The following is a 57671-nucleotide window of genomic DNA, read 5'->3' on the forward strand; positions in this document are numbered from 1 at the left end:
GTCATTGGATCTGTAACTATTACCGACATGGATTTAGGCTTATATTTTTCATTGGCCTCTTTTAAAATATTACTAACCAGTGCAGATATACTCTGGTCTATGTTTAATGTAATATCCTCTCCACTATCAGATTTTAGTTCCTTGTTCTCTTCAAAAGAAATAATACTTCCATTTCTAGATCCGGAAAAAATATTTAGACCATATTTTCCTTTTAGATATTTATTATAATAGCTTTCTACTCCATAAAGCCCTTCGCCATCGCTGTTAGTGAAACCTAAAACATAGGAAAGTGCAGAACCTTCTGGATAGTATCTTCTATTTTCTACAGTTAAACTTAAAGAATTCTCTTCAAGATTTTTAATTTTTTCAACTTGTTCAGATGTTAGATTTTCTTTTACTCTTACAATGTCTTTGCTATTTAAAACTTCATCAATTTCGCTATTGTTCATTCCAAGTATTGTGGAAAATCCTTGAATTAACTTATTTATAGAACCTTCTTTCAAGTCCTTTGGAAAAAAATAAAGACAATTAACCTTTACATTCTTCGCAATTATATTTCCAGAAGAATCTAATATCTTACCTCTTTCTGCAGGTATCTTAACGACTTTCATCCTCTGCCTAGCCGCGCTAGTCTTGTATCTTGAATTATAAAGATAGAGCATTCTTCCCGCAAAAATAAAAACCATAATAATACTAAGTAAGAATATAGCTATTGTCCTATTTTTAAATTTTTTATCAAAATTAAATTTTCTATTTTTCATTGTTATTAACAGCCAAGGAAGTTTTATCTTTATTATCTACCTTCTTGTCCTTTGAGATATAAAAGTATTGCTCTTCATTAGGATAAACCATCCCCAGTTTGTACTTGGCTATTTCTTCAATCCTTTCAGCAGATGAGTATTTGTCTATTTCCATGCTATAATAATCTCTCGTAGCTTCCAAATCCTCTATCTCTGATTTGATATTTGAAATCTTTCCAGTTAGAACTGTGGAAGTTACATATGTGGATAGCAAGCAAATAGAAAGAACTATATTAAGCGCTCCAAGAAAAACCAATGATTTTGTTTTAGACTTTTCTCTAGCCCTAGTCCTACTCTTGACTTTAATATATCTTTGTTCTTTTTTCAATACCCTTAGTCTTACATCTTTTCTTGGACTATATTCTTCAGGGTAAATATAATCATAATTTCGTGCTTCCATTATATCTTCTCCACAACTCTAAGCTTAGAACTTTTAGATCTCGAATTTGTCTCAATTTCACTTTCCGTTGGTACTATAGGCTTTCTAGTGATTATCTTAACTTCCCTTTTATTATTGCATACACAAACCGGAATTTCCGGAGGGCAAATGCAATCGGTGTTTAAATCTTTAAAAATATCCTTAACTATTCTGTCTTCTAAAGAATGGAAAGTAATTACACATAGCCTTCCACCTGGATTAAGCCTTTTAACGATTTTTGGAAGTACATATTCTAAAACTCCAAGTTCATCGTTTACTTCTATACGAAGGGCTTGAAAAACTCTTTTTGCATAATGTCCCTTTGTGTTTCTTCTAACTTCAGCAGGGACAGCTCTGTCAATTATTTCAACTAGATCAAATGTAGTTTCAATCTTCTTTTCTTTTCTAGCGTCCACAATAAACTCTGCAATTCTCTTGGACCATTTCTCTTCCCCATATTTAAAAAATATATTCGCTAAATCCTCTTGAGAGTAGTTATTTACTATGAACTGTGCAGTAAGGTCTTGGTTCTTATCCATTCTCATATCCAAAGGTGCATCTTCCATATAGCTAAAACCTCTGGAAGCTTCATCAATTTGATAAGAAGAAACCCCTATATCCATAAGAACTCCATCAACCTTGTCTATTTTAAGTTCATCTAGAATTTCTTCAAAATATTTAAAATTGGACTTAATAAAAATAATCTTATCTATGTGATCCTTTAATTTTTTCTTAGCCGCCTCTATGGCATCTAAGTCTTGGTCAATGCAAATCAGCCTTCCCCTGTCCAGTTTTTTTACAATTTCAAGAGAGTGATTGCCACCACCCAAGGTACAATCCACATAGATTTTGTCCTTATCTATTTTTAAATTTTCAATTGTCTCATTTAATAAAACTGGTATATGTTTAAATTCCATTTAAAACCCCTAAAAATCTATATCTAAATCAGCCATGCTCTCCGTTAGCATGTCGTAATTGAAATCATCGTCGTCATTGTAAGATTGCCATCTATCCTTGTCCCAAATTTCAACCCTGGAAGATACGCCAATAATTATCGCTTCCTTTTCTAAAGAAGCATACTGTCTCAAGTTTCCAGGTAAAAGCACTCTTCCCATCTTATCAAGTGAAACGTCAATCGCTCCTGCATAAAATAGTCTTGCTATACCCCTTGCATCTTTTCTCGAAAGTCTAAGCGCCTTTATCTTCTTATCCATTTCAATCCATTCATCTTCAGGGAAAACAAATAGACAGCCATCCATCCCCTTAGTGATATAAAAAGTGTTTCCAAGTTCTTCACGAAACTTTGAAGGCATAGTTATACGTCCCTTTGTATCTAGATTGTGTTGATATTCACCTATGAACATATTCCTTCCTCCTAAAAATTAAACACTTTTACCCACTTTCTGCCACTTAATATTATAATACCCTATATTGCTGATAATCTCAATAGTTTTTAAAGAAATATCTCAATAAATTTGATGAAATAATTAGTTTTAAAGTAGATAAAACCAAAGTTTATTAAAAAAATATTAAAAAGTGGGAAATTGTGTTTGATTTTAATGGAAATTTATAAAATGGAAATAAAAAAGAGACTGGTTTTAATTCCAATCTCTTAAACTTAAATTTATTATTTTGATTTAAAAAAACTTGCCAGGGATGATATTAAAGTTGTAATAAGCCCTCCCACAGGAAAAATTATCCAGCTGTATTGCCAATTGTTGGTTTTAAAACTGTAGTAAAAGTAGATTATAACAATACTTAACCAAAGTATTCCTATTATGGGACCTACAACTTTATTTCTACTTTTAGACTCAACAGTGAAATCACCTATCTGTTGAAGCTGTTCATAAGTTTCTTTTATAATAGAAGTTTTTACAATTAAATTAACACCAAGGGAAACTATAAAAAGTAGTAGCGCCACTGCAGAAAATAAATTGAATGGATCAGGATCATCCTTTATTCCTACAACTAAAACCGGTATTGCACTAACGATACAAAGAGTAATACCTATAACCATGCGCTTAACAAACTCCGGTTGATATCTACTTTCCATTTCCTTTGCCATATTTGCCACACCATATTCCGTTTCAAAGTATTCCCTTTCTAAAAATTCATACTTTTCTAAGCTCAGTCCAGAAATTATAAATAATGCAATGGCAATAGCTGCAACTATTATTAAACTTATAACTCCAATTGTAATAGCCATGTTTTCGGACATTGAAAATTTCTTACCTTCCACTGCGCCCAATAAAAATATTAAAATCGAAGGTGAAATTATAAGGAGAGATACCCCTAAACTTATTTTCTTAGAAGCCTCCTGTCTTAAATCAATAAACTCATTCGCATCTTCCATAGTCACTCTTATGTTGTCATTTTCATAATCGACATCACCAGTGTACTCAACCTCTTCCATTTCATCCTTAATTAAATAATCAACAGAAACAGAAAAAATCTTACTCATCTCGATGATCCTATTTAATTCAGGAGTCGCCCCCGAACTTTCCCATTTCGAAACAGACTGCCTCGAAACATTTAACATCTCCGCCAGTTCCTCTTGAGACCAGCCATTTTTCTTTCTAAGATAAATTATCTTGTCTGCTAATATCATACTTACCTCCTTTTGATTAAAGTGTATGAAAAACCTTAGTTACAATCTATAAACTTAGGTTGGTAATTTGTCAACTCTCTGTTTACAAAACACTTTTCCACGGTTGCAATATTGAAATTTAAACGTTTTAAAAATTAAATTATTTATCGTTATCATTAAAATAATATCCAAATAATTATTTTTTTGCAAAGAAAAAGAGCCTGCACGGCTCTTCTGTGGTTTATTTATTTTACGTCAAAAATCAAACTAACAAATATAAGTTATAGGCACAGGCATAGACACCTGCATGCATAAATTTATCTCGATCAATATAACCTTTTTCTAATTCCCATAAATTTGTTTTATAATCTGCTTCAATTATATCTTCATTTTCAGCTAAACAGAGTTCTACTTGCTCATCAGTTTTATTTCCCCTATTTTTAGAAAAGTCTCTTATTACTGCTTCTCTAAATTCTTCATATGTAGGCATATCGATGTCTTTCATTTTAATCCTCCTTAGTTTCTTTATTTATTCAAAATTAATTATTAAATTATCGTTATTTATTTTTGGTATAACCCATGAACAATATTTATCCCACTTTAAAGTATTTTCCCTTGAATTAAATACCTTTTCAAACTCTTCTGATTTTTCAGCGGGGATTTTCCATCCAAACAATTCATCAATTATCATATCATTGAATGGGATATCATTACATTCTCCAAAATCTAAGAAAAAAACAAACCCATTTCTTTCCGCTTCTTTCTGAACAAGTTTGAAGAATCCTATAAATTTTTTATCTTCCTTTGTTCTCAGACCTAACATTGTTAACCTCCTATAGATAAATAAAGAATCATCATCTTATCTTCTTTTATAATCTTATTTAAATATTTATATCAACATATACAGATTATAGCTGCAGGCATAAACTCCTGCGTGCATAAATTTATTGCGTTCAATATCTCCTCTTTTAAATTCCCATTTATTTAGACCATATCAATCTTCAATTACATCTTCATTTTTAGCTAAAAATTCTCTTACTTCTTCGTCTGTTCTATTACCTCTGTTTTCAGAGAAATCTTTAATAACTGCTTCTCTAAACTCTTCATATGTAGGCATGTTATTGTCTTTCATTTTAGTCCTCCTTAGTTTTTTATTTCTTTAAATTTTCTATTGAGTTTGCTTTTTAAATATTATATAAATATTTCAAATTGCACTCTTTTTTCTTCCATAATTCTATCTTTTGCTCTCGTGTAGGCTCAACTGTTTCCGGTATGGATTCCTTATCTATACAAAACCTTTTTATCAAATAGGCCTTTACTGTCATATTCTTATTTATAAGATATACATTAATCTCTTCTGGAAAATCTTTAAATTCACATTCTATAGCTGATTCTAAAAATCCTATTCCTATATCAGATATATCCACTATATTGTCATCATCGTCTTCTTTGCTATTATAATCATAGTAATGTCTTCCTAAATTTGGTAATACGTCTGAATAGTAATATTCTGTTTCATTTCCAACATTAAAATCTAAAATGAAAATTGTTCCTGGGTCTGTTGGGTAATGGTCATTTAACATCCATGAATTTACTAGAATCTTTTTAATCATTTTCTCTACCCTTTTATTAAATTTCTGTAGTACGTTTTTTCTTCCAAAGTTCTATAATTTGTTCATCTGTAGGCTCTATCATTTCTGGTACGGGCTCTTTATCTATACAAAATCTTTTTATCAAATAGTCCTTTACTGTCATGTTTTCATTTACAAGGTATACGTTTAATTCTTCTGGAAAATCTTTAAATTCATGTACAATAGCCGAGTCTAAAAAACCAACCCCTAAAGTGGATATGTCTACTAATTTTCCATCTTCAGTAGTGTTTGTATGATAATCGTAATAATGCTTTCCTAGTTTTGGTAAAGAGCCAAAATATCCATAAAAGGTATCCCTGTTTGTGTTAAAATCTAGAATAAAAACATCACCTGGGTCAATTGGATCATCATCACTAAGCATCCAAGAACTTACTAGAATTTTTTAATCATTTTGTCTACTCCTTTATTAAATTTCTGTAGTACGTTTTTTCTTCCATAGTTCATCTAACTGCTCACCTGTGCGTTCAGTAACTTTTGGTATGGGTTCTTTGTCTATGCAAAATCTTTTTATCAAGTAATCCTTTACCGTCATTTTTTCATTAACTAGATATACGTTAATCTCCTCTGGAAAATCTTTAAATTCACATTCAATAGCTGAGTCTAAAAATCCTATTCCTATATCAGATATGTCCACTATATTATCATCATCGTCTTCTTTAGTATGGTAATCGTAATAATGTTTACCTAAATTTGGTAATACGCCATAATAGTAATATTCTGTTTCATCGCCAATATTAAAATCTAGAATAAATATTGTTCCTGGGTCTGTTGGGTCATGGTCATTCAACATCCATGAATTCACTAGAATCTTTTTAATCATAGTCTCACTCTTTTCTTTTTTTATTTGGGAATAACTTACTTCTACTGGGATAACGAAAAATAATTATAGAAATTTAAATCGTTTTCAAAATACTGAATCATATGGAACGTTGAAGTCTTATTAGAACATATTAATCACTCCTTGTTTTTAAGCGATATTACATCATAATCTTCTTTTTTGTTTTTGTCAACACTCTATTTAATTTGCAGAATAAAAAAAGCACCTAATATATTAGTGCTTAGTCTTTTTTTTCTAATTGGTGTAACATAACTTTTATAAGTTTCTCATTAAAATAAAAAAGCCTCAAATAGCCTAATCAGCTACCTGAGGTTTGGTGCGGGAAAGAGGACTTGAACCCCCACGTCAATGACACTAGATCCTAAGTCTAGCGCGTCTGCCAATTCCGCCATTCCCGCATATATGGGGTGGGTGATGGGATTCGAACCCACGACCTTCAGAGCCACAATCTGACGCCCTAACCAGCTAGGCCACACCCACCAGATGAGTACCTAGTTATAATACCATGTTTGAAACTAAGTGTCAAGCATTTTCGGTATTATTTATATCGTGCTATAAAATCCATCAACATCACAACTATTAGTATACACTAATGAAAAAAATTTGCAAGCTTTTTTGAAACATTTTTTACATAAATTTAAAGGATCTAGAAATTCTAGACCCTTTATCTTAGTTTTCGTTATCTTCATTTTGTGGAGGTTGTTCTTGTTGTTGAGGTTGTTCTTGTTGTTGAGGTTGTGGAGGTTGTGGAGGTTGTGTTGGTTTTGTTCCTCCTCGGTTGTTATTGTTGTTGTTATTGTTGTTATTTCTATTATTGTCAGAATCTTCTTTATCGTCTTCATCTTCCTTTTCAGGTTCTACCGTCTTAAAGATATTCCAGTCTCTAGGGTAAATTCCACTTGTACCTGGATCGTAAGGTATTGGCCTTACTAGTTTTAGTCCTGTACTTGTGAATTGATGCACTTTACAATAACTTGTTGGTTGTGTGCCTTCAACAAATATTTCGTCTTTAACAACTCCTCTATGGTCAGCGTAGCATGCCTTGGTTGGTTTTCCATCTCCAATTGTGCACACTGTCATATGAACAATTCCATCTGGTTCAACGAACTTAGAAGATTCTTTTCCTTCTAATACTTTTTTATTTACTGCTCTCCAAAGTCTTACAGCCTGTCCTCCATTTTGTGAAAGCTTTAGTTGTTGATTGTCAAATCCAATCCATGAACCAATTGTATAATGTGTTGAAAATCCTACAAACCAAACATCTTGGTTTTCTTGTGTTGTACCTGTCTTACCTGCCAGGTCATTGTTAGGATCATATGCCACATTACCATATGGTACTGTAAGAACATCTTTCATTATATCTGTAATTACATATGCTAATTGAGGACTTATTACTTGTCTTCTTTCGCTTGGATCTTCTAATATTACATTGCCCTTTGAGTCTTCTATCTTTGTAAATGATAGCGGTTCAATATATTGACCATGGTTTGCAATTGCAGCATATGCACCTGTTAAGTCTAGGTTTGTAACACCGTAAGTCATAGCTCCCAGTGCCATTGCTGATGCATTCTCGTCATTTATTTGAGGATTTTCGCTGGCTGATACATAGTCATCTTTAGTTGGGTCATTTTTGTTTATAAGTCCAAACTTTTCCCAGTATTCCTTTGATTTGTCTATTCCTACATCTTCAACGGTTTTAACCGCCGTAACGTTTATAGAGTCCCTTAGAGCTTCTCTAAGTGAAACAAGTCCCTTGTAGTATCCATATACGTTCTTAGGCCATAGTTCTCCCTTGTAGTAAGTAGGTGTATCATCTATTGGTGTTGCGGCTGTATAGCCATTGTCTAGGGCTGGAATGTATACTGATACTGGCTTAATTGATGAACCAGGTTGTCTTGGTACATCTGTTGCTCTATTTAGTATCATTCTACCCTTTTGATTTCTACCACCAACAACTGCTTTAATTTGTCCTGTTTTGTGGTCAATTACAACTATTGACCCTTGAGGTTGTGGTATTCCTTCTTTATCAATGCTAAAGTAATCGCTATTGAAGATTAGGTTTCCACTATCGTCTATTGTGTATAAGTCTTGGTTTTTATCTAGTAATTTTTTAGATAAAAGTATTCCATTTTCTGTTTGTTTAACTTCATCTTTTTCTACTACAGCTTTACCTGATGCAGATACCATATGGGTTACTAAGTTATTTTCATCATTAACTGTAAAGTAGTCCTTTGGATCAAGGAAGTTTCCATACACACCCATCTTTGTGGATTTAATCAGCACACTACCATCGGAGTTTGCTTCATATTCTTGTGGTGTGAGTGCAATTGTGTCTTCCCCGTTAAATAGATTTTCTTGTCTAAAGAAAACTATTTTACCATTTAAATTTGTAATATTACCTTGTCCATCTGCTGACCAGTTTAAAAATGCAGGTCTTCTCTTGCTTCCAGAGTTTTGCAAAACAACGGATGAAAAGTTTGAAAATATCTCTTCAATTTGGTTTTGCATTTCCATATCTATTGCAGAATAAACTCTAAGACCACCATTGTAGTATTTCGCAATGGCTTCGTCTTTAGTGTAGTTTAGTTCTGTTTGTAATTTTTCTATAACTTGTTTTGTAATTAAGTCTGAGTAATAGGAAGATATAACTTGTTTTGTAGAGTTTCTTCCTGGATTTAACGCCGCCGCTATGTCTTCTTTTGTTGCTTCGTCATATTCCTCTTGACTTATATAGCCTTGATCAAGCATGTTTTTTAATGCATGTCTTTGTCTATCCATTGCAGAGTCGTTGTACACAACTTTGTATACAGTTCCATTAAGTTCGATGTCTCCCTTTACAATGTCACCTTCAACAACCTTTTCAGGTAAAATTGTTCTGTATAGTGCATAGTTTGAAGGACTCTTAACTATTGATGCAATTGCTGCACATTCTGCAAGTGTTAAATCCTTTACATCTTTTGAAAAATATGTTTTACTTGCCGCTTGAACTCCATATGCATTTTGTCCAAGGAATACTGTGTTCATATATTTTTCGAGTATACCTTCTCTGCCCAAAGATTCTGTTAACTGAATTGCAAGATAAGCTTCTTTTATCTTTCTTTCAATTCTCTGTTCAGAGTTTAAATAAATATTTCTAGATAATTGTTGTGCTAGAGTTGAAGCACCTCTTAGGTTTGATGATTTTAAATTATCATAAACAGAGCTTATTATACCCTTTGGGTCAACTCCATTATGTTCATAAAATCTTTCGTCTTCAATTGCTATAAATGCATTAATCAAGTTTTTAGGAATTTGATCGTATGTAATCAACTCTCTAAACTCACTGGTTTGAATTGTCTCTATCTTATTTCCCGATGAATCTAAAATTTCTGAAGTTTGGGAAAGAAGTTCGTCTATTTGGCTAGGCTCTACATGAGGTGTGTTTTCAAGTACACCTACTATGGAAACCCCTAAGGCCCCACACATTAGAGTAAATACGACTAAAAATAATATAACAATTAATTTAATGGTTTTTACAAAGCCAGACTGTATAGTATCTTTCATAGTAACCTCCATCTTTTTATCTACTCTATTATAACATAGTAGTAAATATTTTTAAATTTATCATGATTTCTCAATTTTACTTCAAACTGATATAATTACTAGTATAGTTAATTTTTTGGAGATGAGTTTATGTACAAATCGGTTTTAAAAGCGGAAAGCTGTGAAATCACAATAAAAAAGTCTATTTTTATAGCAAATCTTTCGCCGGTTTCTAATGAAGAAGAGGCTGAAAGTTTTATAAGTAAAATAAAAGATGCGCATCCCCAAGCAAAACACAATTGCTACGCATACATAATCGGCGAGGATAGACTTACACAAAAGTACTCAGATGATGGCGAGCCACAAGGAACTGCGGGCATTCCAATACTGGATATTTTGAGAAAAAAAGAACTTACCGATGTGGTTGTAGTTGTAACAAGATATTTCGGTGGAATTCTTCTTGGCGCTTCTGGACTTGTTAGGGCCTACTCAGAAAGCTGCAACGAAGTAACTCAAATCGCAAAGGATATTATAAAAAAAGAATTCCTAGATATTGCCATAAAAATTGATTATAATAATTTAGGTAAATTTTTAAATTACTGTGAAGATAAAAAACTTTTAATCCACACAAAAGACTTTTTAGAGATGGTAAATGTACATGTGTATGTACCTAAAGAGAATTACGATTCCTTTAGTAGCGATGTTATGAATATTACATCTGGGAAAGCTTTAATGGAAGTTTTAGATGAGATATTGATTGATACCATCGGTGATAAGTTATATATATATAGGAGGTAGTATGGATTATCTTAAGCTTGAAAAAGATTTATGTGAATGGATAGAAAACTATGTATCGTCCACTGGGTGCAAAGGTGTGGTATATGGTTTAAGTGGCGGTTTGGATTCCTCAGTGGTGGGAGTACTTTCAAATAAAATTTTTAAAGAAAATGCTTTAGGGCTTATTATGCCCATAGAAAAAAAGGGTTCAGACTTTGACGATGCAATGAAGCTAAAGGAAAAATTTAATCTAAATGTAGAAGTATTAGATTTAACCAGTGCATACAATGAATTAAAAAGTATATGTATCCCAAGTACAAACACCTTAGCATATTCAAATATAAAGCCAAGACTAAGGATGACGACTTTGTACTATCATGCACAGGTAAATAATTTTTTAGTTATTGGTACCTCAAATCTATCTGAATACACAATTGGATATAGCACAAAGTATGGCGATTATGGAGTGGACTTCTCTCCTATTGCAGACATAACTAAAACTGAAATTTTTGAGTTTGCAAAATATTTAGATATTCCAAACTCAATTATTGAAAAGAAACCTTCTGCAGGACTTTGGGAAGGACAAAGCGATGAAGATGAACTTGGTTTTTCTTACGAAGAACTAGATAAGTATATTCTTGAAGGCGTAGGCGAAAAAGAAACTGTTGATAAAATTAAAAGACTAATAAAAATAAACAGTCATAAGAAGCACATGCCAGAAATTTTTAAATTAAATAGAGGTGATTATTAAATGTCAGGACATAATAAATGGAGTAAAATTAAAAACAAAAAAGGTAGCGAAGACAAAAGAAGGGGTAAAATCTTTACCAAGCTTACAAGAGAGATAATTGTTGCTGCCAAAGAAGGTGGAGCAGACCCTGATTACAATTCAAGTTTAAAGACTGCCATTGAAAAGGCAAAGGCTGAAAACATGCCTAATGACAATATTGAAAGGGCAATAAAAAAAGCTTCTGGATCAAATGAACAAGATAACTACGAAGAAATTATATATGAAGGATATGGCCCAAGTGGAGTAGCTGTAATCGTGTCATGCTTAACGGACAATAGAAATCGTACAGCTCCTGAAGTGCGTCATGCCTTTGATAAGTTTGGTGGAAACCTTGGAACTACAGGATCAGTAATGTTCACCTTCCAAAAGGTTGGACTTCTACAAATTTCAAAAGATAATGTTGATGAAGAAGAGCTTATGATGACTTCAATTGACTCTGGAGCTAGCGACTTTAGAGAAGACGACGATGTCTTTGAAGTATTAACGGAAGTAGAAAACTTTTCGAAAGTTAGAGATACCCTATCTGATGCAGGATATAGTTTCGAGTTTTGTGATTTAACATATCTTCCAAATACTGAAGTTTCTTTAACTGAAGAAGGAGATATTAAAAATTTAGTAAAATTAATTGACACTCTTGAAGACAACGACGATGTGCAAGATGTATATCACAACTGGAATGTGCCTGAAGATTTAGAGGTGTAGTATGGAGTTTAATATAAATCCTGTAGCCTTTAGCATATTTGGAATAGACATTATGTGGTATGCCATACTTATAACTACGGGAATTATTCTAGGACTTTACTTTGTAAGTAAACTTGCAGTTACTAAAGGCTTAGACAAGGAAATGCCATCTGACCTACTACTATGGGTACTTATTCCAGCAATATTAGGTGCAAGACTCTACTATGTAATCTTTAGTTGGGACTATTATAGCAAAAATCCTTCTGAGATAATTATGATTAGAAACGGTGGCCTCGCCATTTACGGAGGACTGCTTACAGCTTTTCTAATCACATATATCTATTCAAAGAAAAAAAATATCCCTTTCTTAACAATATTAGATATCTTTGCTCCAGGAATTGCTCTTGGACAAGCCATTGGACGTTGGGGAAACTTTATAAATAAGGAAGCTTATGGTAGAGCCACAGACCTTCCTTGGGCAATCATTATAGATGGACAAAAAGTTCATCCAACATTTTTATATGAATCATTAGGTGACTTTATAATTTTTATACTTCTCTACAATCTTTGCAAAAAAAACCGTAATGAAAATGGTACAATAATTTCACTGTACTTTATACTCTATGGAATTTTAAGATTTTTTGTAGAGGGACTTCGTACCGACAGCTTATATTTATTAGGCATGAGAGTTTCTCAATTAGTAAGCCTTGCGCTTGTTGCCATTGGAGTCATAATTTGTATTAAGAATAAAAAAATGAACAGCAAATAGAAAAAGGACTTTGTATTTCTACAAAGTCCCTTATTTTATTCTGTTTTAATTAGTTTTGTGCCTGTTCCATTAACAAAGTAACCCTTCCAAAGGTCCGCGTTACTTCCCACGGGCCAGTCTATTTTTATGAGTCTCTTATTATAGTCTTTTGGAAGATCTAATTTCATAATTGGTTCATTAGATGTAATATTATAGAATATTAAATTTTCTTCTGTTAGGACCACATAGAAATTCTTTTCCGGTGAATAGGATATATCAATAAGACCCGGGAACTGCTTCTTTAGGTCATCCCATTTCTTATCCAAACTTTGTTCCTTTATTATATTGTTATCCATAGGCAAGTTTAAATCTATATCTTTATAAGTGGATTCACCATTACCACCTGTAACTAAACTGGTTTTAAATTGCCATGAGCCATTCTTTCTAACTAAACCAAGATTAAAGTAGTCGGTCATAATCCTAATTGAATTTTGGAGTTTCGACTTTTCTTTTTCCTTATTGATTATCTCCTTAATAAGTTTCACACCTTCATCACCTGCAATGTCTTCAATATCTAAAGGTGGATCTTCATTAAATGAGTTTATATGTCTAATCCTATAATCAATTTGGTTTTCGTTTACAGGGTTTCTTAAAATTATACTGTATAAGTTACTGGACATGTAGGTCAATTCAAAAGGCGTTGATGATTTATAGATTTCATATAGATAAACCCCTTCATCTTTTGAACCAATTTCCGCGAGGTCAAGCCTTCCAGAATACTTTCCATTCTCCCAGTCTTCAGTATAATTCACTGTATTAAAAGTGTTTTTTCTAACCAGAAATATATCATCCATTTCATAGGCATACTTTGATTTTAAATTACCTTCAGAGTTATTATAATAAAGGTAATAGGTTTTGTATGATGTATCAAAGTGGCCATCAATTTCCCTTTGTAGCTTTAATGATACTGTAGCTCCAACAATCCCATTATACGCTTCCCTTGTAGGAATTTGTCCATTTTCATATTTTTTTACAATGTCCTTTGAAACTTTGTCTGATGTCTTTGTTAAAAAATATGTGAATTGATTAGATTCTAAAAATATTCTATCATCATCAAGTTTTACAATCTCTTGATAAAAACCTTCTGTGTCAGAAACTATAACAACCTGCAACAACTCGTCATCTGTTATGCTCTTAGGGTCAATATTAGTTTGGTTTTTAAAGTATGAGTCCCTACTAACAAGTTTTGATTCATACTGTGGATTTATGGAAAATCTATTTCCAAATTCAAATATTTCATTGGATATATATAGATTTGTTATTTCTATATAGGATATGTCAGCGTTGTTTATCTTTTTCGACTCTTCGACTTCCCAAGTCCCCTCTAGCATCAGGTCATTTACTTCCGGTGCAACTATTGCAGAGTTTGCGTCATACTCTTCTAGTTTTACACACGATGTAAGAGTTAGTAAGAAGATAATTAAAATATAAATTCTCTTTGTCTTTATCATTCTTCTACCCCCTTAGGAATTGCAATCTTAATGGTTGTACCTTCTCCAAGCTTTGATGAAATCATCATTTCGCCTTTGTGAAGTTTTACAATCTCTTCACATATGGACAGGCCAAGACCTGTGTGGGAGTTACTGTTCTTGCCCTTGTAGAACTTTCCCGTTATAAGAGATATCTCTTCGTGGTCAATCCCAACACCTGTGTCGATTACTTCAAAGAAAATATTTTTTTCATCCTCAGATATATTTAGTATTACAACTCCACCAGATTCAGTAAATTTTAAGGCATTATCCAATAAATTTATTAAAACCTGTCTTATTCTGTTTGGGTCTATCATGCCCATTATATGATTTGGATCAAAGTTTATAATTAAATCAATACCCAGGGACTTTGCTCTCGGTGTGAGTTGCCTTTTTATTTCAAGACAAAGTTCTGTAAAGTCTGTCATTTCCTTTTCTAATTTAATTCTATTTGAGGTAAATCTTGAAAAATCCAATAACTTTTCAACCATTCGGGCAAGTCTACTACTTTCGTTTTCAATTATTCCAAGTCCCTCTGTTACAAGTTCTGTGTCCGTAGGGTCCACAAGCAATGTCATGGCCCAACCACTTATTGATGTTAGTGGCGTTCGAAGTTCATGTGATACGGAAGAAATAAAATCATTTTTTAATTTTTCTTTCTCTTTAATATTGTCGGTCATATAGTTTAGAGTATTTGCCAGTGCATCAATCTCTTTGAACTTTGAGCCTTCAACAACCGTATTAAACTGTCCCTCCGCAAGTTTTTCTGCAGATTTTGTAAGCTTATAAATTGGCCTAGTCAAGTTATTTGCAACTAGTAGAGAAAGCCCAGCTGTGGATATTAACACCAAAAGACCAAAAGCAAGGAAAATAAAAACACGATTATTTATCTTTGCATTAACCGGCTCCAGAGAAGTTATAAATCTTATTACACCAATTTGCCCTTCCTTCGTTTTAATCGGCACCGAAACTCCCATGACTGTGTCATTTGAGTATGGCATCTTTCCAATGTACTGCCCCATACCGCCTTCAACTGCCTTGTCGATGTCAATGTAACTCTTTAGTGACTTCCCAACCATATTAGTTCCAAGGCTGTCATATATAACAGTCTTCGAATTATTTAGTATTTGAACTTGTGGATTTAAAGATCTAAAATATCTATCCGCATCATCAATTATTAAATTTTCAATATTACCTTCGATTAAGTTAGACTTGTACTTATCCAGTGTATATAGTATCTCATTTTTTAAATTATCATTAATTACAGAGTAGTAGTAATATCTCACAAAATAAATCGAAAAGATTTCAAAAACTATTACCGTAATTAAAATAATAAGAACGAATGAAGAAACTATTCTCCTTTTAATCGTAGCTTTCAAAACTAATCCTTCTTCCAACGATATCCTGTGCCCCAAACAGTTTCAAGGTATTCGGGCTTCCCAGGATTATCTTCTATTTTTGATCTAAGCCTTCTAATATTTACATCAACAATTTTTGTTTCACCTAGATAGTCCGATCCCCAGTTCTTGTCCAGAAGTTCTGATCTTGAAAAGGCACGTCCAGGATTTTCTATGAATAGTGTAATTATAGATAACTCTGTAGGAGTTAAATCCACAAACACTCCATTCTTCTTCAATGTCTTTGCATTTAAGTCAAGTTCAAAAGGTCCTCTTGTTATAATTGAAGTGTTGGAGTCTTTTAACCTTCTAATTAATGACTTTATTCTTAAAATTAGCTCCTTGGGATTAAATGGCTTTGCCAAGTAGTCATCCGCTCCCTTTTCAAGGCCAAATATTTTATCATCCTCTTGTGTCTTTGCAGTGAGCATAATGATACCAGTGTTTGGAATACTCTTTCGTAAAATACTACATACTTCATAGCCGTCAATACCTGGAAGCATAATGTCTAAAATAACTACCGTTGGATTTTCCCTTTCAGCTATTTCTACACCTTTTTCTCCAGTTTCCGCCTCTAAGACTTCAAAGCCTTCTCTTTCTAGGTTGATTCTTGTAAATTTTCTAATATTTTCTTCATCTTCAACCAGCAAAATTTTTTCGTTCAATTTTTCCTCCCATCATATTTTTCAATGATATCTATAACTTTTTCTTTAATATCATCATTGAAATCAACATAGGTCTTATACTTGTTTCTCAAATTAATCAATTGAAGTTTAATTTCCTTCTTTGGATAAAGTTTTTCCAAAACAATTCCGTAAAAGACAATTTGTATAAAATAATTTGCTATCAAACTTTCGTTATTTAGACTGGAAAATTTGTAGTCAGTTACTATAATTGTATCATCTTTTTCCACAATATTGTCTATAATACCTCTAAAAATAAAGTTTTTATATCTGTAGACAAAATTTATTTCCCTAAGGCCTTCAAAATATTCTTCATCCAAATCATCTAATATATTTAGTAGAAGCTCTCTTAGTATTCCTTCATTTGAATCAAATAAAAATTCTTCTTTGACCTTTTGAAAAGTTTCTTCAAAATCGCCTTCGTAAATCTGTACAAATCTATGTACCAATTTCCCCAATATATTACTTGAAATATTTAAATCAAAATTTACTGAATTATCATAGACTTTTCCAACTTCATTCTTCATATTATAGTTTTGCATTATCTCGGATATGTTTAGTTTGATGGTCTTTTTATCTTCTATTTCTAAATTTTCTAAATATGGAAAGTTTTTTTCAGGATTTTCGTAATTGTTTTCCCTTTCAATTGGCAAAACATCTTTATATTCCCCTTCATCTAAAAAGTTTTCTTCGAAGTTTTCAACAACTATCTTATCCAAAACAGATTTGTAACCAGAACTTGCTCCCGACATTCCAAGAAGTAACCCTTCCTTGGCTCTAGTCATTGCAACATAATAAATATTGTCATTTTCTTTTTCTTCTGTTGCTTTTTTTAAGTCCTTATTTAAATTAAAGTTGTAGCCAACTCCCAAATAATTTACACCAATGCCATTTTCCTTTGAGAAATTGATAATATTTTTGTCGCTAGCCGTTTTACTTCCAAGGTTTGGTACAATTACTTGATTGAATCCTAAACCCTTTGAGCCATGTATGGTCATTAGTTTTATTACATCAGACTTTTCGTCTTCCACCTGCTGTTGACTCAAGGTAGAATATTTTTCTTCCATGGTATAGAAGAACTCGTCAAAGGTTTCAAGGTTCTCATCGGAAAGCCTTGAAAGTAGAATCATTTTATAGAGATTACCCTGTGCTTGAAAGTCCCTATTTTCAAAGTTATAGATTTCAAAAATCTTAAAACTCCTGTAGATTTCTTCAACAATCCTTCTATTTGATGAAAGATTTAAATTTTTTATTGCAACAATCTTTTCGTGTATTTCATTTACTGCATTTTGAATTTCTTCATTCCCATTTTTATAAAATTCTAAAATTTCTTCATCACTATATGAATAAAGTTTTGAATTTAAAATGTAGTAGTAGGAAATATTATTACCTTCATTTTTTATGAGCTTTAAAATAGAAATTAAAAGATTTATTTCCTCTGTGGTGAAAAATCCAGGCGAGTCAAATGTATAATAATCTAAACCTTGCTCCTTAAATTTATTTTCAAAATCTGAAATCTTACTCCTTGATCTAAATAAAAGTGTAAAGTTCCCTAGGCTTTCTTCTTTCAAGCTTTTAATTATGAACTTAGATATTAAATTTGTCTCCAGGTCCTTAGGCGATTTGTTATCTCCAAAAATTATATTAAATCTTTGTCCCCCATTGTCTTTACTAAAGCTTAATGGATTATATCTTTCTTCCATTAGTTTTGAGTAAATTATATTTACAGGTTCAATTATTCCTCTGTCAGACCTAAAGTTCATATCGAAATTAATTAACTCTCCACCAGAATTTACAATGTCTTCCAATGTTTCGCTAAACACATTTATATTAGCTCCTCTAAAGCCATAGATGGACTGTTTTGGGTCCCCTACAATAAATAGATTTCCTCTGTCTAAAACATTGTTAACAGAACATATTTCATAGAAGAGTTTTCTCTGTAGATCGTTTGAGTCTTGGTATTCATCGACCATTAAATACCTTATATCACTTTGAATTTTCTCTTTAACCGAAGGAATTTGCATAAGCTCAATACTCATTTGCAAGATATCGTTAAACTCAAACCTGCCAAGTTTTTTCTTTTCCTGCATCATCTTTGTCTTTAAGTCGTCACAAAGTTTTAAGATTTTTATATTCAATTCCATATTTTTATATTCAATATACTGACGCTCTAAATCACCTGTGACCTTTAAGTCGTTGTACTTCGGTGACGAATATCCATAGAGATGAGAAAAATATTTTGATAATGTGTAATCATCATCTTCATTTAAAAGCTTTTCTAAAGTACCTTCTTCAAACAAAAACTTTCTAAATTTATCCGCAAACTTTGAGTTTTCTTCAAATGCCAATATGGATTTACAAATATCTTCGCGAACAGATTTTTTATTTAACTTCTCTGAACTTTTTAAGGCCTCTTTTATAAAGTAAGATGGCCTTTCAGTAGTCTGATCAATGGCATTATAAATATTTTTTATATCTTCCCTAACTTGATCCGAGTCCCGCCTTCCAGTCTTATTTAATATTTCATGAATTATTCCCTTGTATTCATCGGACTTTAACAATTCATTTAATGTGTTATTTAAGAGACTATAACTTTCTCTGTCTTCCATAACTTTAAAACTTGGGTCGATATCTAAAAAGTAAGAGTTCTCCTTTACAATTTTCCCGCAAAAACTATCTATTGTGGAAATATTTGGATCATTTAAATCACCTGCAAGTTGTTGAAGTTTTTCATCCTCTGAGTTTTCAACAAGCTCTCTAACACGTTGTTTCATTTCACTTGCGGCCTTTTTTGTAAAGGTTATGGCAACGACAGAACTTACTTCGCCCCTGTCACCAAAGTCTCCATTTTTTAAAAGATTCACATATCGTCTTGTCAAGACTTCAGTCTTACCAGTACCTGCTCCAGCGTTTATGGCAAGGTTTCTATCAATAGTCTCTATTGCCTTTAATTGTTCATCTCTAAGTTTCATTTAAATCACCTGTATTTACAAAAATTTTTAAATTCGCAAAAGAAACAATTGCTTTTATTCTTTGCTCCTTCAAAAAATTTCTCTTCTCGAATGTTATTTAAGTTTTCAGAAACTATTTCCTTTAACCTTTCCTCCATGGGCTTTAGATAAGAATTATCAAAGGCTCCCTCTACAAAATAATTATAAAAGTCGTGAACACCAGGATTTGCAATCGTAATATATCTGCAGGCTCTTGCACCTTTAACAAGTCCATAAATAGGAAATTGTAAACTCACTGCCTTTTTATTAAAGTCGTCAAAGTTTTTAACTCCTGAAGCTCCTAACTTGTAATCTACAAGATAAATATTTCCATATTCGTCCGTATCAACCCTGTCTATGCTTCCAGTGAACTTAATTTCTTCTCCTTCAACTTCTAAACTCTTTATAAACTTTTCTTCAAAGGAAATTGGTTTTAGATTATTATTTTTTAAATATTCCAAGTCCATTTCAATTGTTTTGTCCACCAAGTCTACATATCTCTTTACCGTATCCATATTGTCTGAATTGATTGTGTAATCTTGAAGCATAAGTTCTTTTTTTAGAATGTCTTCAATTAGCTTCTTGTTTTTTAATGACTCATTTAAATTTATTTTATATTCTTCGTAGAGTATTCTTAAAGTCTCATGTATTGCAGATCCTATTTTTAAGACTTCAGTCTTTGGTTCAAAATAGTCCTCTATCTTTAAAATGTACTTGTAAAAATATTTAATTGGACAGGATATATAGGTTTCCAGTCTTGAAACTGAGAAAATATCGCTCTCTTTTTTATTAAAGATTTCAAACGAAATTCCATCTATAAAATTTTTAGAATGAGTATTTTTCTCAAAACTGCTTAAATACTTTAACTTATCTTCATTAGATATGACCTGTGTTGGATTTGGTCTAATAAAATCTTTTATTCCATAATTTTCTTCAAGTATGTCTTCACCAATAAATTTTATAAATTGAGAAACTAAACTTTCTTCGGTACCTGAATAGCTAAAATAAATCTTTTTTGTACTTTCGTCAATGATATTCATGAAATTAATTAACTCAAAGAAATAATTTTCTCTATTATTTAAAATATCTAGTCCTATGTCTTTATATTCCGCAGTAGAAGTTTCATTAAAATAATAGTTAGTAGCTTTTCTAAGAGGATAGCTATTGTCATCAAATCCAATAAAATATAGATTGTCATAACTCAATAGATTGAACATATTAAATGATGTAAGTTCAATATTATAATTAACCTTTGACTTGTCCCTGGTTTTAAACTTCTTAAGTATTGACTTAAATATGTTTATAAATTTGTTAAACTGTAATGTTTCAATTGTCTTGCCGAACTTTGAATTTAGGATATTTAAGAACTCATAAAATTCATATTCTATTTCATCCTCCAAGATGCTATTAAAACTTAAATATGATTTAAGTAGCTGTAATATAAAATTAATAAAAACAATATTGTTATCTATGTCCAAAATGTTTTTCTTCAAAGTTAAAATCTTTTCTTTTATAACGGGAAATTCTTCTAGGGACATAAACTCCTCAAACATAAAAATTTCATCAACATCAATAAAATTATTTTCTGTGATTATCTTTTCAAACTCAAGGATTTCTTTCTTTTCTTCAAAAACAAGTGGATTGTTGTAATTTTTAAGAAGATACTCTGACAAATTCAAATCAAGGCTTGCTAAATTACATATCCATTTCCCAACTTGGCTGTCAATTAATTTAATATCTTCATTAACTCCAAGCTCTAACCCACTTTTATTAAAGACTTCACATATCTGTTCTATTATTTCAGGATTTCTTAAAATTATGCAACTACTAAGTTTTGGATTATCGATTAAATCCCTTTTTACTTCTATGGCAAGCCTTTCTATTTCTAAAAAGTCATCCTCTGCCCTAATAAGTTTTGTTTCATAATCCCATTTATTTAAATCCAATTCCGAATTGACTACATTAAAATTTAAATCCTCTAACTTTTCATATAGCCTGCTGGTGAAACAATTGGGGCTATTATAAGAATTTAGATAGTAGATATCTATGTCTATATCTTTACTTTGAAGTTTTTTTAAAATCTCTAACTCCAGTGGATTAAACTTACTAAATCCACCTATTATAACCTTGGTTAAACCTTCTTTATTTTCAAAATTCTTTAAAAACCTTTCAGTCTTCTTAAATTTATCTACAAACTCTTGTTCATCAATGTAGTGATTATATTTTTTCAAAAGTTCATAAATGGCTACATATGGTTTTCTGTCTGAAAGCTTTTCAAAAAATACATCTTTATCAAGATTTGATTCATATATTATATTGTTAAACCGATTTGCAATTGAAACAAAACTTTCGGAGTTAAAAAATATATTGTCTTCAATAACCCCTTCTGCTATAGCGTCTTCCAATGCCTTTTCAAGTAAAATACTTGAATAATATTCCTTGTATTCATCTTCTTTATCTATATAATTCATGTTGACCAAGTCATCAAAGGTAAATATTTTTAAGCCTAAAATAACCTCAAACTCCTTTGCCAAGTCCTCCATAAGTTTATTTATTAAACTTTGGCTGGGAAGTAGCACAATGAAATCTTGTCTTTTTTCTTTTAATAGATCAATAACTTTATTTTTTAAGTCTTCATATACTCTAGTTTTGTTTCTATAGTTTAAAATATTATGCATCTTTTTTATCCATGTTTATAAAAGCATTTCTACATGCTCCGATAATTCCAGCATCATTTAAAAACTTCCCTGTCATTATCTTCATGTCTCCTGGCCTATTGCAAATTTTTATATACTCTTCGATTGTGTTTTCAAGCCAATATTTAGATGTTTCACTAAATCCTCCACCAATTATAACTGCCTGCGGATCAAAGATATTTTTTATAGTTGAAAGGTATATGGCCAAGTCTCTAGAAACTTTTTTTAATGCCTCTTTTGCATTTTCGTCTTTTTCAAGTATTGAAATTATTTCTGGACCTTGAAGTTCTTTTCCTGTTAAATCTTTATAGTTTGCACTTAGAGATGAACCTGCAATATATTTTTCAGCACAGCCCTTTTGGCCACACCCACAATCCCTTCCATCTGGATACATTATTATATGACCAAGCTCTGCTCCTTGAAAGGTTGAGCCTTCTAGGAACCCTGTTCTACTATCATAAACAGCTCCACCAAGGCCTGTTCCCATGGTTAGCATAACGAAGTTGTCGAACTCTTTAGCACTTCCTATCCACTTTTCAGCAAGGGCTGCCATATTTGCATCATTTGCTACAAAAACCGGAATATCTATTACCCTTTCCAAGCTCTCTTTTAAATGAAATCCCCAAAAGCCCTTTATATTTGGTGAAACTAAAATCTTTCCTTGATTTGTGTCAACAAAGCCTGCAACGGAAATGCTAATGGCAATTGGATTTTCATTTTTAAACTCTTTTATTCCATCGATTAAGGTGTCTAAAATATCTTCTCTATTTAATTCAGTGGATTTTTTTGTTGTCTTTAAAAGTTCTCCCTCATCATTCATAAGTCCAAAACTTATTTTTGTACCGCCAATGTCAATGCCTAAAACTTTTTTCATATTAACCCCTACCTATCATTTCTCTTAAAATTGAGTTTACTGGAATATATTCTTCATCTTCTATATCGACAAAATATTTTAAAAATGCTTTCAACTCCTTAATCATCTTAAGGTTCTGTTTGCTATATTCATACTTTTCAAACAATTCAAAGGCATATTTTTTCAAAACTGCCAGTTCATATATTAGTGAAGAGTCCAGTGTTATGTCTGCCAAGTCTTGGTATGGAAACACATATATTTCCTCTCCTGCTCTAACTTTGTGCCAAGTGGAAAGAGTTTTATCAGCGGAGTTTCCTCTAAAATTATAGTCCCTAACCATTCTTCTAATTAACCTAACCATCGATGACGAAATTCTATTGTGATTGTCCAAGTTTAAAGGTGTTAGAGCCGAAATATAAATTTTATATTTATTTTTTTCTGGGACCATCTCTGTAAGTTCTGGATTTAAACCATGAAGTCCCTCAATAATAATTATGCTATTTGAATCAAGTCTTGTTTCAGTTTTTTCAAATTGTCTCTTCCCCGTTACAAAGTCAAAGTGTGGAAGCCTTACGGACTTACCTTCAATTAGAGACATTAAGTCTTTATTGAACAGTTCTAAGTCAATAGCTTTAATAGATTCGTAATCTGGCTCCCCATTTTTATCAAGGGGAGTGTCCTTTCTTTCAACAAAGTAGTCATCGGTTGAAATCAAAATAGTCTTCTTTCCCCTTATACCAAGTTGCACTTTCAATCTATATGCTAAAGTTGTTTTTCCTGAAGATGACGGACCTGCAATTTGAACAAGATTTACATCTTGGTCGTACACTATATTGTCCGCAACATTTGATATTTGATTTTCAAAGTAGGCTTCTGCCATGTCGATAATATATTTGCTTTGTCCAGCCAATATATAGTCATTTAGTTGTCCAACATCTCTAATGTTTAAAAGCTTTGTCCATCTATTTGATGCTAAAAAAACTTTTGAAAGTAACTTTTGCTCTTTAAAATCTTTTAACTCTCCATTTGTTGAAGCGGTCGATGTGGTTATAACAATTCCTGGATAGTATGCTTTAATGTCAAAGTCTAGAAGGCAACCTGTTGAAGGCGCAAGGTAGCCAAAGAACTTAAACACATTTCCATCAACAATATTGTAGTCAATAGTTTCAAAATCTAAATTTTTAAATAGATTGGACTTTTTATCATAACCCGCCTCTTCAAAAATCTTCATAACCTCGTTTTTACTTCCAGACTTTCTAAGTATTGGATAGTCTGCCTTTATAATCTCTTCCATTTTTTTAGAAATAGTTTCAATTTCAGAGTGAAAGAAAGGCTCCCTGTCGTCCCATTCGCAGTAAAGATGGTCTCCTATTGTATGTTCCACCCTTATTTTTTTATCCGCATATATCTTCTTACAAGCAAGTATAAATACTAATGTTAAAGTTCTTTCAAGAATATCTTCACTTTCCTCCGCATAACCATCAAAAAACTGAATTTTGTCACCTTCATTAATTTTTTCAAATAGATTGAAATACATATCATTTACAATGGCACTTACAATCTTTTTCTCAGGATATAGCTTCTTTGCAAGTTCTAGCCCCGTAATGTTCTTTTCAACATCAAACTCTTTTTTATTTATATAAACTTTCATAGTCCTCCCCAAATAAATCAATGACTACCTTTGAAAAATCTTTCGGTAATTTAGATATAAATGATTTTCCATTTAAATAACTTAATTCTCCATCAAAGCCATTCAAAATAATTTTATATGCATGAAGTAGCTGTCTATTCACGCCATATTTTTCTCTAAACTCTCTATTTAATCCATTATCTCCATACTTTCCATCACCTATAATTGGATGCTTTATGGAGTTTAAATGGCTTCTGATTTGATGAGTTCGTCCAGTTATGAGATTTACTTCCACAAGAGAAAAACCTTTTTCATACTTCAAATTTTTAAATTCTGAAATAGATTCCTTCCCCGTCTTTGATACAACTGTTCGGTTATTTTCTCTATTAAGATTTGCAACAACTTTCTTATCTTTCAAATTCCCCTTGGCAATTGTTAAATAATATTTTTCCACATGACCATTTGCCACTGCCTTATTCATATTATTTAAAGAATTTTTATTTTTACAGCCAATTATAATTCCAGAAGTGTTTCTATCCAACCTATTTGAAATAGCAGGTATAAATGACTTTTCAATTCTTGGAACATATTCTTCCTTTGAAATAAGATAACTTATCATTTCGTCAACTAAGTTATTTCCATAATCCGCCTTTGACGCCGCATGGCTAAGTTTGCCCGCTGTCTTATTCAATAAAATTATATTTTTATCTTCGTATATAATATCCAAATTGTTTTCTAAAATTAAATTCTTTTTATCTTCTTCATACTCTGACAGTACTTCTTCGTAAATATAAAATTGAATCTTATCCCCTTCAAAAATAACATCGTCGGGCTTTGTCCTCTTTTTATTTAATTTTATTTTCTTTTGCCTAATGTACTTTTGTATAAGCGACTTAGGCGCCTTTGGTAAATATTTATTTAAAAAACGATCCATTCTTTGATTAGAGTCGTTTTTACCCACTGTAATTTCTCTCATATCCTATCCTTTGTGTTATAATATTACTATCTAAATTATACATTGAACTAAGAGTTAATTAAAGGAGAGCCATGAGAAGATTTATTAATTTCATTAAAGATACAATTTATGATTTAAACCATTTTGTTTTTACGCTTTTGATTATTGTTGCAGTTGCATTTATACTGCAAAATAGAATAAGATTTATGTTTTCAAGGGACTACAGCAAGATTGGTGGAAACGAAGTGAAAGCTGCAGAAAACGTAGAAAGAGAAGCTCTTTACAGCGAAGATAATATGCCAGACATAGATATATCCGTATTACTTCCTGAAGGCAGTTCCCCAGAAGATGTGGCAAGGATTTTACATGAGTCAAATGTAGTTGAAGATGTTGAAGGTTTTCTAAACATCATTAACACCTATAGCCTACAAGATAAAATTAAGTATGGTGACTATGAAATAAAAAAAGGTTCAACCATGGAAGAAGTCGTGAACCAAATTACAAATAATGCACTTGATGAAGCTAAGAAAAATTAAAAAAAGTATCAGCCTACTCTTTGTTGAAATAGGTTGATACTTTTTTTCTTTCAATATTTATATTCCAAGGTATGCTGCTTTAACATCTGGATCTGCTTTTAAATCGCTAGCTCTTCCCTCTTTCACAATTTTACCCGTCTCTAATACATATGCTCTGTCCGCTATGTCCAGTGCAAGGTTTGCGTTTTGCTCCACCAATAAAATTGTTCTGCCTTCTTCTTTCAATATCCTAATTGTATCGAATATTTTATCTACAAATAATGGTGAAAGTCCCATGGAAGGTTCGTCTAATAAAAGCACCTTTGGGTTTGTTAAAAGTGCCCTTCCCATGGCAAGCATCTGTTGCTCTCCTCCAGATAACGTTCCTGCCTTTTGACTCTTTCTCTCTTCTAAAACAGGAAATAATTTATAAATCTTATCCATTTCTGTCTTTACTTGTTCAGGGCTCCACTCAGAAACAATAGAACCTAACATTAAATTATCTTCTACAGATAGACCATTAAATACCCTTCTTCCTTCAGGAACCTGCGCAAGGCCATCTCTAACTCTCTTAAATGACTTTTCTTTTTTTATAGATTTCCCATCGAAAAAGATATCTCCCTCTTTCGCATCTAATAATCCAGATATGGTTTGAAGTGTAGTTGTCTTACCAGCTCCATTTGCACCAATAAGAGAAACAACTTCACCTTTTTCAATTTTTAAATTAATTCCTTTTAGAGCTTGGATATTACCATAAAAAACATTTAAATTTTCTACTTTTAATATACTCATATAAACCTCTCTAACTTCCTAAGTAAGCTTTCACAACTTCTTCATTTTGAATAACTTCTTTAGGATTACCTTCAGCTAAAATTTCTCCATAGTTTAATACAATCAGTCTTTCAGATATTCCAAGCACCAAGTTCATATCATGTTCTATTAACAAAATGGACACGCCTGTCTTTTCTCTAATAACCTTTATTGAATCCATTAAATCTTTAGTTTCTGATTCGTTCATTCCCGCCGCTGGCTCGTCAAGTAAAAGAAGTTTAGGCCTTGTAGCCATTGCCCTGGCAATTTCTAACTTTCGTTGTGCCCCGTATGGAAGTGAACCGGCAAATGCTCTAAAATATTTTTCTAAATTAAATAATTCCAAAATCTCTTTTGCTTTTTCTGTTGCCTCGTTTTCTTCCTTCCAAAATTTCGGAAGTCTTAACATTCCTGTTAAAACTCCATACTCCATATATTGGTTCATGGCGAGCTTCACATTATCAAGAACAGTCAAGTTGTCAAATAGTCTAATGTTTTGAAATGTTCTTGCTACGCCAAGCTTAGAAAGATTATCTGGAGATATTCCATTTGTCTTTTGACCTTCAAGAAGAATTTCTCCACTGGTTGGAGTATAGACTCCTGAAAGCATATTAAACAAAGTGGTTTTTCCAGCGCCATTTGGACCAATTAAACCTAAAAGTTCTCCCTTTTTTAGTTTAAAACTAACATTTTCTACGGCTTTAAGTCCACCAAAGGAGATGGATAGGTTTTTTACTTCTAATATATTTTTATTTTCTACTTCTTTATTATTCACCTTCCACATCTCCTTTCTTATATTTATCTATTTTGAGAAATCTTCTTATAGAAAATTCTTTTCGTCCCAATAGACCTTGAGGTCTAAAGATCATAACTACAATTAATGTAAGAGCGTAAAATACCATTCTCCATTCAGCAAGTGGTCTTAATACTTCAGGAAGTATTGTTAAACCAATGGATGAGAAAATTGCTCCAGTCATGGAACCCATTCCACCTAATACCACCATAACAAGATAGTCAAAGGACTTGTTATAATTAAATATATTTGCTGCAAGCACTCCAAAACTTTGTGCATATAACGCACCTGCAACACCTGCAAAAATTGCAGATAGTGTAAAGGTTAAAGTCTTATGCTTAGTTATGTTAATACCACAGCTTTCAGCGGCAAGTTCATTATCTCTAATGGAAAGAACCGCTCTTCCTTGACGACTTGAAGCGTAAGTAAAAATCATGGCCAATAAAAATGCAGCTACAAAATAATATTTTCCAAAGCTGTCTGTGGTAGGTATTCCCGCCATACCTTGAGCTCCTCCAGTGAATCCTAAGTTTTCAATTAAAACTCTGATTATTTCTCCAAAGGCCAAAGTTACAATTGCAAGATAATCTCCTGTAAGTCTTAAAACCGGCAATCCTATTAAAACTCCAAATACTGCAGCCACAAGTCCTGCTATTATAAGACTTAGCATAAAACCTGGGAACCCACCTATAACTCCAGACTTTAAAAATATTCCCGCAGCATAGGCACCAATTGCCATAAACCCTGCATGTCCCAAATTAATTTGACCTAAAACTCCTACGGTAAGGTTAAGGCTAGTGGTCATTATAATGTTTATGCATATAAGGATTAAAATGTTTTGCCAATATCTATTAACTACTCCAGCGTTTATTAGTAATTGGACAACTAAATAAAATGCAAACACTGTAACAGCTGTTATTAAATAAGTTTTTCTTCTATTTTTTGACATACTATACCTTTTCTTTCTCTAGTTTTCCTAATAAACCATTTGGTTGAACTAGTAATACAACAATCAAAATAACAAATACAATGGCATCAGCATAGGCACTTGATAGATACGCTCTAGTTAACACCTCTACTATGCCAAGTATAATTCCTCCTATTACAGCTCCTGAAATACTTCCTATACCTCCAAGAACCGCTGCTGTAAATGCTTTTATCCCAAGCATTGAACCCATGAAAGGATGTATTTGAGGGTAGGATGCAATATATAAAACCGATGCAACTCCCGCAAGGGCAGACCCAATGGCAAAGGTCATTGTCATTACACCATTCACATTTATGCCCACAAGTTCTGCCGCCCCATAATCTTCACTAACTGCAAGCATTGACTTACCATACTTAGTCTTATTTACAAATAGGTTTAATAGGTAAGTAAGTATTAGTGTTGATGCAATTGTCAAAATTGTTGCAAATGACAAGTGCATTCCTGCAAAATTAATTGACTTTTGAGGAAAAAGTGCAGGAATCGGCTTTGCACTTGATGTAAATATTTTTACAAATAAATTTTGAAGAAGTAAAGAAACACCTATCGTCGTAATTAAAAGTGAAATTCTAGAAGAATTTCTAAGTGGCCTATAGGCAATTCTTTCTATTATAATTCCTAATAATGTGCAAACCAATATTGCCGGTACAATTGCTACCCATAGAGGTAATCCCGCTTTAAAAGCAGACATCTGTATTGCTAAAAATACAGTGTAACCTCCCACCATGATTATGTCTCCATGGGCAAAGTTAATTAATTTTGCAATACCATAGACCATGGTATATCCTAAGGCTATCAAGGCATATATACTACCTAGCTGTAGCCCATTAAATAATTGAGTTATAAAATCCATTAAAATCTCCTTATCATTTATCTAAGCCCTATTTTCATAGAGCTTAGATATTATTTTTATTCTACACCAGCGTCACTGTCAAATTTGTAATTTCCATCTACTATCTTTATCATCTTTGCTGTTTTTACTGGGTTGTTGTTCTCGTCATATATGAATGATCCAGTTACTCCATCAAAAGGAAGTTTCTTCAATGATTCTATTACCTTAACCCACTCTGTTGTGTTAGCATCTTCTACAGCTTGTTTATATAAATAAACTGTGTCATAACCTTCGGCAGCAAAGGTTGATGGATTTTCACCATATTTTTCTTTATAGTCTTTTATAAATTTTTGTACCCTCTCATCTGGATCTTCTAGTGTAAACTGATTTGCAAAGTATGAACCTTCTATTGCTTTGAAGTTAGATTTGTCAAGTACAGATAAAACTGTATCCCATCCATCTGCACCAACTAATGTTGCATCAATTCCTGCATCTCTTACTTGAGGAACTATTAGAGCAACTTTTTCATAATAGTCAGGTATAAATAACACGTCTGGATTTTTACCTTTTATATTTGTTAATTGCGCTTTAAAGTCATTGTCATTATCTCCATAGGATTCATCCGCTACTAAATCCATGCCAAGTTCTTTAGATTTATCTTTAAAAACATCTGCTACTCCCATAGAAAAGTCTGAAGATTGATTACGTAATATCGCAACTTTTTTAGCATCAAGTTTTGTTTTAGAAAAGTTCGCTAAAACTTCTCCTTGAAACGGATCTGTAAAGCATGTTCTAAATACATTTGGTTTTCCCTCAGTTATATTAGCCTGTGTTCCTGTTGGTGTTATATATACTATTCCATCTTTTACAGAAGAATCTGCTATGGCTAATGATGGCTTAGAAGGTACTCCACCGAATATTGCTTCTACTTTATCTTGCATAAGCTTGTTGTAATTTGTTACAGCGTCTGTTATTTCACCTTTATCATCATATTCATGCCACTCTAGTTTTTTTCCAAGGATTCCTCCATCGGCATTTATTTGATCGATAGCTAACTTTATACCGTTATTGGTTGTTATACCATAAATTGATAGAGCGCCAGTAAGTGGAGCTGAGTTACCTAGTTTAATAGTTTCTCCTGATTCTTGTTTAGATGACGAACCGTCTGTTCCATTTTTTCCTGCTCCTTCACTTGAGCAACCTGATAGCAACAATCCTGCTACTAACATTCCAACTAAAAATTTCTTTTTTACTTTCATAATTCCCTCCAAATCTTTTTGGGTATAAAAAAACCTCCGTCTTTTTAACCCAATATAGGCTAAAGAGACGAAGGATATATACAAATTTATATACTCCGCGGTACCACTCTTCTTCATCTAATGATGCACTTAAATTCATTTAATGAATAGCTCTATAACGGGAGCTCCCGAATTTGTCTACGTTTTCGACAAAATAGCTTAGTGGTGATTTTCATTAGTTTCATCTTGCTAGTTTTCACCAAACACTAGCTCTCTATAAAGACTAGCCCAATTACTCTTCCACATCATCGCATTTATTATTTTGTATTATAGTATCATTTTTTTTCATTGTCAAACATAGTTATGAAAATTAATTTAATAATTTTATTAACCTTTTTATGAGAATATATTTATATTTTTATATAGATATTTTATCCTTCGTCGCTCTTAAATTATGGTTTGTTTACATATGTATCAATAATTGACTTTTGTGAAACTTCTGAAAACACAGAATTATCTTTTAGATTTTTTAAAATTTCTATGTTTTTAGAGTGAAATACCGCATATTTTTTATCCGTAAATACAACTTCAAAAATAGAATTTTTTAACCTTACTGAGTGAAGCTCTATATAATACGCCTCTACATTTTCGTAGTTTTTTATTTCAAGCATGGCCTGTAAGGATTTATCTTTTTCGCAGTAATAATTGTCCCTCTTATTGAAATTGCATTTTTGCTTTCGTCCCTTTGACAAATTTCCCATATCATTATAGTACTTAGCTAATACATTGTAATAATGATAATTGTAAAGACCCTTTTCTAAGGAGTCCACTGGGCAAAAAGGTCTCATGGATAGTTTTTCCACAAGTTTTGCATTTTCATCTAAAAAACTTCTCTTATCCAGTTTCCCATCGTCAAGTTTTTTTATTAAGTTGTCTCTTTCTTTTAAAAAGGTTTCTATATTTTCTTTTTCCGTTGCCATTTCTAATCTTTTAAAAAAGGCATATTTTCATATGCCTTTTTATCTTTCTAGTTTAAAATTATAAGGAAAGTTCAATGCTATTTTCTAACATTGCGCTTGGTAAGTCACTTTTTTCTTTATTAAGTCCTATATAGAACTCAACTTCGAACTCTTCTGAAAGCTTTGTTAGCTCTTCAGATAGTTGTTCTAACTCTTTTACACTTATATCAACTATATCGTAAATACCATCTACATATATTTTTTTAATATCGTAGTCTCTTGAAATAATTCCTGCTAAAAATCCGTAAAATCCATTTACAGAGCTTATATGATAGTTATTTGCATTAATAAGTCTTACTTGATGATCTAGTGAATAGATATGTGAATCATCAGTGTCTACAAATACTATGTTACCGTTTCCTGAAGCCTTTTCTTTATTTGCTTCGTCAATTAACCATTTAGTCTTTCCACTTCCTGAAGGACCAATAACTAATTTAACCATTTAACCACAACCTTTCTTTAAGTTACTGTTGTTATTATTGTACTATTTAAATGGATTTTCATCAAGTGCAGTATAAAAATCTCCTTGACTATATCCATTTTCTAACATTTCTTTTTCAATAGCTTCCTTGATTAACCACCATGAAGTGTTCCAATTACAGAAAACAGTTTCCTCCTTAGGCATTCTTCCCACAAGTCTTTGAATAGCTATGTCAGAGTTTAGATTCCTTAAAAATAAAATAACTTTTCTCTCGTACTCCTCAATGCTGATTAATTCAAATTCATTTTTTTTATACATCTCACTAAGCTTAGTGTTTTTTGGAATGTATAGACTGTGTATCTTCACTTCGTCAACTTTAAGCACGTTTATAAGCTTTGCAGTCTCTATAACATCTAAATCGTCATCCCATGGCAGTCCTAAAATCACATGGGTGCATATTTTAAAACCACTTTGTTTTATTCTTATACATGCATCTACAAATTCAGATATGCCATGGCCCCTGTTTAATATTTTCAAGCTATGGTAGTTTGCAGTTTGTAATCCAAGTTCAAAAACAATTTCAAGTCCAGTTTCTTTTGAAAATTCTCTTAGAAATTCTAAATGCTCTCTATATATGCAGTCTGGTCTTGTTGAAATATAAATCCCAACAATATTATCCATTTGGCAGCTTTTAATAGAATTTTCAAATTCTTCAATTGGCATATAGGTATTTGAAAAGTTTTGGAAGTAGGCTATAAATAATTTCGCCCCATATCTCTTTCCAATATAGTCCATGTTAGATTTAAGTTGACTTTCCACAGACATCTTCTCACATAAATTTTCAAATGATCCGCCGGATTCACCACAGAACATACAGCCTCCACGAGCCACAGTACCATCTCTATTGGGACAGGTCAGGTCCAGTTTAATTGGAAGCTTATAGACCTTCTGCCCGAATTTCTCCCTTAAATAATCACTGTAGGCCCTATACGGAAGATTAGTCATTAAGCTCTTCCTTTACAAACTCCAAAACATTCTTTACATGATCTTTAACCTTTACTTTTCTATACTCTTTAACAAGAACACCCTCTTTATTAAAAATAAAAGTAGATCTTTCCACACCCATGTACTCTTTCCCATACATTTTCTTTTTCTTCCATACATCAAAAGCCTTTATAAGTTCAAGCTCTTCGTCAGTTAGAAGATCTATTTCTAGATTATGATCTTTTATAAATTTGTCATGGGATTTTTGTGAATCCTTTGAAATTCCATATATTTTAGTATTTAATTTTTCAAACTCTTTTTTATTTTCTGAAAATTCTATTGCTTCTGTTGTGCATCCCTTTGTGTTGTCCTTAGGATAAAAGTATATAACTAGATTTTTGCCTTCATTTTCTTTGGCAAAATCTTCGCCCATTAAGTCTTTTAAGTTATTCATACATACCTCCGTATATTTTTTTTAGTTCTACTTCAACACCATTACAGTTGTTATCATATTCTGTAATAATGTCCGCTACTTTTTTTAATTCATTAGAACCGTTTAACATACTTATACCCAATTTTGAGTTTGCTATCATTGACAAGTCGTTGTTGTCATCACCAAAAGAAATTACATTTTCCCATGTCTTTTCCTTGGTTTTAAGATATTTTTCTATTCCCTGCCCCTTTGTAGCAGTCTTGTTCAAAAACTCTGTCATCATATGGCCCTCTCTAAAAGCATAAATAGTATGAGTAGTTATATCTAAATTTAAAGCGTCGATAATGCTACATATCTTTTCTATATTTTCATCGGACTCTAAATACACAATTGACAGTATGGAGTCAAATAAATACTCTGGTGCTTCCCACATATGTGCCACTTCATCAACAGTTTGTACGGAGCCAAAGAAGTCCTCTTTGTTTTTTTCATCGTCTATAATAAGGCTATACTTATTATTTTTATCATACACATGTAGATAGGGTGAAATTTTTACCCTCTTGCTCTCATCATATATTTTTTTAAAAAACTCTTTTTCTATTGGTGAGATGAAAAAGATATTTTTATGAAGATTATCCACTGCTATGGCTCCATTATTCGCAACTATGGTATAGGGAAAGTCTAGGTCTTTTAAAAACTCTTCCGACTTTTCTACGGATCTTCCAGTGGCAATAATTATTTCACAACCAGAAAATTGTAGATTTCTTAAAACATCAACAGTGCTTGGTGGAATATTTTTTTCATCATTCAAAAGCGTTCCATCTAAATCAAAACAAATAGTATTAAAATTTTTTACCATTTCATCTTTAATAAACATTTTAAATCCTTATTAAGAAAAAAAGCCCTGGCAAACCAAGGCTTTACTCTATTCTTCATCCATGTCTTCAAGTTCGCCATCAAAGAATATTCTTGAGAATTCTTCAACAACTTCATTGTATTCTTCTTCTGTTTCTATTCTATCTAGAGTTGCATCTCCACCGATAGTTCCTGTTATAGTATCTGGTGTAAGTCTATACAAAAGCACTTCCCTGTCTTCACAAGTTACAAGGGCAATGTAATTTTGATCTTGGCTCTCTAAATAGAAGTCTCCAATCACTTCACATTCAAGGTCAGTTCCATCTTCTAGGTTTAGTTCAACAATTGTAACCTCTTCATCACATCCACAGCCACAATCGTGATCGTGGTGGTCATGTCCACAGCCGCATTCATCATGATGGTCGTGGTCACAGCCACATCCATTTTCGAAATTCTTTTCTTCGCTCATGTTTCCTCCTAGGATAATTTTTTTATTAAATACTCTAAAAATTCATACGTTCTATTTGTTGATTCAATATCCAATTTTTCTTCAGGAGTATGAACCTTGTAGATGTTTGGCCCTATTGAAATAGGATCAATTTGTGGATATTTGTCTTTAAAGATGGCACATTCAAGGCCAGCGTGGATAACTGAAACTTCTAATTCTTTTCCACAGTGTTCTTTATAAGCACTTACTGCAATGTCACGAAGCTCTGAAGTCTCTTTGAATTCCCAAGCCTTATATCCATTTGACTCTTCAAGCTTTCCAATTGTATCTGAAACTATCTTTTTAAGTTCGTCTATTATTACATCTTTCTTAGATTCAACTGAACTTCTAACAGATATCTTGAAGTGAACAACTTTTTCTAATGTCTCTACTATTGCAAGGTTTAGTGAAGATTCAACAATATTACTATAATCTCCGCTCATGAAGCTTTTTACTCCATGAGGTAATTCTACCAAGGCTTTGATTAGTCTCTTTGTTAAGTCATTAGGAAATACTTTTTCTTCTGAATTTGAAACTTCTTCCAATTCAATTTCAATATTTTCTTCTACTTTTTTAAACTCATTTAAGTCAGCTTCATAAATCTTTTCTTCAATTTTATTTTTTGATAAGAAAGTTACTTCAAGCTCTCTTGGAATTGCATTATGCTTAGTTCCACCATGAATATCAATAATATTTATATCATTATCTTTGCTGATTGTGTTTAATATTTGTCCACCACATTTAATAGCATTTAAAAGGGGATTGTGAATACTCATGCCTGAGTGGCCACCCTTTAGGTTATGAACCAAAAGTTTATATACATGGCCATCTTTGCTTTCTCTTTCAATGTCATATTCTAAATCAACATCTGTTCCACCGGCACAGCCTGCAATTAAAACTCCCTCTTCTTCAGAGTCAATGTTTATAAGGTATTTTCCCTTTAAAATTCCAGTTTTATAGTTTGATGCTCCCACAAGTCCAGTTTCTTCAGTTGCAGTTGCAACAAATTCAATTCTTGGACTTTCTAAATTTTCATCAGATAATAATGAAAGCGCCATTGCTATTGCAATACCATTGTCTGCTCCCAAAGTAGTCTTGTTAGCTCTTAAAAAATTCCCATCATAGACTAATTCAATTGGGTCTTCGCAAAAGTTGTGATTAGAGTCCTTGGTCTTTTCACAAACCATATCAATATGGCCTTGTAAAATTATTCCAGGCTTATCTTCATATCCCTTTGATGCCTCTTTTATAATAGTGACATTGTTATAATCATCAATCAAAGCTTCATAACCTTTCTCTTTTGCAAAGTTTAAAAGGTATTGAGCTATTTTTTCTTCATGGAATGAACATCTTGGTATCTTTGAAATTTCTTCAAAATATTTAAAAACTTGATTTTGAGACATATTACCTCCTAGTAAAACTTTTCCACTTTGTAATCTTTTTTCAAATCTTCAGTTTTGTTTATATATATTTCCTGTTGTTTAAGCGCTAATAATTGTGATCTTATTTCTTCGATAACTTCTTCGAAAGGTCTTAGAGAAGGTTCATACTTTTCATTTACTTTGATTATGTGGTATCCAAATTGAGTCTTTACTGGTTCAGATATTTCATTAATGCCTAAATCGAAAGCTGCATTTTCAAATTCAGAAACCATTTGTCCCCTTCCAAATCTTCCAAGTGAACCACCATTTTTACCTGATGGACATGTTGAGTTTTCTATTGCTGACTCTTCAAATGCCTTTCCATCAAGAATTTTTTTTCTAATTTCATTAGCTCTGTCTTCATCTTCAACTAATATATGAGATGCTAAAATTTCTTCTTTTGTCTTAAAATGATCCTTATGTGAGTCGTAATATTCTTTAACATCTTCATCTGTAACCTTAGCCTCGCTTAAAATCTTATTGATAGCATAGTTTTTAAGAGCATTTTCTATTAAAACTTCTAATTCTTTTTTGAAAGCTTCATCTTGCTCAAATTTGTTTTTAATAGCGTCTAGATAAAAAAGTTCTTGATTTATAAGCTCATCACAAACCCTTGCTATTCCATCTTCTGAATGAAATTGCTCACCTTGTGGTCCCATAGCATTAATAAAATCAATAACTTCCTTTGCTGTGATTTCCTTTCCATTTACATTTGCTAAAACTTTATTTTCTCCCATTCTTTTCCTCCTTAATCCTTATTCCGTCTTTATAAAATTCTATCTTATTACCTTTTAAAAGTCTTCCTGTAGCTTTCTTAAATGCCGACTTCGACATACAAAACATATCTTTGATTTCGTCCGGATCTGACTTGTCATTATAAGGCAAAAATCCATCATAATCATTTAACAAGTCAAAAATCAGCTCAGCATCCTTATCAAGTTCCAAATGGCCCCTCTCCCTTTGAGAAAGATTTAATCTTCCATCGGATTTCACAGAGGAAACCCTCAAGCTAATAGGTTCACCAACAGCTACTACTCCTCTTTTTTGATCATTTGGTAATAGCGCTTCATATATGTTATCTATTGCAATAAAAGCACCTATATCATCCACCACATTGTATACAACTCCTGAGACTCTATCATTTTCTTTATATTTTGAATCAGTCCTCAAATAGTCTCTTATCTTCATTGTTGAACATAGTCTACCTGTCTTGTCAATGTATAGTGCTACAAGATAGCTTCTGCCTTTGTCTAACTTACATATTTGCTCTTTAAAAGGTAAAAATAATTCTTTTTCTAGTCCCCAATCCAAGAATGCTCCGATTCTTGTGATTTCTCTAACCTCTAAGTGGGCGATTTTACCCAAAGTTATTTTAGGAATTGTCTTTGTTGCAAAGATTTCGCCTTTGCTATCATTATAAAGGAACACCTTTATAATATCCCCAATCTTTTCGTTTTCAATCTCTTCATGTGGAAGTAGAACTTCATCGCCAGCTTCATCTTTTAATAATGCTCCGGCTTTAATCATTCTTGAAATTTTAAGTTCTTGCACTTCTCCTAAATTTATCATAAAACACCTCACTTTCAATTATAACACAGTACCTTAAATACATAAAAAGTAAAATAAAAAAAGAGAAGCCAAAGCTTCCCTAACTATTGATTATGTTTTTCATAAAATTCTTTTTTAATTCTTTCTCCAGTTCTTGTTGCAGCAATACCTCCAAGGGCTGTTTCTTTAAGTCTAAAGCTCATTGACTCTCCAACGTCATTTAGCGCTTGACAAACCTCTTCAAATGGAACCAGTGATTTTATTCCAGCTAAAGCCAGGTCTGCTGATAATATTGCATTAATTGCCCCCGATGCATTTCTAAAAGTACATGGATACTCCACAAGTCCTGCCACTGGGTCGCAAACAAGCCCTAATATATTTACAACTGCAATTGAAGCTGCGTTTAAAGATTGTTCTAAGTCGCCACCCTTTAAGTACACAAGGGCAGCGGACGCCATGGCAGCTGCTGAACCACATTCAGCTTGGCATCCTCCCTCAGCTCCTGAAAAGTTTGCAAATCTTCCTATGATTTTGCCAACTCCTACTGCTGTTAGTAGACCTTCTATAAGTTTTTCGTCACTAACATCTGGGTCGTCCATTCTATATCTCGCAATTATTGCAGGAATTATTCCTGAAGAGCCAGCAGTAGGCGAAGCAACTATCTTTCCCATTGACGAGCTAAGTTCCAATGTTGAAAAAGCCATTGCCATGGTTCTTACATTTTTTTCCCCAAGCATGGTATTTCTTTTTTTTACATACTCATTTGTCTCTTTAGCATATCCATCAATTAGTCCAAAGCCTGTTTCGCTATATTCATCAAGATATTTATTTGCAGATTTTTCCATTACTGCTAGCATTTCAGAAAGCTTTTCGTAGATGCCCTCCTTTGTATCATTTGATACTTCAAGCTCATCTTCAAGAACAAGCTCCCATAAATATGTATCATTCTCTTCAGAATATTTTAAAAGTTCATCAGTATAGTAAATCATTTCTAGAACCCTTTCTCTAAGTGTTTAACAAAAATAATATTTTCATTTTGCCTTATTTGATCTATTGTTTCTTGATCCAAATCCTTATCAAGTTCAACCACAAGGGTTACTTGGTCCACCTCTTTTGTAGTTTGAAGGCTTTCGATATTATAATCATTTTCAGCAAGGTTTGAAGATATGAAAGCTATGATTCCCTTTTTGTCTATGTATCTTACAATAAGTAATGGATACTTGCTTGTAAAGTCTAAAGGAATTCCATTCATTTCTATAATTCTAATATTTCCTCCACCTATGGAAGAACCTGTTATAGTTGTTTCCTTTCCATCTGGGTAAATCATTTCTATCTTCACTGTGTTTGGATGAACATCTCCAAGATCTGCCTTTTCAAAATGATATTCAAGTCCTTCTTTTTTTGCAATTTCAAAAGAGTCTCTTATTCTTTCATCATCTGGGTCCATCATCATTGCGCCGGCAAGAAGAGCTCTATCTGTACCATGGCCCATATAAGTTTCAGCGAATGAACCATGTAATATAAAATTAATTTTAGTAAAACCACCACCTGCAACTATTCTTGCAGTTTTGGAAATTCTACAAGCTCCTGCTGTATGAGAGCTCGAAGGTCCTATCATAATAGGACCTAATATATCAAAAAGATTATACGAACTCATTTTTCCTCCTATTTTGTTTCGGCCTTGTAAGTAAAGCCTTCACCAACAACCTCGTTAACCATATTCATTGTTACAAATGCCTTAGGATCAACTTTAGTCACTTGGTTTTTAATTTGAAAGTACTGTCTTCTTGTAACAACAGTGTTTATTATTTCTTTCGGCTGTTGTGAATATCCACCCTTTGCATAATAGATTGTAGTACCTCTTGTAATATTTTTAATTATAAAATTATTAATTTCTTCAGCTTTTGTTGAAATTATATACATACTTATTCTAGTGTTGAATCCTGTTATAAAGTAGTCTATTGACATAGAGTTTAGAACTACTCCCAGAGATCCATAAAGCCCTTCTTCAATTCCAATTGCTACAAAACCAAATAGTACAACTAGTCCATCACATATTAGTAGTGCCTTACTGATATCCATATGAGTAAATTTATTTATTATACTCGCTAAGATATCTGTACCACCTGTTGTGCAGTTTTGAGATATAACAATTGCCATACCTCCGCCCGATATAATTACTCCAATAATTATACTTAGTAAAACATTAGATGTTAGCGGTTCAGATAGCGGCATAAAGTTTTCTAAAAATGAAATTCCATTAGAAATGAATAGTGCCGAATATATGGTGTAGCCAACGTACTCTTTACCCAAAAAAATAAATGACAGTGTAAAGAGTATAATGTTTAAAACCGTCATCAAATAACCTACTTGTAGCTTTGGAAATACATACTGTAAAGCAATTGCAAATCCACTTACGCCCCCCATCGGAATATTGTAGTCCATTATAAATAAATAGACCCCCAGCGATACCAAAGCCGAACCTAAGGTTACAATTATGAATTTCTTCATGTTTTTCATCGTAAAAAATTTCTTCATGAAATGATTATATCATGTATCATGAATTTTTTTCGAATTATTTTTAAAATTTTACAAATGCATGCACTTTTGCGTTTATTCTGGTTTTATTTAATTTCTAAATAATTAAAACAAAGAAAAAGAGCTTGATGATACTAAATTATCTAAGCCCTACAGATATTTTTAATGCATCATCTAATTTGCTCATAAAATTATTATCGAATGAACCTATCTTTTCTCTTAATCTTTTTTTATCAATTGTCCTCAGCTGCTCCAATAGTACAACTGAGTTTTTTGGTAATCCATATTTGTCCGCTGCTATTCCTATATGTGTCGGCAACTTTGCTTTATGTAATTGAGATGTTATGGCAGCAATTATAATGGTGGGACTGTATTTGTTTCCTATATCATTTTGGACGACCACTACTGGCCTTATTCCACCTTGCTCTGATCCGACGACAGGACTGAGGTCAGCGAAAAATATGTCTCCTCTTTTAATTTTCATCTAATAACCTCTTGTCTATCATGCTCATTTAATTATATACAAAATTAAATCTATAAGTCAATTTTGATTTTTTCTAAGTAGTCAATAACTTTTATTAATTTACCATCTCTGAAATATGCCCTTGGAATCCTCAATGATACTCTGCATAAAATATCATATGTGATTGTGTTTGCTAGTTCTGCCACTTCTTCCAATGGAATAATATTTCCTTCCTTTTCTCCAAAAACTAAAACTTCATCTCCAATAGACACATCTTCAATATGTGTTACATCTAACATAGTTTGGTCCATACAAACTTTGCCAATTACATTTGCCCTTTGACCATTTACAATCATATATCCCTTATTACTTAAGGCAGTAGGGTATCCATCCGCATAGCCAAGGGAAACTGCTGCAATCTTTGTAACTTTATCAGTTGTGTATGTTCTATTGTATCCAATCTGCTCTCCAGGTTGAAAGGTCTTTACAGATGCTACTGAAGTATAAAATGATACGGCAGGTTTTAAATCAACTGCATTACATTCTCTAACCACATTTGAACCATAGTATCCATATAGTCCAAGTCCACATCTAATCATGTCTAAGTAGTAGCCATGAAGTATGGCTCCTGCGTCATTTGAAATATGTTTTATCGGAATTGTTATGCCCTCTTGGTCTAAGAACATAATAAACTCCATAAATTTTTCGTATTGCATTTGGGTGTATGAAAAATCTTCACCATCTGCGTCGGATAAATGTGAATATATCCCTTTTATTCTTACATTTGAAAGGGAATTTATCTTTTTTATTTCCCTAATTGACTCTTCAATATTTGTCTTGTCTATTAAAAAACCAAGTCTTCCCATTCCCGTATCTATTTTAATATGTACATCCACAACTGCATTTAGAGCCTTTGCCTCTTCATTTAGTTTAAAGCATTGGTTGTAGTCGTAGGCAGTTATATCAATTCTATTTTGAATGACGTCTCTAAATACATCATCTTTAATGTATCCAAGGACTAAAATTGGCAAATAAATTCTTGACTTCCTAAGTTCCATTGCCTCAGCCATATTGGCAACGCAAAGATAGTCTGCCCCTTCTTTTTCAATTTCCCTTGCAATTGTTATGGAACCAAGTCCATAGGCGTTTGCCTTTACGACCCCGGCAATTTTTGCTGGTTTTGCAATGGCCTGAAGGCTTTTGAAATTATGAACTAATCTATCTAAATCTATTTCTAAATAATTTTGATATTTTTCCATTTAAATCTCCCTTAGTGCTTTAATGACTCTTGCTATTTCATTTAATATGTCACTTGCTATTATACCATCAGTTCCTAAATTTGTTTCTAAAAAGTTACCACATAGTCCATGAATATAAACTCCAAGGGATGCAGCTTGGAACTTTTCATAGCCTTGTCCAAGTAATGAAGTTATTATTCCTGTAAGTACATCTCCAGATCCTGCTGTGGCAAGTCCACTTGTTCCAGTTTTGTTAATATAAACTTCATAACCATCTGTAACAATTGTGTTTGCTCCCTTTAAAACTAAAACCACCGAATGTTCCTTGGCAAATTTTTTTGCAAGAACTTCTCTATTGGAACTTATTTCCGATATTGACACGTTTAACAGTCTTGAGAACTCTCCTTCATGTGGCGTTAATATTAGATTTTTATTTTTACTTAAAATTTTTAAGTCCTTTGAAATTGTATTTAGTCCATCGGCGTCAATTACAATCGGTTTTAAAAATGTTCTTAAAATATATTGAAGCTCTTTTGGAGTCATAAGATTAGAAAGCCCAGGTCCAATGCCAAGTGCATCTAAGTTTTCATAAAACTCGCTTAATGAATTTTCATCTTTAAAGTCTATCAATTTAATAATATTTTCTATGCACTTTATTTGCATTATCTCAAATATATCTTCACAAACCCCGGTATATACAAGGCCCGATCCAGTATGAAGTGCCGCCATGGAAGAAAGATACACAGAGCCCACCATTCCCTTTGAACCTGCAATTATACCTACCTTTCCAAAGCTGCCCTTATGCCCTTCAGCATCTCTATCCTTAAGTGCATATGGTGGATTTAAATTAAAATTATTTTCTTTTAACTGTCCAGTTACTACGGCAATTGCGTATTCATCTTCGTGGGAAATAGAAATTTCCGGTTCACCATGAAATTTTTCAAACCATAACTTTTTTCCATTTCCAAAAAGATTTACAAAAGGCTCTCCCGAATCATAATTTAAAACTTCAATATCTTTGAAACTAATTTTTCCAATTCCAGTGCCCAAAGCTTTTGAAACCGCCTCTTTTGCTGCAAATCTTCCCGCAAGATAAACTGATTTCATTTTGCTTTTTGAATTGTATTGAACTATTTCGCTATCAGTTAGGACTCTTTTTATAAATTTTTCATCTGAAATTTTCTCAATCCTTTTGACATCGCAGATATCAATTCCAACTTTCACTACATTACACCTCTGCTTTGTGACATCTCTAATAGGCCTATAATTATTTCTGGGTTAAAATCCTTTAAATCGAAGTCTTCTGGAAAACCTTCTAGATATTCATTTAAAACAATAGACAGCTTTCTTTGTCCTTCCTTAGTAAAGTGTTTTATATCTAAGTTATCACAGTAGAAGTTTAAAATTTCATTTAGTATCTCATATTTAAATTCTTGTTTCTTTCTCTTGTTTAAATTTATATCTTCAAACACTTCATCTACAACTGAACTTACACAATGAACTAGGTAATTAATAAACTCGTTAAAGATTTGCGGACTCTTTTTTCCTTCTAAGTCAAAGACTATCATCAAAATCATATTCCATCTAAAATCTACATTTGCATATTTCTTTAATGACTCACCTAATTTTTTATTGAGCTTGTTTCTATATTCAACATGTTCAAATTCAAGATTTTCTCCAAAAACCATCTTCTTTCTATTCAGTTGATTTATTCTATGAAGAATATCTATTACCTTGCTATTAACAGAATCACTATTCTCTTTGTCATCTTTTTCTATAAGTAAAAAATCGATTACGGTATTTGAAATTGCCCTAAGGTCAATTAAAACTCCCGTCTCCTTTTGCATTTTTAATACATATGTGTCATGCAGCGCCTTAGATAGAAAAGACTTTAATTGATCCAGTGTATTTTCTTCGTTGGACTCTTCCATGTCTTTTAATCTTTGGTATATAGTGTTAAGCTGGCTATCAACCATCTCTAGATTATTTTTTATTGAGTACATCAAATTTCTTATAAAATCCTCTGTAATCATGTAATTAAAATTCTTATATAAAATTCTATGGTCAATTTCTCCCCAAAATACATTTACCATGGATTTAATTTGAAGCTCAAAGTATAGTTCTTCTTCTCCATCAATGTATTTACCATCTATCTTATATATTTCAAATCCATTTTTTTGGTACTGTGGTTGAGGGTCTTTAAAATTCAAGTAGATGTATTCATTTAATGGCGATCTATAAAATACTCCATCTTCTGTTTCAGAAAAGATATCTTTTAACTTAAAGAATATCTCCTCTTCTTCAGATATAAATCTACATTCAATACGAAGTCCTAAAATATCACTAAGTGTATTAAAAACATCTCGCGGATGACTCATGCCATTAAAGTCAGACATCCTAAGAAGTTTTTCTTTAATGCTATTATCAGACTTAACTCTATAGTTCAAATTTAAGAAAAAATCGTTATCACAAAGTATTTCAGTAAAAAATCTATCACACTCTTCTGCTACTTGATTTATAAAATCTTTCTTTAAGTTTACATATTCAACGGCAGAATCGATAAATCTAAACATATCTAGTTTCATATTGCACCTACTTTTGCTTCATCTTGCCAATAAACTCTTCAAGTTCCTTGTAAAAATCATCAAAATCTTTATTTACCATGGACATTTTTTCAATAGGACAATAATCGGTCTTATCTCTATTAAGGATTTTGTCCACAACTCTTTCATAAACAACTTCAATATTATTATTTTCCAATAGTTCCTTTGAATCCTTCGATATAACAAATGTAAATAGAGCTTTTACTTTTGCTTTTGAATTTAATAAAAGCCTTGCAGCTCCCATACCAATAAACTTGTCAATTACATATACTTCTCCATGGATATTGGAATTATAAAATTCATACATAGGTATTATGCCCATTTTATCAGATTCAAAAACTATTTCTTCGTCTTTTAAAACAAGAAGATTTAAATTTTTTTCAATTAACTTTTCTTTGCCATATTCTAAAATTTTCATATCTCCTCCATCTCTTATAATAGCATAAAACCAAAATATATAATATAATTACTGTTGTCAACAAGTGGAAGATCAGGAGGCAAAAAAATGAATAACTATGATAAAAATGTAGTGGAAGCTATAATTGAAATCCCAAGAGGAAGCAGTAATAAATATGAATACGATGAGGAAAGAAAATGTTTCAAACTTGATAGATGTCTTTTTTCTCCAATGTTCTATCCTGCAGATTATGGTTTTGTGCCTGAAACTCTAGCGGAAGATGGAGATCCACTAGATATTTTAGTGCTAATGAAAAATCCAACCTTTCCTGGATGCTTAATTGAATCAAGAATTATAGGGATGTTTAAAATGACCGATGATAAGGGCAATGACGAAAAACTTATTGCAGTTCCTATTAATGACCCGAGGTATGATGAAGTTTATTCCCTTGGGCATTTAAGTAGTCATACAGAAAGAGAATTTGAACACTTCTTTAAAGAATATAAGAGACTTGAAAATAAAGAAGTTGAAATTGGTGGATGGTACAATGTTGATGCCGCACTAGATGCACTGGAAAAAGCAAGAAAAAGTTATAAAGAAAAAAATAAATAATAGAAAAACTCTTACCCATATGGATAAGAGTTTTTTATTCCAACGATTCTATTAATTCTGCCCAATGCAGGAACAGCTCTTCCTTCTGCTCTTCCTTTAACTTAATTTCATCTACAATCTCTTGAGACTTTACATAATCATTGTAAATTTTCTCTTTTGTCAAAAGATTATGAAGTTCTGAAATCTCTTCTTCAAGCTTTGCAATATCAGTTTCGATTTTTTTAATTTTTTTCTTTGTTTTTCTTAATTCATTTTCTAATTGCTTTTGTTTTTTTCTATCTTTAATGCTCTGAGTTTTATTTACAGCTGTCTCTTCTTTAGGAGTATTCTCCTCTTCTAGTTTTTCAATATAATAATCATAATTTCCCAAATATATCTTTGTTCCGTCTTCGTTTAAAACAATTATCTTATCTACCACTTGGTTTAGAAAATATCTGTCATGGGATATTATAAGCGCCGTTCCTTCATAGTCACCCATTGCAGATTCCAAAATCTCTTTTGAATCTATATCTAAATGGTTCGTAGGCTCGTCCATTAATAAAAAGTTGCTTGATGATAACATCAACTTCAAAAGTTCAAGCCTTGAGCGTTCCCCACCACTTAAGTTTTCCACAAGTTTAAAGATATCGTCACCAACAAATAAAAACTTTGCCAAATAAGATCTCACCTCATAGTGAGTTAGCCTTGGGTATTCATTCCAAATTTCATCAAGTACCGTATTGTCATAGTCTAAGTCCTTTTGCTCTTGGTCAAAATATCCCGTCATTACTTGGCTTCCCGTAGCAATCTGTCCAGAGGTAATTGACTCATATCCCATAATCATTTTAAATAGAGTTGTCTTTCCCACTCCATTTGGTCCGATTATTCCCACCTTCTCACCTTTAAAAACAGTAAAGTCTACATTTTCAAATATTTTGTATTTCCCAAATGACTTAGATAGACTCTCTACCATAAGTACATCTCTTCCACTTTCAATAGCGGGGGTTAGCTTTAGTGAAAAACCACCAACAAACTCCTTGGGCTTTTCAACTAACTTCATCTTATCCAAAAGTTTTCTTCTAGACTGAGACTGTTTTATATACCTACTTGAACCATAATTTGCAAATCTTTCTATAATCTCTTCTTGTCGTTTGATTTCCCTTTGCTGATTCTCGTAGCTTGCCATCATGACTTCAAAATCTTTTTTTCTCTTAACAAAAAACTGTGAATAGTTTCCATTGTAGGAAAAAACTTTTCCGCCTTCCATTAGAAAAATCCTATTGCATATCTTATCTAGAAAATATCTATCGTGGGATACTACAAGCACCGCTCCTTGAAAGTCTCTTAAAAAGTTTTGTAAAAAATTTATTGCATTTAAATCCAAATGGTTAGTAGGTTCGTCTAAAAACAGTATATCTGGCTTTGAAAGAAGAAGCTTTGCTATTTGAATTCTAGATTTTTGACCTCCAGACAAGTGGTTAATACTTTTATCAAACTCATCTTCGCTAAATCCAAATCCCTTTAGCATCCCCTTTATCCTTGAATTACATTCATATCCATCCATGGCATTAAACGAGTCTTGCATGCTCTGATACTTTAATAAAATATCATCAAGAGCACCTGAGTCCTTCATAGTTGAAATTTTTTTCTCCATTTCCCTAATTTCATCTTCAAGTTTTATTGTGTCTTCAAAAACTTTAAGACATTCTTCATAGATTGAACATTCAAGATCCAGTGTAGTCATCTGTTCCAAGTACCCTATGGATAAATCTTTTTTATGATAGATATCTCCACCATCTCGTGAGATTTCCCCAATTAAAATTTTTAAAAGAGTAGTCTTTCCACATCCATTGTTTCCAACAAGACCTATCTTGTCATTATCTTGGATGTTAAAGCTTGCTCCAGTCAAAACATCTTTGGTAACATATGATTTTATAATATTGTTAGCATCAAGTAATATCATAATTTACCTCAACAAAAAAAGTAGACCTTGTCTACTTTTAGTTTTTAGTACCAGGGTAGTCTTCTAAGTTGTTTAAGTAATATGTCAATGTAAATAGACTTTCATCTAAATGAACATTTTCTAAAACAACAGACTTTGGTAATTTTAAATCTAGAGATGCAAAGTTCCATATACCTTTTACATTTCCTTCAACTAATATGTCACATAGTTCTTGTGCAACTTCTGTTGGAGTAGAAAGAACTGCAATGTCAACTTTTTGTTCTTTTAGAAAAGTTCCTAGTTTATCAATATGTTGGATTTTATTTCCAAGCATAGTCTTTCCTACTAAGTTTTTATCCACATCAAAAAGTCCAACTATATTGAAGCCTGAGTTTTGACTAAATCCAGGATATTTATATATAGCCTGTCCTATATTGCCCATTCCAAGTACAATTGCATTATATGACTTATCGATTCCTATAATCTTTTCAATTTCATTTTTAAGTTCTTCAACATTATATCCATATCCTTGCTGTCCAAAGCCACCAAAATGATTTAAGTCCTGCCTAATTTGAGAAGCTGTAAGTCCAGTTATCTTACTTAGTTCTTGTGATGAAACTCTAATTATTCCTCTATCAGAAATTAAACCTAAATATCTATAATATTTTGGTAATCTTTTTACTACTGCCAAAGATACACGGGGTTTATTACTCATTATCTTTCCTCCATATCCTTCTTATTCGCAAATTGTATTATAACATTTTGCTTGGTATTAATCAATAGGATTTTTTTAACAATGTTTTTTACTGTTAAGTGTTTTTAAATTAAATTACTGTTCAATTATTTTTTCACATATTATTAATAAGTTAAGTATTTCAAAATCAAATCGTTGATAGATATGTAATTTAGATTTACAATATAATTGGAGGTGCAAAATGAAATTTTATATTTCTGCAGACATCGAAGGCACTGCAGGTTGTTTGAATTGGGAGTATACAATGGGAAACTCCACCGAATATCAAGAGCAAAAAAAGATTATGACAAATGAAGTTAATGCATGTGTAAGTGCATTAAATGAAAACTATCCTAACTGTGAAATAGTAATTAAGGATGCTCACTATCTCGGAAACAATCTTGACATAGATGCGTTTCCTGAAAACTGTAAAATAATTAGAGGATGGAGTCACAACCCTCACTCAATGGTTCAAGATATTGACGAGAGTTTTGATGGAGTTTTTTTTATTGGATATCATAACGCCGCAAGCACTGGCACAACTCCCCTTGCCCACTCATTTAACGGATCTAAGTATCAAAGGATAGAACTAAATGGAGAACTTTGCTCCGAATTTTTATTTAATAGTACCGTTGCCTTACATCATGGAGTAAAAACAATTTTACTTTCTGGAGACAAGGGCCTTTGCGATGAAGTAAATAAAATAGATAAGAGTATTAGAACAGTTTACTCTTACGAAGGCATTGGTGAATCAATTTTGACAAAGACTCCAAGAAGAGTTCAAAGGGAAATTTATGAAACCACATTGGAAGCTTCTAAAAATATTTCTAAAATAAATCCTGTTATAAAACCATATGAGCTTAAGGTAGAGTATAAAAAAGCAAGCGAATGTTTGAAGGCTTCAAATATTTCAATTGCAACACAAGTTTCTAGTAACACAATAATTTTAAAAGGAAACAACATAAAAGAAATAGAAGCTGTATTTTATTATCTATAATTTTTTCGAATAAAGTTTGACTAAACTTTGATTTTCTTTTGATTTGTAGTATTATATATATATGCGGCGTATAGTCGACTAGTATGAACATATAAGGAGTGTATAAACATGAATAAAATGATGCAAAAATTCGTAGATCAAGAATTCTGTACAGAAAAAGAAGGCGAATACATGCTAAAAGCTATTGAAAACAAGGATGTTCTAATGATCTCTGGACACCGTTCAGCAGGAGTTAGACCTTTCATGGCTTCATGTATGGCAATTGCTAAGGGAGAATTCAAGGCTGTTCAAGTTAAGAGTGAAGAAGACTTAGAAAAAGAATGTGACTTCTTCTTAATTCCAAGTATTCCAGGAATCGACTTTGAAGAATTAATGCAAAAGGCTGTAGCAACTGGAAAAGGTATCGTAACTGTTAAAGAACCTGAAACACCTTACTCAATCATGAAAATCTTAAAGAAGAACTTTAAAGAAACTGGTAACATCGACCAAACTTACCACATGATCGAATGTAACAAGGAAAACGGAATTCCTTTCGTTCAAAAGATTACTAAGTTCACTCAAAACGAAAAAGGTAAAATCTTAAAAGAAGATTTAGAATAAAAAAATTTAGTCCTGCAATTGCAGGACTTTTTTATTTTCTGTTTATGTCGTAACAAAAACAGGTATATATAAGCAGGAGGTAAATATGAGTTTAAAAGAATTTTATAATTATCATGTAAAAAAATATTTTAATACAGGTTTTTTAGTTTTGCTCTTAGTATTTTTTCTTTCTTCCATATTCTTTTTATTAAATTCAGATGTTGCAATGAAAGTTATAGATAAATTTATGGAGAATGTTGGGAAGAATATTGTGTTAGACGGAAAAGTTTCCGCCATTGGTCTTATAAGAAATAATATTACTGCCTGTTTAGTAATGGTTTTATTGGGACTTATTCCGTATTTGTTCCTGCCATACTTCTCACTAATCATTAACGGTGCTGTTATTGGTGCAGCCCTTGGAATGATAGTTGCAAAACTTGGAATGGTTGGGTACCTAGCTTTTATATTAAGCGTTGTTCCCCATGGAATTTTTGAAATTCCCGCCATAGTACTTTCCTTTGCCCTTGGTGTTTCAGTTTGTAAGTACTTAATGGATAGAATGAACAAAGTTCCAACGACAACTGGAAAGACTTTTTTTCTAAACTTATCAAAGATGTTTTTCCTTGTGGTCATTCCACTATTACTAGTTGCAGGTGTTGTTGAAGCCTATGTTACTCCTATTATTTCAAGCTTAGTGATGTGAGGTATGTTATGGATGTAAAAGAGAGAATTAAATTATTAAAAGAATTAAAAACTTCTATTGAAGACCATAAAGAGGCAGCACTTCTTGCATTAAAGAGAGACCTTGGAAAGTCAGAGGCAGAAGGTTTAATAACAGAGTATAGCCAGGTAATAGAAGAGATTAACATGGCAATAGATGGCCTTCCCCACTGGGCAAAAAAACATAGAGTAAAGACGCCACTTACCCTTTTCCCTGGAAAGTCTTATTATGTTTATAGACCATACGGCACAGTCGGTATCGCATCACCTTGGAACTATCCATTTTTACTTTCAATGGTACCTTTAATATCAGCCATTGCTGCAGGGAATAAAGTTATTTTAAAGACTTCTTCAAAGACTGTAAACACTTCTGAAATAATCTATTCAATAATTCGAAATTCAATTCCTGATTATGTAACCTACTATGGCCTTGATGAAGATGATAAAAATAGATTTATTAATGAAGACATAGACATGTTATTCTTTACAGGCTCCACAAGAGTTGGAAAGAATATGGGCATTATTGCAGCTGAAAAGATGATTCCCTATGTGCTTGAACTAGGTGGAAAGAGTCCGTGCGTTGTTAAAAAGGGAAGTAAACTTGAAGTAGCAGCAAAAAGAATTGCTTGGGGTAAGACCATGAATAGCGGACAAACCTGTGTTGCCCCAGACTATGTACTAGTTGACAGAGGTCTTGGTGAAGAATTTAAAACTCTACTTGAGGAATCTGTAAATAGTTTTTATGGCAATAGTCCATTACTAAATGAAAATTATCCTAAGATAATTGATGAAGCTGCTATGGAAAGACTTAAAGACCTTGCCATTAAAGAAGGAATTTATAATGAACAGAACTTTGACTTTGAAAACAGAAAAATAAATCCACATTTTTTTGTTACGGATTTAAATTCCCCGTTTATGGAAGAAGAAATATTTGGACCATTCCTACCAATAATTGAATGTGATACTTGGGTTGATGTGAATAATATAATAAATACACATCCTAATCCCCTAGCCTTTTATCTATTCTCAGATAATAAGGAAGACGTCAATTATGTTATGAATAATTTTAATTTTGGAGGAATGGCAATAAATGACACCATGACTCACTTGGCAAATTCAAGACTTCCATTTGGTGGAGTTAGAGAGTCTGGCATAGGAAGGTATCATGGCTTTGAAGGCTTTAAGGCCTTTTCCCATAAAACTTCCGTACTATCAAATAAGTTTAGCCCCGATATGTCATTAAGGTATCCACCATATGGAAACTTTATAAAAAATGTAATGAGTAAAAAATAAAGCCGGTGCCCCGGCTTTTTTAATTTAAATTTATGCTTGATCTTCCATTTGCTCTTCATACATGGATCTATAAAATCCACTTAGGTTCATAAGCTCTTCATGATTTCCCTTTTCAATAATTTTGCCCTTTGAAAGTACATATATCATGTCCACATCTTTAATTGTGGAAAGCCTATGGGCAACAATAAGTGTTGTTCTATTTTCCTTTAGCTTTTCAATTCCCTTTTGGATAATACTTTCGGTTTCAGTGTCAATATTCGAAGTGGCTTCGTCTAATATTAATAATTTCGGTTCTCTGATATAGGCCCTTGCAAATGAAACCAGCTGCTGCTCTCCCTGGCTAAGGTTCTTTGCACCTTCCTTTATCATTGTGTCAATTCCCCTACTAATAATCCTATCTCCCCCAACAGCTCTAAGGGCCTCTTTTATGTCCTCGTCACTGTAGTTGTCATCTAGCTTTATATTATCTCTGATGCTTGCTTCGAACAAAAACGAATCTTGAAGCACCACCGCCATTTTTTCTCGTAGGGAAAGCTTATTAACATTTTTTATATCCTGTCCATCAATTGAAACCACTCCCTCTTGTGGGCTATAAAAGTTTAATATCAAGTTTAATATTGTGGACTTTCCACTTCCCGTTGAACCTACAAAGGCTGCCGAAGTCTTATATGGAACTTCAAAGTTTATATCCCTTAGCACATATTCTTTATCATATGCAAAGTGAATATCTTTAAACTGAACTTCTCCTTCAATATTGTTTAGCTTTTCCGGAAGTTCAGGCTCTGGTTCAAGCTCAAATAAATCAAACACATGCTTTGCAGATGCATAGGATTGTTCCAACTCTCCAAACCATGTAACTATAGTTGTAAGTGAACTCATCATCCTGCTTACATAGTTTAATACGATATAAAGGGATCCAACATCTACTTGATACTTTCCAGTAATTCTTCCTACACCAAAGTAGATTAAAACTATTACCGTTGCAAAGTAGGACACAATATCCATGGCTCTATATCCTCCATATGACCTAACCTTTGTCATTTCAAATGCATTGTCCCATATGGATTGGTTAGTTTCATCAAACTCTTCTTTAATCAAATCCTCTTTGTTATAGGCCTGAATAATCTCCATGTTTTGAATATTTTCATTTATATCCGCATTGATGGTGGATGTTAATTTTCTGATTTCAGTTGTATACTTTCTATACTTTCTCCTCAAATCATAAAATATTAACATAACAATAGGTAGAAGCACTAAAAGGTATAGGGCAACTCTGGTGTGGTTTACAAGAAGTACAATAAACATTGTAATAACCATTATTCCAGATGTTGTCATGTCCCCTAGGGCGTTTTGAAACATCACCTTTAATTTATTGGTGTCATTAGTAATTCTTGAAACTATGGACCCTGCGGGTAGCGAATCGAAGTATGATATTGGCAATGACTGAACATGATTAAAAATATCTTTTTGCACATGTAAAGTTATTCCATTAGAGGCCCTTTCAAAATGTAGCACAGTACTTCTTGAAAATAATCCAGCAACTATATAAACTGCCAAATATAAAATAAGATATAGCCCAATAGTTACAAAGTCGTCCTTGGTCATTCCCTTTTTGATGTAGTTATTTAAAAGGTATCCTATGATTAAAGGACCAACTATTTCTAGTCCTGTTCTTATAAAGGTACAAATTATACCATAGGTTAAGTTTTTTGATTCCATTTTGGCATAATTTATAAGCCTTTTACTTGCAGAAGTTTTATTCTTCACTATATCTACCTCCTGCCATCTGTCTAACAAATTGAGTAGCATACCAACCGTCAAGTTCCATTAGCTCTTGGTGGTTACCCTCTTCTACTATCTTTCCATCTTCAAGCACAATTATATGATCCATATTCATTACCTGACTTATTCTATGGCAGGCAAGAATTATTGTGCCTTGATGGAGTCTACTATTTATATTATTGATAATATTTCTTTCAGTCTTTCCATCTACAGCGGACATGCAGTCATCAAGCAACAATATGTCTGGGTCTTTCAAAAAGGCCCTGGCAATTCCAATTCTCTGCTTCTGTCCACCGGAAAGGGAAACTCCCCTCTCTCCGCATAGTGTTTCAAGACCCAGTGGAAGATTTTCTAAGTCCTTTTTAAAATCTGCCATTTCAATTGCTCTATCAAGTTCTTCTTTGGTTGCATCCGGCTTTGAAAGTTTAATATTTTCTTCAATTGTCTTTGAAAATATCATATGCTTTTGTGGCACATAGGACAACTTGTCTCTAATTGCATAGGTGGTGTAGTCGTCAAGATATTTATCATTTACTAAAATCTTAGAAAAGTCGGTGTTGTAGTACTTTAGTAGTTGCTTTAATAATGTACTCTTACCTGATCCAGTCTTACCAAGTATTCCCAGGGATGAACCATATGGAATTTTTAAATTTATGTCTTTTAAAATATAATCTGAATCTGGATACTTAAAAGAAAAGTCTTTAAACTCAATGTCTGGTTTTTCAATATGAGTTATGGCGTTCTTTCTATCTACAATATCTTCTTCATAGTCAAGAACTTTTTGAATACGATTCATTGAAGCGGTTGCTTGGTTCTTAATATTAATAAAATTTCCAAGGGCGAACATAGGCCAGATTAACATATTTAAATAAAATGTAAATGAAACCAATTTTCCTATGGTTATTTCTCCACGATATATTAAAACTGCACCATAAAAAATTGCTATGGCAAAGGAAATGGCAGTTATAGTTAAGTCGATTGGTCTAAACATTGCATTATAATTTGCTACTTCAAGATTTTTTTCCTTAAGCTCTTCACCTCTAACTTTAAACATGCGCCTTCTAACATTTTGTAGATTAAACACGTTGATTATTCTAATTCCAACCACATCTTCAAGTACAAAACTATTTAACTTGTCGAATGCAACTTGTGCAGCTTCCCACTTCTTATAAATCTTGTCCCCCAGTAGCTTTACAAGCACTGCAAGTAGTGGAATTGGAATAATGGTCGCAAGGGTAAGTTTTAAACTAACTGAAAATATCATTACAAGTATTATGAAGAAAGGATATACCGTTGCATCAAACATTGCCAGCGTTCCGAAACCAATCATCTGACTAACTGAATTTATGTCATTGGTAGATTTCCCCATAAGAGACCCAGTTGAGTTCTTGTCAAAAAACTCCATGGACTGACCTAAAAACTTTCCCATTAGCTTGTTTCTAAGTCTTAGTTCAATTTCATTTCCACCACGGTGAATGAAAAAGGACCATCCCATTGCTAAAAAATATTTTAATATTATAACTCCAACAAGAAGAGCTATTAGCTTTATAAAACTATCTAAGTTTATTGAGTTTGAAAAGACCTTATCCGTCAACTCCCCTATTAAATATGGCGGAAAAATTCCTACAATATCACTTAATAGCAGAAAAATAAGTCCTGCCATAAGATTTCTCTTGTAGGACTCAATAAACCATTTAAATTCTTTAAACAATTAATCACCCCTATATACTTTCTCCTGGCTTTATAATTCTAAGCACCCATTCCTTTTTTATTTGCCAAATATTTGCTTGCACTATAAAGTCGGACCAATTATCTATGTCGAAAATTCTAACCCATGAATCTTTTATCTTTTTTTCTATTTCAGGATACATGCCCTGATACTTCCCGTCTATAAAATTAAATTCATCTGTGACTCCAAGCTTTTCAATCTCTTTTTTGTATTCATTTGCATCAGCTTCGTCCTTTGGGATATAGAGATTATTTAAAACATAATCCCATTTACAACCATCAAAATAAATTATTTCATCCTTAGGTACTTCAATTTCATATACCAATTCTTTTTCCACAGGCTTAAGACAATTTCTCTTACTTATGGAACACCATATTGGATATTCTATTCCCTTTGGGCGTGGTACAATCTCTTGAGCCATCTTTACAAAAAGTCTATATCTCTCCATAAAAAACGGAGCAATGTCCCCCATATGTAGCTTTACATATATTTCCTTATTTGTAATCTCTCCCTTATTTTCCAATTCATAAAAAGAGTTTTCGTGTTGTCTTGTGTAAAGTATTACTTTTTCCATATCTTGCTCCTTTTTACTTACTATATATTATTTCATACCCACTGATAAAACACAAAAATCATCCTTGAAAAAATTTGTAAGATTTTTGTAACATTTGTTTAACCTATTCTATGATAAAATGATTTTACAAAGTAAAGTAAGGATGTGAAAACTTGAAAAACCTTATAGAAATAAAAAACATTTATAAATACTACCATATGGGTGATACAGTTGTTAAGGCCATTGACGGATTGTCACTTAACCTAGACGAAGGCGAAATATTATGCATCCTCGGCAAGTCAGGCTCTGGCAAGTCCACTCTTTTAAATTCCATTGCGGGACTTGAAAAAGTTGATAAGGGTGAAATCTTAATTGGTGGCCACGATATAACTAAGCTTAGTGAAAAGGATTTAACCATCTTTAGACAACTGAACTTAGGTTTTGTATTTCAATCATATAATCTGCTTCCAATTCTTTCGGCTTTGGAAAATGTAAGTCTTGGACTTGCTTTCAAAGGAGTTTCTAAAGAGGAACGAGAGAAGACCTCCTTTGAAATATTAAAAAAAGTTGGCCTTGAAGACAGAGTTTATCACAAGCCAAAGGAGCTTTCCGGTGGACAGCAACAAAGGGTTTCCATTGCAAGGGCATTTGCAAATAATCCTAAAATAATCTTTGCAGACGAACCCACTGGTAACTTGGACACCAATACATCCAAGGATATTATGGATTTGATTACTGATATGATCCATAAGAATAAACAGACTATGATTATAGTAACTCACAACGAAGAGCTTACCGCTTACGCCGATAAGGTCATAGAGATGAAAGACGGGAAAATTATTAGAGAGATTTAGGAGGAGTTTATGAAAGAAAGATTGTTGTCTATCTTGCTTCTTATAAGCATTTTAGCTATGTCAAGTCTATCTTTTGCCGCAGATGGTGCTGTAAAAGATGCTGATGAAATCAAAATTAAGGACTATAAGATTGAGCAAGTATTTAAAGAGAATCAAAAGAAACCAAAGAATATTGAAAAAGATACGGAGTTTTCAATTTTAATCTATCCTGAAAACATAAACTACGATATCTTAAGTACTTATATATTTACCATGGTTCCAAATGACAGTTTCAAAGTTTTAGGTTCAAAGGTTGAAAAGGCCGACGAAAAGGGAAACGGCGTTATTATATTTAATCTTAAAGCTTTGGAGAAGCTTGATAAGGATTCATACAAAATAGAAGTTTTTGGAAGTAAAATAAAAGACAATTTAGAACTAAAGACGGAACTTGGATTTAAGGATATTAATTTTAAAGAAGAAAATTCTAATAAGGATGACAAAAAAACTTCTACGGATAAATGTAACACAAATAAAGAAACGCCAAAGGAAAATGGCAAAGACAACTCAAATCAAAATACTAATGCAAATGGAGAAGATAATATGGTAATAGAAAACCCAAAGACAAATGACACAAGCAATTCAAATACAGGTTCTGATACTGGAAGTGAAACTTCAAACCCTTCTGTAAAAAACAAACCTAAACTAATAATAGACAACTACTCTCTTCAACCTAAAATGGTAGAAGCAGGTAAAGAGTTTACTTTGAATATGAGTTTTTATAACACAAACTCAA

The 57671-nt window shown here is 32.5% G+C and carries 59 protein-coding genes, 2 tRNA genes and 1 other annotated feature (2 of these 62 cut by a window edge); of the genes, 12 read left to right on the plus strand and 49 right to left on the minus strand.

Annotation, left to right across the window (positions count from 1 at the left end; translation table 11 throughout):
* The 14 genes from WKS98_RS00565 to WKS98_RS00630 all read right to left on the minus strand — a co-directional run.
* Positions 1-761, minus strand: the start of a protein-coding gene (locus WKS98_RS00565; protein ID WP_498915991.1) for a penicillin-binding transpeptidase domain-containing protein. 1483 nt of this gene lie to the left of the window's left edge; 761 of the gene's 2244 nt are visible here — the first part of the coding sequence; its start codon is at positions 759-761; its stop codon lies off the left edge, out of view.
* The gene (locus WKS98_RS00570) at positions 751-1200 is read right to left on the minus strand and encodes a septum formation initiator family protein (protein WP_498915993.1); all 450 of its coding nucleotides are present in this window, start codon (positions 1198-1200) and stop codon (positions 751-753) included. Before WKS98_RS00570 ends, WKS98_RS00565 begins: the two co-directional genes overlap by 11 nt.
* Positions 1200-2135 carry a 16S rRNA (cytosine(1402)-N(4))-methyltransferase RsmH gene (gene rsmH, locus WKS98_RS00575; RefSeq protein ID WP_498915995.1) on the minus strand — a complete coding sequence of 312 codons (936 nt, stop codon included), beginning with the start codon at positions 2133-2135 and terminating at the stop codon, positions 1200-1202. The genes WKS98_RS00570 and rsmH overlap by 1 nt, the downstream gene beginning before the upstream one ends.
* 9 nt (positions 2136-2144) lie before the next feature.
* Positions 2145-2582: a division/cell wall cluster transcriptional repressor MraZ gene (gene mraZ / locus WKS98_RS00580; protein WP_498915997.1), complete on the minus strand. Its 438-nt coding sequence runs from the start codon at positions 2580-2582 to the stop codon at positions 2145-2147.
* 263 nt (positions 2583-2845) lie between these two features.
* Positions 2846-3826: a helix-turn-helix domain-containing protein gene (locus WKS98_RS00585; protein WP_498915999.1), complete on the minus strand. Its 981-nt coding sequence runs from the start codon at positions 3824-3826 to the stop codon at positions 2846-2848.
* 241 nt (positions 3827-4067) lie between these two features.
* A complete protein-coding gene (locus WKS98_RS00590; RefSeq protein WP_498916000.1) occupies positions 4068-4310 on the minus strand; it encodes a hypothetical protein in 243 nt (80 codons plus the stop codon).
* A 24-nt stretch (positions 4311-4334) separates the two neighbouring features.
* On the minus strand, positions 4335-4628 hold the full coding sequence (locus WKS98_RS00595) for a hypothetical protein (RefSeq protein WP_498916002.1): 294 nt from the start codon (positions 4626-4628) through the stop codon (positions 4335-4337).
* 171 nt (positions 4629-4799) lie between these two features.
* A complete protein-coding gene (locus WKS98_RS00600; RefSeq protein ID WP_498916004.1) occupies positions 4800-4937 on the minus strand; it encodes a hypothetical protein in 138 nt (45 codons plus the stop codon).
* Between the two features lie 52 nt (positions 4938-4989).
* Positions 4990-5418, minus strand: a complete 429-nt coding sequence (locus WKS98_RS00605) for a hypothetical protein (protein ID WP_498916006.1) — start codon at positions 5416-5418, stop codon at positions 4990-4992.
* Positions 5419-5434: 16 nt separating this feature from the next.
* Positions 5435-5818 carry a hypothetical protein gene (locus WKS98_RS00610; RefSeq protein WP_498916007.1) on the minus strand — a complete coding sequence of 128 codons (384 nt, stop codon included), beginning with the start codon at positions 5816-5818 and terminating at the stop codon, positions 5435-5437.
* A gap of 45 nt (positions 5819-5863) precedes the next feature.
* On the minus strand, positions 5864-6259 hold the full coding sequence (locus WKS98_RS00615) for a hypothetical protein (protein ID WP_498916009.1): 396 nt from the start codon (positions 6257-6259) through the stop codon (positions 5864-5866).
* Between the two features lie 350 nt (positions 6260-6609).
* A tRNA-Leu gene (locus WKS98_RS00620) sits at positions 6610-6693 on the minus strand.
* Between the two features lie 5 nt (positions 6694-6698).
* Positions 6699-6775 (minus strand) — tRNA-His (locus WKS98_RS00625).
* Between the two features lie 189 nt (positions 6776-6964).
* Positions 6965-9838 (minus strand): penicillin-binding protein 1A, encoded by a 2874-nt coding sequence (locus WKS98_RS00630; RefSeq protein ID WP_498916011.1) that lies wholly within the window; start codon positions 9836-9838, stop codon positions 6965-6967.
* Positions 9839-9967: 129 nt separating this feature from the next.
* Here WKS98_RS00630 and WKS98_RS00635 point away from each other — a divergent pair, with 129 nt between their 5' ends.
* The 4 genes from WKS98_RS00635 to lgt are packed head-to-tail and all read left to right on the plus strand — an operon-like array spanning position 9968 to position 12834.
* On the plus strand, positions 9968-10615 hold the full coding sequence (locus tag WKS98_RS00635; RefSeq protein ID WP_498916013.1) for a YigZ family protein: 648 nt from the start codon (positions 9968-9970) through the stop codon (positions 10613-10615).
* Between the two features lies 1 nt (position 10616).
* Positions 10617-11345, plus strand: coding sequence for an NAD(+) synthase (gene nadE, locus WKS98_RS00640; protein WP_498916014.1), 729 nt, complete (start codon positions 10617-10619; stop codon positions 11343-11345).
* Complete coding sequence (locus WKS98_RS00645; protein WP_498916016.1) at positions 11346-12086, plus strand: YebC/PmpR family DNA-binding transcriptional regulator; 741 nt, start codon at positions 11346-11348, stop codon at positions 12084-12086.
* A 1-nt stretch (position 12087) separates the two neighbouring features.
* Complete coding sequence (lgt, locus tag WKS98_RS00650) at positions 12088-12834, plus strand: prolipoprotein diacylglyceryl transferase (RefSeq protein WP_498916018.1); 747 nt, start codon at positions 12088-12090, stop codon at positions 12832-12834.
* Between the two features lie 35 nt (positions 12835-12869).
* Here the strand turns inward: lgt and WKS98_RS00655 are convergent, their stop codons facing one another.
* From WKS98_RS00655 to WKS98_RS00690, 8 genes are read right to left on the minus strand one after another with little or no spacing between them, the layout of a single operon-like run.
* Positions 12870-14324 (minus strand): hypothetical protein, encoded by a 1455-nt coding sequence (locus WKS98_RS00655; protein ID WP_498916020.1) that lies wholly within the window; start codon positions 14322-14324, stop codon positions 12870-12872.
* Positions 14321-15721 (minus strand): sensor histidine kinase, encoded by a 1401-nt coding sequence (locus tag WKS98_RS00660; protein WP_498916022.1) that lies wholly within the window; start codon positions 15719-15721, stop codon positions 14321-14323. Before WKS98_RS00660 ends, WKS98_RS00655 begins: the two co-directional genes overlap by 4 nt.
* Positions 15722-15723: 2 nt before the next feature.
* Positions 15724-16404 carry a response regulator transcription factor gene (locus tag WKS98_RS00665; RefSeq protein ID WP_498916024.1) on the minus strand — a complete coding sequence of 227 codons (681 nt, stop codon included), beginning with the start codon at positions 16402-16404 and terminating at the stop codon, positions 15724-15726.
* A complete protein-coding gene (locus WKS98_RS00670; protein WP_498916026.1) occupies positions 16401-19394 on the minus strand; it encodes a UvrD-helicase domain-containing protein in 2994 nt (997 codons plus the stop codon). Before WKS98_RS00670 ends, WKS98_RS00665 begins: the two co-directional genes overlap by 4 nt.
* Positions 19395-19399: 5 nt before the next feature.
* Positions 19400-22090, minus strand: coding sequence for a PD-(D/E)XK nuclease family protein (locus WKS98_RS00675; protein ID WP_498916028.1), 2691 nt, complete (start codon positions 22088-22090; stop codon positions 19400-19402).
* On the minus strand, positions 22083-22982 hold the full coding sequence (locus tag WKS98_RS00680; RefSeq protein WP_498916030.1) for an ROK family protein: 900 nt from the start codon (positions 22980-22982) through the stop codon (positions 22083-22085). Before WKS98_RS00680 ends, WKS98_RS00675 begins: the two co-directional genes overlap by 8 nt.
* Position 22983: 1 nt before the next feature.
* Complete coding sequence (locus tag WKS98_RS00685; protein ID WP_498916031.1) at positions 22984-24612, minus strand: uridine kinase family protein; 1629 nt, start codon at positions 24610-24612, stop codon at positions 22984-22986.
* The gene (locus tag WKS98_RS00690) at positions 24593-25567 is read right to left on the minus strand and encodes an RluA family pseudouridine synthase (RefSeq protein WP_498916033.1); all 975 of its coding nucleotides are present in this window, start codon (positions 25565-25567) and stop codon (positions 24593-24595) included. The genes WKS98_RS00685 and WKS98_RS00690 overlap by 20 nt, the downstream gene beginning before the upstream one ends.
* Positions 25568-25638: 71 nt before the next feature.
* On the opposite strand from WKS98_RS00690, the gene WKS98_RS00695 reads away from it, so the two are divergent.
* Positions 25639-26082, plus strand: a complete 444-nt coding sequence (locus WKS98_RS00695; protein ID WP_498916034.1) for a hypothetical protein — start codon at positions 25639-25641, stop codon at positions 26080-26082.
* 57 nt (positions 26083-26139) lie between these two features.
* Here the strand turns inward: WKS98_RS00695 and WKS98_RS00700 are convergent, their stop codons facing one another.
* The 22 genes from WKS98_RS00700 to WKS98_RS00805 form a co-directional block, all read right to left on the minus strand.
* Positions 26140-26853 carry an ABC transporter ATP-binding protein gene (locus WKS98_RS00700; protein ID WP_498916036.1) on the minus strand — a complete coding sequence of 238 codons (714 nt, stop codon included), beginning with the start codon at positions 26851-26853 and terminating at the stop codon, positions 26140-26142.
* A gap of 10 nt (positions 26854-26863) precedes the next feature.
* Positions 26864-27655 carry an ABC transporter ATP-binding protein gene (locus WKS98_RS00705; RefSeq protein WP_498916038.1) on the minus strand — a complete coding sequence of 264 codons (792 nt, stop codon included), beginning with the start codon at positions 27653-27655 and terminating at the stop codon, positions 26864-26866.
* Positions 27639-28613 (minus strand): branched-chain amino acid ABC transporter permease, encoded by a 975-nt coding sequence (locus WKS98_RS00710; protein WP_498916040.1) that lies wholly within the window; start codon positions 28611-28613, stop codon positions 27639-27641. The genes WKS98_RS00705 and WKS98_RS00710 overlap by 17 nt, the downstream gene beginning before the upstream one ends.
* Position 28614: 1 nt before the next feature.
* On the minus strand, positions 28615-29502 hold the full coding sequence (locus WKS98_RS00715) for a branched-chain amino acid ABC transporter permease (RefSeq protein ID WP_498916042.1): 888 nt from the start codon (positions 29500-29502) through the stop codon (positions 28615-28617).
* A gap of 56 nt (positions 29503-29558) precedes the next feature.
* Positions 29559-30740, minus strand: a complete 1182-nt coding sequence (locus tag WKS98_RS00720) for an ABC transporter substrate-binding protein (RefSeq protein ID WP_498916044.1) — start codon at positions 30738-30740, stop codon at positions 29559-29561.
* Between the two features lie 60 nt (positions 30741-30800).
* Positions 30801-31037 (minus strand) — a binding site (T-box leader).
* A 134-nt stretch (positions 31038-31171) separates the two neighbouring features.
* Positions 31172-31699, minus strand: coding sequence for a DUF6648 family protein (locus WKS98_RS00725; RefSeq protein WP_498916046.1), 528 nt, complete (start codon positions 31697-31699; stop codon positions 31172-31174).
* A gap of 58 nt (positions 31700-31757) precedes the next feature.
* Entirely contained in the window at positions 31758-32180 is a 423-nt protein-coding gene (locus WKS98_RS00730) for an ATP-binding protein (protein WP_498916048.1), read from the minus strand.
* A gap of 42 nt (positions 32181-32222) precedes the next feature.
* Complete coding sequence (mnmL, locus tag WKS98_RS00735; RefSeq protein ID WP_498916050.1) at positions 32223-33164, minus strand: tRNA modification radical SAM protein MnmL/YtqA; 942 nt, start codon at positions 33162-33164, stop codon at positions 32223-32225.
* Positions 33157-33597 (minus strand): peroxiredoxin, encoded by a 441-nt coding sequence (locus WKS98_RS00740; RefSeq protein ID WP_237036477.1) that lies wholly within the window; start codon positions 33595-33597, stop codon positions 33157-33159. Before WKS98_RS00740 ends, mnmL begins: the two co-directional genes overlap by 8 nt.
* The gene (locus WKS98_RS00745) at positions 33590-34453 is read right to left on the minus strand and encodes a Cof-type HAD-IIB family hydrolase (RefSeq protein ID WP_498916053.1); all 864 of its coding nucleotides are present in this window, start codon (positions 34451-34453) and stop codon (positions 33590-33592) included. Before WKS98_RS00745 ends, WKS98_RS00740 begins: the two co-directional genes overlap by 8 nt.
* A 48-nt stretch (positions 34454-34501) precedes the next feature.
* The gene (locus tag WKS98_RS00750; protein ID WP_498916055.1) at positions 34502-34900 is read right to left on the minus strand and encodes a DUF1292 domain-containing protein; all 399 of its coding nucleotides are present in this window, start codon (positions 34898-34900) and stop codon (positions 34502-34504) included.
* Positions 34901-34908: 8 nt separating this feature from the next.
* Positions 34909-36321 carry a beta-Ala-His dipeptidase gene (gene pepD / locus WKS98_RS00755; RefSeq protein WP_498916057.1) on the minus strand — a complete coding sequence of 471 codons (1413 nt, stop codon included), beginning with the start codon at positions 36319-36321 and terminating at the stop codon, positions 34909-34911.
* An 8-nt stretch (positions 36322-36329) separates the two neighbouring features.
* On the minus strand, positions 36330-37076 hold the full coding sequence (locus tag WKS98_RS00760; protein WP_498916059.1) for a peptidylprolyl isomerase: 747 nt from the start codon (positions 37074-37076) through the stop codon (positions 36330-36332).
* Positions 37063-37908, minus strand: a complete 846-nt coding sequence (locus tag WKS98_RS00765) for a CvfB family protein (protein WP_498916061.1) — start codon at positions 37906-37908, stop codon at positions 37063-37065. The genes WKS98_RS00760 and WKS98_RS00765 overlap by 14 nt, the downstream gene beginning before the upstream one ends.
* Positions 37909-37991: 83 nt before the next feature.
* Positions 37992-38876: an L-serine ammonia-lyase, iron-sulfur-dependent, subunit alpha gene (gene sdaAA, locus WKS98_RS00770; protein WP_498916063.1), complete on the minus strand. Its 885-nt coding sequence runs from the start codon at positions 38874-38876 to the stop codon at positions 37992-37994.
* Positions 38877-38878: 2 nt separating this feature from the next.
* Positions 38879-39544, minus strand: a complete 666-nt coding sequence (gene sdaAB / locus WKS98_RS00775; RefSeq protein ID WP_498916064.1) for an L-serine ammonia-lyase, iron-sulfur-dependent subunit beta — start codon at positions 39542-39544, stop codon at positions 38879-38881.
* Between the two features lie 8 nt (positions 39545-39552).
* Entirely contained in the window at positions 39553-40407 is an 855-nt protein-coding gene (locus tag WKS98_RS00780) for a YitT family protein (RefSeq protein WP_498916066.1), read from the minus strand.
* A 157-nt stretch (positions 40408-40564) separates the two neighbouring features.
* Entirely contained in the window at positions 40565-40909 is a 345-nt protein-coding gene (locus WKS98_RS00785; protein WP_498916068.1) for a type II toxin-antitoxin system PemK/MazF family toxin, read from the minus strand.
* Positions 40910-40959: 50 nt separating this feature from the next.
* Complete coding sequence (gene alr / locus WKS98_RS00790; RefSeq protein WP_498916069.1) at positions 40960-42147, minus strand: alanine racemase; 1188 nt, start codon at positions 42145-42147, stop codon at positions 40960-40962.
* Positions 42148-43350, minus strand: coding sequence for an NAD(P)H-hydrate dehydratase (locus tag WKS98_RS00795; protein WP_498916071.1), 1203 nt, complete (start codon positions 43348-43350; stop codon positions 42148-42150). It lies immediately after the preceding gene.
* A complete protein-coding gene (locus tag WKS98_RS00800) occupies positions 43350-44711 on the minus strand; it encodes a RelA/SpoT-related domain-containing protein (protein WP_498916073.1) in 1362 nt (453 codons plus the stop codon). The genes WKS98_RS00795 and WKS98_RS00800 overlap by 1 nt, the downstream gene beginning before the upstream one ends.
* Before the next feature lie 7 nt (positions 44712-44718).
* Entirely contained in the window at positions 44719-45147 is a 429-nt protein-coding gene (locus WKS98_RS00805; protein WP_498916075.1) for a DUF1893 domain-containing protein, read from the minus strand.
* Positions 45148-45234: 87 nt separating this feature from the next.
* Here WKS98_RS00805 and WKS98_RS00810 point away from each other — a divergent pair, with 87 nt between their 5' ends.
* A complete protein-coding gene (locus tag WKS98_RS00810) occupies positions 45235-45738 on the plus strand; it encodes an inorganic diphosphatase (protein ID WP_498916077.1) in 504 nt (167 codons plus the stop codon).
* A 34-nt stretch (positions 45739-45772) separates the two neighbouring features.
* Here WKS98_RS00810 and WKS98_RS00815 read toward each other — a convergent pair whose 3' ends face one another.
* Both WKS98_RS00815 and WKS98_RS00820 read right to left on the minus strand, forming a co-directional pair.
* On the minus strand, positions 45773-47680 hold the full coding sequence (locus WKS98_RS00815) for an ABC-F family ATP-binding cassette domain-containing protein (protein ID WP_498916079.1): 1908 nt from the start codon (positions 47678-47680) through the stop codon (positions 45773-45775).
* A gap of 37 nt (positions 47681-47717) precedes the next feature.
* Complete coding sequence (locus WKS98_RS00820) at positions 47718-48374, minus strand: redox-sensing transcriptional repressor Rex (protein WP_498916081.1); 657 nt, start codon at positions 48372-48374, stop codon at positions 47718-47720.
* A gap of 220 nt (positions 48375-48594) precedes the next feature.
* Between WKS98_RS00820 and WKS98_RS00825 the strand changes: the two genes are divergently transcribed.
* The 4 genes from WKS98_RS00825 to WKS98_RS00840 all read left to right on the plus strand — a co-directional run bounded on the left by WKS98_RS00825 (position 48595) and on the right by WKS98_RS00840 (position 51981).
* The gene (locus WKS98_RS00825) at positions 48595-49389 is read left to right on the plus strand and encodes a M55 family metallopeptidase (RefSeq protein WP_498916083.1); all 795 of its coding nucleotides are present in this window, start codon (positions 48595-48597) and stop codon (positions 49387-49389) included.
* A gap of 108 nt (positions 49390-49497) precedes the next feature.
* On the plus strand, positions 49498-49989 hold the full coding sequence (locus WKS98_RS00830; protein WP_498916085.1) for a hypothetical protein: 492 nt from the start codon (positions 49498-49500) through the stop codon (positions 49987-49989).
* 85 nt (positions 49990-50074) lie between these two features.
* Positions 50075-50671 carry a stage II sporulation protein M gene (locus tag WKS98_RS00835; protein WP_498916087.1) on the plus strand — a complete coding sequence of 199 codons (597 nt, stop codon included), beginning with the start codon at positions 50075-50077 and terminating at the stop codon, positions 50669-50671.
* An 8-nt stretch (positions 50672-50679) separates the two neighbouring features.
* On the plus strand, positions 50680-51981 hold the full coding sequence (locus tag WKS98_RS00840; RefSeq protein ID WP_498916089.1) for an aldehyde dehydrogenase family protein: 1302 nt from the start codon (positions 50680-50682) through the stop codon (positions 51979-51981).
* Between the two features lie 30 nt (positions 51982-52011).
* Here WKS98_RS00840 and WKS98_RS00845 read toward each other — a convergent pair whose 3' ends face one another.
* The 3 genes from WKS98_RS00845 to WKS98_RS00855 are packed head-to-tail and all read right to left on the minus strand — an operon-like array spanning position 52012 to position 56066.
* Complete coding sequence (locus tag WKS98_RS00845) at positions 52012-53748, minus strand: ABC transporter ATP-binding protein (protein WP_498916090.1); 1737 nt, start codon at positions 53746-53748, stop codon at positions 52012-52014.
* Positions 53738-55474, minus strand: a complete 1737-nt coding sequence (locus WKS98_RS00850) for an ABC transporter ATP-binding protein (RefSeq protein ID WP_498916091.1) — start codon at positions 55472-55474, stop codon at positions 53738-53740. Before WKS98_RS00850 ends, WKS98_RS00845 begins: the two co-directional genes overlap by 11 nt.
* A 10-nt stretch (positions 55475-55484) precedes the next feature.
* Positions 55485-56066, minus strand: a complete 582-nt coding sequence (locus WKS98_RS00855) for a DUF3841 domain-containing protein (protein WP_498916093.1) — start codon at positions 56064-56066, stop codon at positions 55485-55487.
* 152 nt (positions 56067-56218) lie between these two features.
* Between WKS98_RS00855 and WKS98_RS00860 the strand changes: the two genes are divergently transcribed.
* Together WKS98_RS00860 and WKS98_RS00865 are read left to right on the plus strand one after the other, a co-directional pair.
* Positions 56219-56899, plus strand: coding sequence for an ABC transporter ATP-binding protein (locus WKS98_RS00860; RefSeq protein ID WP_498916095.1), 681 nt, complete (start codon positions 56219-56221; stop codon positions 56897-56899).
* A gap of 9 nt (positions 56900-56908) precedes the next feature.
* A protein-coding gene (locus tag WKS98_RS00865; RefSeq protein ID WP_498916097.1) for a COG1361 S-layer family protein crosses the window boundary here: on the plus strand, positions 56909-57671 show its beginning. It continues 773 nt past the right edge of the window; only the first 763 of its 1536 coding nucleotides appear in the window; its start codon is at positions 56909-56911; its stop codon lies beyond the right edge, outside the window.

This window comes from Lagierella sp. ICN-221743 (assembly GCF_037890055.1).
In the GTDB taxonomy this organism is placed as follows: Bacteria; Bacillota; Clostridia; order Tissierellales; family Peptoniphilaceae; genus Mediannikoviicoccus.

What these genes read in the sequence shown, in the direction of transcription:
- WKS98_RS00570 (WP_498915993.1), bottom strand. Translation starts at nt 1,200, where the DNA reads ATGGAAGCACGAAATTATGATTATATTTACCCTGAAGAATATAGTCCA.
- rsmH (WP_498915995.1), bottom strand. Translation starts at nt 2,135, where the DNA reads ATGGAATTTAAACATATACCAGTTTTATTAAATGAGACAATTGAAAAT.
- mraZ (WP_498915997.1), bottom strand. Translation starts at nt 2,582, where the DNA reads ATGTTCATAGGTGAATATCAACACAATCTAGATACAAAGGGACGTATA.
- WKS98_RS00585 (WP_498915999.1), bottom strand. Translation starts at nt 3,826, where the DNA reads ATGATATTAGCAGACAAGATAATTTATCTTAGAAAGAAAAATGGCTGG.
- WKS98_RS00590 (WP_498916000.1), bottom strand. Translation starts at nt 4,310, where the DNA reads ATGAAAGACATCGATATGCCTACATATGAAGAATTTAGAGAAGCAGTA.
- WKS98_RS00595 (WP_498916002.1), bottom strand. Translation starts at nt 4,628, where the DNA reads ATGTTAGGTCTGAGAACAAAGGAAGATAAAAAATTTATAGGATTCTTC.
- WKS98_RS00600 (WP_498916004.1), bottom strand. Translation starts at nt 4,937, where the DNA reads ATGAAAGACAATAACATGCCTACATATGAAGAGTTTAGAGAAGCAGTT.
- WKS98_RS00605 (WP_498916006.1), bottom strand. Translation starts at nt 5,418, where the DNA reads ATGATTAAAAAGATTCTAGTAAATTCATGGATGTTAAATGACCATTAC.
- WKS98_RS00610 (WP_498916007.1), bottom strand. Translation starts at nt 5,818, where the DNA reads ATGCTTAGTGATGATGATCCAATTGACCCAGGTGATGTTTTTATTCTA.
- WKS98_RS00630 (WP_498916011.1), bottom strand. Translation starts at nt 9,838, where the DNA reads ATGAAAGATACTATACAGTCTGGCTTTGTAAAAACCATTAAATTAATT.
- WKS98_RS00635 (WP_498916013.1), top strand. Translation starts at nt 9,968, where the DNA reads ATGTACAAATCGGTTTTAAAAGCGGAAAGCTGTGAAATCACAATAAAA.
- nadE (WP_498916014.1), top strand. Translation starts at nt 10,617, where the DNA reads ATGGATTATCTTAAGCTTGAAAAAGATTTATGTGAATGGATAGAAAAC.
- WKS98_RS00645 (WP_498916016.1), top strand. Translation starts at nt 11,346, where the DNA reads ATGTCAGGACATAATAAATGGAGTAAAATTAAAAACAAAAAAGGTAGC.
- lgt (WP_498916018.1), top strand. Translation starts at nt 12,088, where the DNA reads ATGGAGTTTAATATAAATCCTGTAGCCTTTAGCATATTTGGAATAGAC.
- WKS98_RS00655 (WP_498916020.1), bottom strand. Translation starts at nt 14,324, where the DNA reads ATGATAAAGACAAAGAGAATTTATATTTTAATTATCTTCTTACTAACT.
- WKS98_RS00670 (WP_498916026.1), bottom strand. Translation starts at nt 19,394, where the DNA reads ATGAAACTTAGAGATGAACAATTAAAGGCAATAGAGACTATTGATAGA.
- WKS98_RS00675 (WP_498916028.1), bottom strand. Translation starts at nt 22,090, where the DNA reads ATGCATAATATTTTAAACTATAGAAACAAAACTAGAGTATATGAAGAC.
- WKS98_RS00680 (WP_498916030.1), bottom strand. Translation starts at nt 22,982, where the DNA reads ATGAAAAAAGTTTTAGGCATTGACATTGGCGGTACAAAAATAAGTTTT.
- WKS98_RS00685 (WP_498916031.1), bottom strand. Translation starts at nt 24,612, where the DNA reads ATGAAAGTTTATATAAATAAAAAAGAGTTTGATGTTGAAAAGAACATT.
- WKS98_RS00690 (WP_498916033.1), bottom strand. Translation starts at nt 25,567, where the DNA reads ATGAGAGAAATTACAGTGGGTAAAAACGACTCTAATCAAAGAATGGAT.
- WKS98_RS00695 (WP_498916034.1), top strand. Translation starts at nt 25,639, where the DNA reads ATGAGAAGATTTATTAATTTCATTAAAGATACAATTTATGATTTAAAC.
- WKS98_RS00700 (WP_498916036.1), bottom strand. Translation starts at nt 26,853, where the DNA reads ATGAGTATATTAAAAGTAGAAAATTTAAATGTTTTTTATGGTAATATC.
- WKS98_RS00705 (WP_498916038.1), bottom strand. Translation starts at nt 27,655, where the DNA reads ATGTGGAAGGTGAATAATAAAGAAGTAGAAAATAAAAATATATTAGAA.
- WKS98_RS00710 (WP_498916040.1), bottom strand. Translation starts at nt 28,613, where the DNA reads ATGTCAAAAAATAGAAGAAAAACTTATTTAATAACAGCTGTTACAGTG.
- WKS98_RS00715 (WP_498916042.1), bottom strand. Translation starts at nt 29,502, where the DNA reads ATGGATTTTATAACTCAATTATTTAATGGGCTACAGCTAGGTAGTATA.
- WKS98_RS00720 (WP_498916044.1), bottom strand. Translation starts at nt 30,740, where the DNA reads ATGAAAGTAAAAAAGAAATTTTTAGTTGGAATGTTAGTAGCAGGATTG.
- WKS98_RS00725 (WP_498916046.1), bottom strand. Translation starts at nt 31,699, where the DNA reads ATGGCAACGGAAAAAGAAAATATAGAAACCTTTTTAAAAGAAAGAGAC.
- WKS98_RS00730 (WP_498916048.1), bottom strand. Translation starts at nt 32,180, where the DNA reads ATGGTTAAATTAGTTATTGGTCCTTCAGGAAGTGGAAAGACTAAATGG.
- mnmL (WP_498916050.1), bottom strand. Translation starts at nt 33,164, where the DNA reads ATGACTAATCTTCCGTATAGGGCCTACAGTGATTATTTAAGGGAGAAA.
- WKS98_RS00740 (WP_237036477.1), bottom strand. Translation starts at nt 33,597, where the DNA reads ATGAATAACTTAAAAGACTTAATGGGCGAAGATTTTGCCAAAGAAAAT.
- WKS98_RS00745 (WP_498916053.1), bottom strand. Translation starts at nt 34,453, where the DNA reads ATGTTTATTAAAGATGAAATGGTAAAAAATTTTAATACTATTTGTTTT.
- WKS98_RS00750 (WP_498916055.1), bottom strand. Translation starts at nt 34,900, where the DNA reads ATGAGCGAAGAAAAGAATTTCGAAAATGGATGTGGCTGTGACCACGAC.
- pepD (WP_498916057.1), bottom strand. Translation starts at nt 36,321, where the DNA reads ATGTCTCAAAATCAAGTTTTTAAATATTTTGAAGAAATTTCAAAGATA.
- WKS98_RS00760 (WP_498916059.1), bottom strand. Translation starts at nt 37,076, where the DNA reads ATGGGAGAAAATAAAGTTTTAGCAAATGTAAATGGAAAGGAAATCACA.
- WKS98_RS00765 (WP_498916061.1), bottom strand. Translation starts at nt 37,908, where the DNA reads ATGATAAATTTAGGAGAAGTGCAAGAACTTAAAATTTCAAGAATGATT.
- sdaAA (WP_498916063.1), bottom strand. Translation starts at nt 38,876, where the DNA reads ATGATTTACTATACTGATGAACTTTTAAAATATTCTGAAGAGAATGAT.
- sdaAB (WP_498916064.1), bottom strand. Translation starts at nt 39,544, where the DNA reads ATGAGTTCGTATAATCTTTTTGATATATTAGGTCCTATTATGATAGGA.
- WKS98_RS00780 (WP_498916066.1), bottom strand. Translation starts at nt 40,407, where the DNA reads ATGAAAAACATGAAGAAATTCATAATTGTAACCTTAGGTTCGGCTTTG.
- WKS98_RS00785 (WP_498916068.1), bottom strand. Translation starts at nt 40,909, where the DNA reads ATGAAAATTAAAAGAGGAGACATATTTTTCGCTGACCTCAGTCCTGTC.
- alr (WP_498916069.1), bottom strand. Translation starts at nt 42,147, where the DNA reads ATGGAAAAATATCAAAATTATTTAGAAATAGATTTAGATAGATTAGTT.
- WKS98_RS00800 (WP_498916073.1), bottom strand. Translation starts at nt 44,711, where the DNA reads ATGAAACTAGATATGTTTAGATTTATCGATTCTGCCGTTGAATATGTA.
- WKS98_RS00805 (WP_498916075.1), bottom strand. Translation starts at nt 45,147, where the DNA reads ATGAAAATTTTAGAATATGGCAAAGAAAAGTTAATTGAAAAAAATTTA.
- WKS98_RS00810 (WP_498916077.1), top strand. Translation starts at nt 45,235, where the DNA reads ATGAATAACTATGATAAAAATGTAGTGGAAGCTATAATTGAAATCCCA.
- WKS98_RS00815 (WP_498916079.1), bottom strand. Translation starts at nt 47,680, where the DNA reads ATGATATTACTTGATGCTAACAATATTATAAAATCATATGTTACCAAA.
- WKS98_RS00820 (WP_498916081.1), bottom strand. Translation starts at nt 48,374, where the DNA reads ATGAGTAATAAACCCCGTGTATCTTTGGCAGTAGTAAAAAGATTACCA.
- WKS98_RS00825 (WP_498916083.1), top strand. Translation starts at nt 48,595, where the DNA reads ATGAAATTTTATATTTCTGCAGACATCGAAGGCACTGCAGGTTGTTTG.
- WKS98_RS00830 (WP_498916085.1), top strand. Translation starts at nt 49,498, where the DNA reads ATGAATAAAATGATGCAAAAATTCGTAGATCAAGAATTCTGTACAGAA.
- WKS98_RS00835 (WP_498916087.1), top strand. Translation starts at nt 50,075, where the DNA reads ATGAGTTTAAAAGAATTTTATAATTATCATGTAAAAAAATATTTTAAT.
- WKS98_RS00840 (WP_498916089.1), top strand. Translation starts at nt 50,680, where the DNA reads ATGGATGTAAAAGAGAGAATTAAATTATTAAAAGAATTAAAAACTTCT.
- WKS98_RS00855 (WP_498916093.1), bottom strand. Translation starts at nt 56,066, where the DNA reads ATGGAAAAAGTAATACTTTACACAAGACAACACGAAAACTCTTTTTAT.